Origin of the sequence: Domibacillus sp. PGB-M46, assembly GCF_022668875.1 — a bacterium.
GTDB lineage: Bacteria > Bacillota > Bacilli > Bacillales > Domibacillaceae > Domibacillus.
Genome location: NZ_JAKGCR010000013.1, coordinates 56,820 through 102,775 on the forward strand (window position 1 = coordinate 56,820; position 45,956 = coordinate 102,775).

41 protein-coding genes and 1 riboswitch (1 of these 42 only partly in view) are annotated in these 45,956 nt (G+C 45.6%); of the genes, 16 read left to right on the forward strand and 25 right to left on the reverse strand.

The genetic code is table 11. The annotated features are described in order from the left end of the window. The 6 genes from L2D08_RS15085 to L2D08_RS15110 form a co-directional block, all read right to left on the reverse strand. On the reverse strand, positions 1 to 389 hold the beginning of the coding sequence (locus L2D08_RS15085; protein WP_242234808.1) for a class I SAM-dependent rRNA methyltransferase. The gene continues 811 nt to the left of window position 1, outside the view; only the first 389 of its 1,200 coding nucleotides appear in the window; it begins with the start codon at positions 387 to 389; its stop codon lies off the left edge, out of view. Positions 390 to 485: 96 nt separating this feature from the next. After that, positions 486 to 2,630 (reverse strand): type IA DNA topoisomerase, encoded by a 2,145-nt coding sequence (locus L2D08_RS15090; protein WP_242234810.1) that lies wholly within the window; start codon positions 2,628 to 2,630, stop codon positions 486 to 488. Between the two features lie 111 nt (positions 2,631 to 2,741). Then, positions 2,742 to 3,452 (reverse strand): MBL fold metallo-hydrolase, encoded by a 711-nt coding sequence (locus L2D08_RS15095; protein WP_242234813.1) that lies wholly within the window; start codon positions 3,450 to 3,452, stop codon positions 2,742 to 2,744. Positions 3,453 to 3,503: 51 nt separating this feature from the next. Continuing rightward, positions 3,504 to 4,901 (reverse strand): N-acetylmuramoyl-L-alanine amidase, encoded by a 1,398-nt coding sequence (locus tag L2D08_RS15100; protein WP_242234815.1) that lies wholly within the window; start codon positions 4,899 to 4,901, stop codon positions 3,504 to 3,506. Positions 4,902 to 5,001: 100 nt separating this feature from the next. Beyond that, positions 5,002 to 5,904 carry a catalase family peroxidase gene (locus tag L2D08_RS15105; RefSeq protein WP_242234817.1) on the reverse strand — a complete coding sequence of 301 codons (903 nt, stop codon included), beginning with the start codon at positions 5,902 to 5,904 and terminating at the stop codon, positions 5,002 to 5,004. 50 nt (positions 5,905 to 5,954) lie between these two features. Then, positions 5,955 to 7,304 (reverse strand): MATE family efflux transporter, encoded by a 1,350-nt coding sequence (locus L2D08_RS15110; RefSeq protein WP_242234878.1) that lies wholly within the window; start codon positions 7,302 to 7,304, stop codon positions 5,955 to 5,957. A gap of 342 nt (positions 7,305 to 7,646) precedes the next feature. Between L2D08_RS15110 and corA the strand changes: the two genes are divergently transcribed. Further along, positions 7,647 to 8,597: a magnesium/cobalt transporter CorA gene (gene corA / locus L2D08_RS15115; protein WP_242234819.1), complete on the forward strand. Its 951-nt coding sequence runs from the start codon at positions 7,647 to 7,649 to the stop codon at positions 8,595 to 8,597. Between the two features lie 439 nt (positions 8,598 to 9,036). Then, complete coding sequence (alaP, locus tag L2D08_RS15120) at positions 9,037 to 10,434, forward strand: alanine permease AlaP (protein ID WP_242234821.1); 1,398 nt, start codon at positions 9,037 to 9,039, stop codon at positions 10,432 to 10,434. A 53-nt stretch (positions 10,435 to 10,487) separates the two neighbouring features. On the opposite strand, the gene L2D08_RS15125 is transcribed toward alaP, so the two are convergent. Next, positions 10,488 to 10,934: a DUF4385 domain-containing protein gene (locus L2D08_RS15125; RefSeq protein ID WP_242234823.1), complete on the reverse strand. Its 447-nt coding sequence runs from the start codon at positions 10,932 to 10,934 to the stop codon at positions 10,488 to 10,490. A 119-nt stretch (positions 10,935 to 11,053) separates the two neighbouring features. Here L2D08_RS15125 and L2D08_RS15130 point away from each other — a divergent pair, with 119 nt between their 5' ends. Together L2D08_RS15130 and L2D08_RS15135 are read left to right on the forward strand one after the other, a co-directional pair. Then, on the forward strand, positions 11,054 to 11,518 hold the full coding sequence (locus L2D08_RS15130) for a hypothetical protein (RefSeq protein WP_242234824.1): 465 nt from the start codon (positions 11,054 to 11,056) through the stop codon (positions 11,516 to 11,518). 16 nt (positions 11,519 to 11,534) lie between these two features. Further along, positions 11,535 to 12,260, forward strand: coding sequence for a YqjF family protein (locus L2D08_RS15135; RefSeq protein WP_242234826.1), 726 nt, complete (start codon positions 11,535 to 11,537; stop codon positions 12,258 to 12,260). A gap of 11 nt (positions 12,261 to 12,271) precedes the next feature. Here the strand turns inward: L2D08_RS15135 and L2D08_RS15140 are convergent, their stop codons facing one another. Then, a complete protein-coding gene (locus tag L2D08_RS15140) occupies positions 12,272 to 13,237 on the reverse strand; it encodes a Gfo/Idh/MocA family protein (protein ID WP_242234827.1) in 966 nt (321 codons plus the stop codon). Between the two features lie 146 nt (positions 13,238 to 13,383). Here L2D08_RS15140 and L2D08_RS15145 point away from each other — a divergent pair, with 146 nt between their 5' ends. The 3 genes from L2D08_RS15145 (at position 13,384) to hxlB (ending at position 15,084) form a co-directional block, all read left to right on the forward strand. Then, positions 13,384 to 13,758 (forward strand): winged helix-turn-helix transcriptional regulator, encoded by a 375-nt coding sequence (locus L2D08_RS15145; RefSeq protein ID WP_242234829.1) that lies wholly within the window; start codon positions 13,384 to 13,386, stop codon positions 13,756 to 13,758. Between the two features lie 139 nt (positions 13,759 to 13,897). After that, entirely contained in the window at positions 13,898 to 14,542 is a 645-nt protein-coding gene (gene hxlA / locus L2D08_RS15150; protein ID WP_242234830.1) for a 3-hexulose-6-phosphate synthase, read from the forward strand. Next, positions 14,539 to 15,084 (forward strand): 6-phospho-3-hexuloisomerase, encoded by a 546-nt coding sequence (gene hxlB / locus L2D08_RS15155; RefSeq protein ID WP_242234831.1) that lies wholly within the window; start codon positions 14,539 to 14,541, stop codon positions 15,082 to 15,084. The genes hxlA and hxlB overlap by 4 nt, the downstream gene beginning before the upstream one ends. Positions 15,085 to 15,125: 41 nt before the next feature. Here the strand turns inward: hxlB and L2D08_RS15160 are convergent, their stop codons facing one another. Next, entirely contained in the window at positions 15,126 to 15,599 is a 474-nt protein-coding gene (locus L2D08_RS15160) for a DinB family protein (protein ID WP_242234832.1), read from the reverse strand. 154 nt (positions 15,600 to 15,753) lie between these two features. Between L2D08_RS15160 and L2D08_RS15165 the strand changes: the two genes are divergently transcribed. Further along, positions 15,754 to 16,896 carry a zinc-dependent alcohol dehydrogenase gene (locus L2D08_RS15165; RefSeq protein ID WP_242234833.1) on the forward strand — a complete coding sequence of 381 codons (1,143 nt, stop codon included), beginning with the start codon at positions 15,754 to 15,756 and terminating at the stop codon, positions 16,894 to 16,896. A gap of 118 nt (positions 16,897 to 17,014) precedes the next feature. On the opposite strand, the gene L2D08_RS15170 is transcribed toward L2D08_RS15165, so the two are convergent. Genes L2D08_RS15170 through L2D08_RS15180 form a run of 3 tightly spaced genes read right to left on the reverse strand, consistent with a single transcriptional unit; the run spans position 17,015 to position 19,272 of the window. Next, positions 17,015 to 17,266: an HPr family phosphocarrier protein gene (locus L2D08_RS15170; RefSeq protein ID WP_242234835.1), complete on the reverse strand. Its 252-nt coding sequence runs from the start codon at positions 17,264 to 17,266 to the stop codon at positions 17,015 to 17,017. A gap of 12 nt (positions 17,267 to 17,278) precedes the next feature. Then, positions 17,279 to 18,805 (reverse strand): tripartite tricarboxylate transporter permease, encoded by a 1,527-nt coding sequence (locus tag L2D08_RS15175; RefSeq protein ID WP_242234837.1) that lies wholly within the window; start codon positions 18,803 to 18,805, stop codon positions 17,279 to 17,281. Between the two features lie 20 nt (positions 18,806 to 18,825). Further along, entirely contained in the window at positions 18,826 to 19,272 is a 447-nt protein-coding gene (locus tag L2D08_RS15180; protein ID WP_242234839.1) for a tripartite tricarboxylate transporter TctB family protein, read from the reverse strand. A 259-nt stretch (positions 19,273 to 19,531) separates the two neighbouring features. Here L2D08_RS15180 and L2D08_RS15185 point away from each other — a divergent pair, with 259 nt between their 5' ends. After that, on the forward strand, positions 19,532 to 20,572 hold the full coding sequence (locus L2D08_RS15185; RefSeq protein ID WP_242234841.1) for a tripartite tricarboxylate transporter substrate binding protein: 1,041 nt from the start codon (positions 19,532 to 19,534) through the stop codon (positions 20,570 to 20,572). 30 nt (positions 20,573 to 20,602) lie between these two features. Further along, positions 20,603 to 21,385 (forward strand): class I SAM-dependent methyltransferase, encoded by a 783-nt coding sequence (locus L2D08_RS15190; protein ID WP_242234843.1) that lies wholly within the window; start codon positions 20,603 to 20,605, stop codon positions 21,383 to 21,385. Positions 21,386 to 21,417: 32 nt separating this feature from the next. Here L2D08_RS15190 and L2D08_RS15195 read toward each other — a convergent pair whose 3' ends face one another. Next, positions 21,418 to 22,113: a response regulator gene (locus L2D08_RS15195; protein ID WP_242234844.1), complete on the reverse strand. Its 696-nt coding sequence runs from the start codon at positions 22,111 to 22,113 to the stop codon at positions 21,418 to 21,420. Between the two features lie 20 nt (positions 22,114 to 22,133). After that, positions 22,134 to 23,720, reverse strand: coding sequence for an ATP-binding protein (locus tag L2D08_RS15200; protein WP_242234846.1), 1,587 nt, complete (start codon positions 23,718 to 23,720; stop codon positions 22,134 to 22,136). A gap of 173 nt (positions 23,721 to 23,893) precedes the next feature. Here L2D08_RS15200 and L2D08_RS15205 point away from each other — a divergent pair, with 173 nt between their 5' ends. Beyond that, positions 23,894 to 24,745, forward strand: a complete 852-nt coding sequence (locus L2D08_RS15205; RefSeq protein WP_242234849.1) for an STAS domain-containing protein — start codon at positions 23,894 to 23,896, stop codon at positions 24,743 to 24,745. A gap of 636 nt (positions 24,746 to 25,381) precedes the next feature. On the opposite strand, the gene L2D08_RS15210 is transcribed toward L2D08_RS15205, so the two are convergent. From L2D08_RS15210 to uraD, 6 genes are all read right to left on the reverse strand, one after another. Continuing rightward, entirely contained in the window at positions 25,382 to 25,873 is a 492-nt protein-coding gene (locus tag L2D08_RS15210; RefSeq protein ID WP_242234850.1) for a (2Fe-2S)-binding protein, read from the reverse strand. After that, positions 25,857 to 28,091 carry a xanthine dehydrogenase subunit D gene (gene pucD / locus L2D08_RS15215; protein ID WP_242234851.1) on the reverse strand — a complete coding sequence of 745 codons (2,235 nt, stop codon included), beginning with the start codon at positions 28,089 to 28,091 and terminating at the stop codon, positions 25,857 to 25,859. Before pucD ends, L2D08_RS15210 begins: the two co-directional genes overlap by 17 nt. A gap of 21 nt (positions 28,092 to 28,112) precedes the next feature. Beyond that, a complete protein-coding gene (locus tag L2D08_RS15220; RefSeq protein WP_242234852.1) occupies positions 28,113 to 28,967 on the reverse strand; it encodes an FAD binding domain-containing protein in 855 nt (284 codons plus the stop codon). Then, positions 28,885 to 29,580: an NTP transferase domain-containing protein gene (locus tag L2D08_RS15225; RefSeq protein ID WP_242234853.1), complete on the reverse strand. Its 696-nt coding sequence runs from the start codon at positions 29,578 to 29,580 to the stop codon at positions 28,885 to 28,887. Before L2D08_RS15225 ends, L2D08_RS15220 begins: the two co-directional genes overlap by 83 nt. Further along, positions 29,577 to 30,581, reverse strand: coding sequence for an XdhC family protein (locus tag L2D08_RS15230; protein ID WP_242234854.1), 1,005 nt, complete (start codon positions 30,579 to 30,581; stop codon positions 29,577 to 29,579). Before L2D08_RS15230 ends, L2D08_RS15225 begins: the two co-directional genes overlap by 4 nt. Positions 30,582 to 30,660: 79 nt before the next feature. Further along, positions 30,661 to 31,248, reverse strand: coding sequence for a 2-oxo-4-hydroxy-4-carboxy-5-ureidoimidazoline decarboxylase (uraD, locus tag L2D08_RS15235; RefSeq protein WP_242234879.1), 588 nt, complete (start codon positions 31,246 to 31,248; stop codon positions 30,661 to 30,663). Positions 31,249 to 31,446: 198 nt separating this feature from the next. On the opposite strand from uraD, the gene L2D08_RS15240 reads away from it, so the two are divergent. The 3 genes from L2D08_RS15240 (at position 31,447) to L2D08_RS15250 (ending at position 35,036) form a co-directional block, all read left to right on the forward strand. Beyond that, positions 31,447 to 33,063, forward strand: a complete 1,617-nt coding sequence (locus L2D08_RS15240) for a PucR family transcriptional regulator (RefSeq protein WP_242234855.1) — start codon at positions 31,447 to 31,449, stop codon at positions 33,061 to 33,063. Between the two features lie 275 nt (positions 33,064 to 33,338). Beyond that, positions 33,339 to 33,438: riboswitch (purine riboswitch) on the forward strand. Between the two features lie 43 nt (positions 33,439 to 33,481). After that, positions 33,482 to 34,819 carry a 5'-deoxyadenosine deaminase gene (locus L2D08_RS15245; RefSeq protein ID WP_242234856.1) on the forward strand — a complete coding sequence of 446 codons (1,338 nt, stop codon included), beginning with the start codon at positions 33,482 to 33,484 and terminating at the stop codon, positions 34,817 to 34,819. 34 nt (positions 34,820 to 34,853) lie between these two features. Beyond that, positions 34,854 to 35,036, forward strand: coding sequence for an AraC family transcriptional regulator (locus L2D08_RS15250; RefSeq protein ID WP_242234857.1), 183 nt, complete (start codon positions 34,854 to 34,856; stop codon positions 35,034 to 35,036). A 119-nt stretch (positions 35,037 to 35,155) separates the two neighbouring features. Here the strand turns inward: L2D08_RS15250 and L2D08_RS15255 are convergent, their stop codons facing one another. Next, on the reverse strand, positions 35,156 to 36,820 hold the full coding sequence (locus tag L2D08_RS15255) for a glycoside hydrolase family 13 protein (RefSeq protein WP_242234858.1): 1,665 nt from the start codon (positions 36,818 to 36,820) through the stop codon (positions 35,156 to 35,158). A gap of 348 nt (positions 36,821 to 37,168) precedes the next feature. Here L2D08_RS15255 and L2D08_RS15260 point away from each other — a divergent pair, with 348 nt between their 5' ends. Then, a complete protein-coding gene (locus tag L2D08_RS15260) occupies positions 37,169 to 38,815 on the forward strand; it encodes a PTS transporter subunit IIBC (RefSeq protein ID WP_242234859.1) in 1,647 nt (548 codons plus the stop codon). A gap of 3 nt (positions 38,816 to 38,818) precedes the next feature. Next, positions 38,819 to 39,586: an endonuclease/exonuclease/phosphatase family protein gene (locus L2D08_RS15265; protein ID WP_242234860.1), complete on the forward strand. Its 768-nt coding sequence runs from the start codon at positions 38,819 to 38,821 to the stop codon at positions 39,584 to 39,586. Positions 39,587 to 39,624: 38 nt separating this feature from the next. Here the strand turns inward: L2D08_RS15265 and L2D08_RS15270 are convergent, their stop codons facing one another. The 4 genes from L2D08_RS15270 to L2D08_RS15285 form a co-directional block, all read right to left on the reverse strand. Continuing rightward, positions 39,625 to 40,248: an SGNH/GDSL hydrolase family protein gene (locus tag L2D08_RS15270; RefSeq protein ID WP_242234862.1), complete on the reverse strand. Its 624-nt coding sequence runs from the start codon at positions 40,246 to 40,248 to the stop codon at positions 39,625 to 39,627. A gap of 321 nt (positions 40,249 to 40,569) precedes the next feature. After that, positions 40,570 to 42,351: an ABC transporter ATP-binding protein gene (locus L2D08_RS15275; protein ID WP_242234864.1), complete on the reverse strand. Its 1,782-nt coding sequence runs from the start codon at positions 42,349 to 42,351 to the stop codon at positions 40,570 to 40,572. Then, a complete protein-coding gene (locus L2D08_RS15280) occupies positions 42,352 to 44,103 on the reverse strand; it encodes an ABC transporter ATP-binding protein (protein WP_242234866.1) in 1,752 nt (583 codons plus the stop codon). It abuts the gene before it with no gap. A gap of 1,044 nt (positions 44,104 to 45,147) precedes the next feature. Then, a partial coding sequence (locus tag L2D08_RS15285; protein WP_242234868.1) for a hypothetical protein occupies positions 45,148 to 45,956 on the reverse strand: 809 nt, incomplete at its 5' end.

The window sequence follows — 45,956 nt, forward strand, 5'->3', positions numbered from 1 at the left end:
CAGTGAATAACATAAAAGCCGTCATAATAATCGATAATTAACCCGCCAATTCCGTCTCCTTCACCATTAAACAAGCGAAAAGCCGTCGTATCAGGGTCTTTCATCAGCTCCTTACGGTGCTGAAAAGCCGCCTCTATTTTGCGGCCGAAAAAAGCAGCATCGATATATTCTTCCGGCTCCCGGGTGATGACCCAGCCGATGCCTTTATTTTGTACGCCGTAATAGCCGGTACCAATATAGTTTTTTTTATCATCTAAAATACGGAGAATATCTCCTTCTTTTTTGAGTGCTTTCGGGTTTTCAACCGCCTCTTTTTCAAGAAGAGGGTATCCCGCGCGGAGCTTTGCTGCCGCTTTTTTGTTTACCTTTATATTGATCAGTGTTTTCATTCCAGCCCCCTGAACGCTTTTTTCTTTATCTTATCAGAACCTGTGTACAAACAGCATGTTTTAATGATTAGGATGCCAGTAAGCAGGTATATATGACTACTGTTTTTTTGAGGCTTTAAATTCAAATTGAACAGTGCCTTCATTTTTATCTTTCCAAACGAGATAAGCATCAAATGGCTGCTTTCCTTTAAAGCCTTTGATTAAGTTCGTTTTTCCTTTATCAAGAAGCTTTTTTACATTCGCTGCACTGATTGACTTGCCGAGCATTTTTTTGCCGAGTATAAACCCGCATTTCGACGATTGGTAAGCGGAACAGCCATAAAATTTCCCTTTATCAATAACAGCGCTTCCGCATCTCGGGCATGCACCGAGCGGCTGATGATCACGTGCGGCCGGCTTAGACGGCGCATCAAATGACCAGCCGGCAGAGTGCTCGATAGCATCCTGCACAATTTTTTGGGCGAGCCGCTTTGACTGTTCAATAAACACATTGGCCGGCGCTTGTCCTTTGCCAATTTCTTTTAAGCGCTGCTCCCATCTGCCTGTTAATTCTGGTGAAGCGAGCAGCGTATTTTCCACAGCATCAATCAAGACGAATGCCTTGGCCATCGGTACCACGCGGTGCTCTTCTATCTTCATATAGTCAAGCTGCTTCAGACGCTCGATAATATTAGAGCGTGTACTTTCCTCTCCAAGGCCGGAAACCGATTTTAATACATTGCCAAGCTCTTTATCCTCCACTGTGTAACCGACATTTTTCATGGCGGTAATAAGTTCCCCTTCTGTGTACCGTTTCGGCGGGACGGTTTTTCCTTCCACGACTTTTACATCCTCTGCTATGCCTTTTTGTCCTTCTTTCACATTCGGCAGCAACACATCCTCTTTTTCCTTTTCAAACAAAACCGGACGCCACCCGGGCTCAATCAGCCGCTTCCCGTTCGTCACAAAGATGTGCGGCCCGACCGCTGTTCGGATCGTCGAATGTGCAAACAGGGCCGGGTTATAATGGGCAGCAATCAATGAACGAGCAATGAGATCATAAATCTTTCGCTCATCACCGCTTAATGAGTGAAGAGCCGGAACTTTTTCTGTTGGAATGATGGCATAATGATCGCTTACTTTTTTCGAGTCTACGTATCGTTTATCCGATAGGATGGAACGTGTTGTCCCGGCGGCCCATTGCTCGTACGGCTCGAGCTGGGATAACTTCCTTAAGATAGCTGGAAAAGCCGCAGCTTCTTCTGGATTTACATGATTGCTGTCGGTCCGGGGATAGGTCACGTAAGACCGCTCATAAAGAGCCTGCGTCACCTCCAATGTTTTCTTTGGCGAAAAATTAAACCGCTTGTTCGCAAGTGCCTGCAGAGTGGATAAACTGTGAAAAGCAGGCGGCGGCACCGGTTTGTTTTCCGTTTTCACTTCTACTGCTTCCGCTTCTTTTCCCATGCACTCGTCCCGGATTGCTTCTGCATTCTCTCGTTCATAAAAGCGCGTTTCTTTTTCTTTTATCCATTTTCCTTCATATAAAGCTCCATCCATGTTAAAAGACGCGACTACTTCATAAAATGGCTTGGATACAAAGGCAAGAATCTCTTTTTCCCGCTTGACGACAAGGGCAAGCGTAGGAGTCTGCACGCGCCCGACGGCATATACATCCCGCCCCGCTCCTTTTGTTTTAGACTGAATTAAGAGCGTATAAGCACGGCTCGCATTCATGCCAATGAGCCAGTCTGCGTAGCTGCGGGCCATCGCTTCGTGGTAAAGCGGCATTGTCTCTTCGATAGGCCGCAGATTGGCAAAAGCCTGCTCCACGGCTCTCGGTGTTAAGCTGCTTACCCAAAGACGCCGCATCGGTTTATTAACACCGGACATGCGGACAACGAGCTGCACAATGAGCTCTCCCTCACGTGCCGGGTCGCCCGCGGAAATAATTTCGGTTACGGCCGGATTTCGAATAATCTCTTTGACTGCTTTGAACCGGCTTGTTTTAGCTGGGATGATTTTATATTTAAATGTTTCTGGAATCATTGGCAGTGTTTCAAGATGCCACCTTTTTAATTTAGGGTCCATTTCATGCGGCGGTACAATTTCAAACAAGTGGCCGCTGCACCAGGCGAGCAGTGCCCCATCTGGAAATGTTTCACATGGGGCAATCTCAATGTGTGTTCCTTTTTTCGCATGGCGGAATGGAGCGGCAAGCGCCTCGGCCTGTGATGCTTTTTCAGCAATGATCGCCTGCATGGCTTTTCCTCCTATCTACAAAAACAAACGTTCGATACCCTCATTATAAAGGGGTCATTTCATTTTCGCAAACGCAAAAGAGCGAAGCCGGCTTTGGGCTTCGCTCTTTTTTCAGCTCAGTTTTCTCTCTGCCTCGCCAATTGCCTGGCGTATGGCGCTCTCTGGATTCGTCACCATCTTGCCGTGACCCACCGCAAGAAGCGCTGGCTGAAGCGCCTGAATCCGTTTGGCACTTTCGATCGCGGTCTGTTTATCCCATGTTCCGAATGCTGGAAAAGGGAACAGCGGTTTAAATGTACCGGCAACCGCCATTCCTCCATGTGTTTGAAAAGCATCTCCAACAATCAGGTGCTTGTTCCGGGTCTCCCAAAACGACATGGAGCCCGGCGTATGGCCTGGCGTAAACACGGCTTCAAGCGAGCCGATTCGATCCCCTTCATTCAGTTCTACATCCGGTTTTGTACTCATTCTTTTTGGAACACCGCCTTTAATAGGCTTTTGCGCTTCGCCCGCATCAACCGTCAAATCTCCTTCCAAAATCCGTGCGTCGCGTGCAGATATATAAACAGGCACATCAGGCATAAACGCTTTTAATCGATCGACTGAGCCAATATGGTCTTCATGAGCATGCGTAAGTACAATGTGTTCAATCGGCTTGCCCAATCGTTTTACCATATTCATAATGGCAGCTGCACTAAACGGAAGGGCTGCATCAATCAACGTAAGAAATCTTTCTTCCTCAACCATATAGCAATTAACCGGAAACAGGGAGGGCATAAAAGAAATTTGATATAAACTTCCCGTTTTTTGAATGCGGACCATGACAATCTCCTCCGATGAAAAATGGCTTCCGTTCAAAACGGAAGCCATTTTTTATTTGTAATACACATCTACGCTAAATCCTTTTTCTTTGTAATAATCAAGGATCCCATTGTAAATCGCAATAGACATTTTATTCATTTGAGCATCAGACGCCATCTTGGCAGCGTCTCCTGCATTTGTGATAAAACCAAGCTCAAGCAATGTGGCTGGCATGCTGTTTTCCCGAAGAACCGAGTAATTGCCCGGTTTCGTACCGCGGTCGCGAAGGCCCCATGCGGCAAGCATACGTGCCTGAATCTTTTCGCCAAGAAGCTTGCTGTCAGCTGCATGCTGGTTGCCGGCTGAATAATAATACGCTTCTGTACCTGTTGCGGCAGGTGTTGCGGCATTTGCATGGATACTGACAAAAATATCTCCGTCTTCATTTTTTGCAAACGCAGAACGGTCAAGCAGTTCAATAAAGACATCCGAAGACCGGGTCATTTTTACCGTAAACGGTGTTCCTTTTAAAAGGCTGCTTACTTGCAGGCCGGCTTTGAGCACAACATCTTTTTCCTTTAAGCCATTGCCGACCGCGCCGGAATCTTTGCCCCCATGACCCGGATCTAAAATAATCGTTTGCCCGGCCAAAGCAGAATCCGTATTTGGTAACGGAGCTGGAGCCGGTGCATCAGGCGCCGTACTTCCTAACGACGAGCGCAAATAGGAAGAACTGATAAATCCGGTCAGAGACCCTGCTTTTACATAAGTCCAGCCGCCGACAGAATGGGCACCCGATACTTTTGTGTTGGCTGAAATTTTGCCGATAGACGTGTAATCCGTTGATGGGCCAGTCCGAATATTTAAGTTGTTTGTGGTTGACACAAATGCTGACTTAAAAGAAGCTGACTGTTTCAAGCGAAAAGATGGATTCACAGCACGTGCAAGAAACACCGCAAAATCTGCGCGGGTAATCGTTTTTTTAGTACCAAATGTGCCGTCTTCCATTCCGCTGGCAATCCCAAGCTTTAAAAGAGCCTGTTCAGCATTTCCAGAATAACCGAATGCTCTTTGTAAAATAATGGCCATGTCACCGCGTGTAACGGCTTTAGAAGGGAAAAATTGATTGTCTGGTGTACCGGGCATAATGCCTTTATCGGCCATGGCTTCAATATAGCCGGACGCCGTGTTTCCTTTTCCCACGTCGGAAAAACGAGTAGCCCGCTGCTGTCCATTAAGCTGCAGGGTCCGGCCGACAAAAATGGCTACTTGCGCCCGCGTCAATGTTGCCCCTGGAGCGAATGATGACGGAGTAACACCATAAATAATTTTTCCTTGCGTTAAGTAGTTTACTTCCTTAACTGCACGCGATGGAACATCGTTAAATCCTGCTGCCTGAACAGGTGCTTGGATGCCCAGCAGAGAAAGAACCAGGCACAATGCCGTGATAAATATCGTCCATTTTTTCACTTTGTTGCCTCCATTCAAAAATATGCCGCTTTTAACCTATACATCGGTTGTATTTATTTCATTTTAACGTTTTTTTTGGGTCAATTGTATTTCATTTCTATTACAGACCGTTAAAACGACGTAAAGAAGAAGCAGCATAAATAGCATGGCGGGCATGTAAAACTGGGTCATTTGAACACTCTATCCCATCCGGAAGCACAGTTGGATCGAAAATGACCCGGTCATTTGGCTGGAGAATTTTTTCTCTTATTTCCAGACGACCAACAGAAATACGCGGCCGGTCTTCAGGCCAAAGTACGGTTGAATCGTCCGTGGCATCTTCCGATTTTCCTAGAACAATAGAAAGTGTAAAGCTGACAGGCAGCTCATCTTCCAATTCTTTTTCTAAGTAATCCGCGGGATGGGTAACAGCTTCTTTTTTTGCTTCTGCGCTAAACGATTTATCTGGTATCCATTCATATTTTACAGGCTGCCTGTCGCCTGCTTCGTTAACAAAGTAAAATGTATGAATAGGAAAATAGCGGCTCGTTGAATAGCTGACGAACGGCTTCATTTTTTTTAAAATCTGAAAAGCCGCTTTGCTTTCCGGATAGTCGATAAACAATTTCATTAAATCTCTTGGTCCCGGCCCTTCTGCGGCAAGCCTCATCATTTCCACAAACGCTTCCGGTGTTTTCGTTAAAAAAACCGGCACATTTACACTAACTAAATAGGTTTTTTCTCCATTGGGCAGGTGAAACTGAACAGACATGCCTTTTACTGGTGATAGACTGTCGATCATATTTGGATTTGGTGAGCTGTCTGAAAAACGGACGACTGCCGGCACCGGTCTTTGCTGCAAATGCGCGGCTTTTGTATACGGTGCAGCCTCCCCATTTGGAACAAAAACAGCTTGATAAAAGCAGCCTTTTGCATGCGCTCTTCGAAAGCCTGGGTGAGTGCCTGCAATTTTTTCAATGGACTGGATCGCCGTTTCGGCTAAGCCCGTGTACTTTTCGTTCATATCGCTGCCTCCTTTTTTATTCATCCATACCCAAAAAAGCCTTTGCTGATTCAAGTTTGATCAGCAAAGGCTTTCTTATCCATGTCCCTGTCCCTCTCAAGCGGAAATAGTCGGCGTCCAAGCGCCGGCATATAAAAAACAAGAAAAACAGAACGGGCCAGTGTAAAGCTTATAAAAGCGAGCCAAAGACCGTGATTTTCAAAAGCCGGGACACCTGCCCATTGAATTAGAAGGTATATTCCCAGTGCTGCTGCAATAGAGTTGCGGACAGGAGCCGCTTGTGAAGCACCGGTAAAGACACCGTACAGCACAAGGCCTAATGCGCCGCTTGCCGGAAACAGGAGCAGCCAGGCACTGTAAGAATCGGCCAGCTCCAATACTTGAGGCAGATTTGTAAACAGTCCAATAACCGGCTCCCGTAAAAAGAAGTACGCCGCCGTCAGCAGCACTGCTGCTGCAGCAGACCATTGAATCGACAAAGAAACCGTTTTTTTGTACATGTCTTTATCGTCTGCGCCAACCGCCCGGCCGGTTAAAATGCTCGAGGCATTGGCAAAGCCATCAAAAAAATACGCCATAATGTAATGAACTTGAATTAAGATGGCATTTGCCGCCAGAACATCAGTCCCAAATGAAGCACCCCGGGCGGTAAACGCATTAAACACAGCTAAAAGGCAGACCGTTCGAATCATTAAATCGCGGTTTACAGCCATCATTTTTAAAAAAGGAGCTGCTTCAAACAAGCGGGGCTCTTTTATATCTCTCAGCCGGATTCCTGCCGACTTCCGGATTATAAACAGCCCGATCAAAAACGCCGATATTTCAGAAATAAGCGTTGCAGCTGCTACGCCTGCAATCCCGAACGAAAATCCTTTAACAAACACAATATCAAGGATGATATTTGAAACGTTCATCCACACCTGAAGCCAGAAAGATGCTTTAATGAGTGATCTGCCCATCATCCATCCCAGTATCACATAATTCATCAGCACAAAAGGTGCTCCCCAAATCCGAACCATAAAATAGTCTGACGCCGCCGCAAGAACGGCCTGGTCCGGATTCATGATAGAGAAGAAAATCGTTTTAATAGGCCATTGAAGCAGTATAAACAAACAGCCGATCAACAGCGCCACCAAAAAAGGCCTCATCAGCGCTAGTTTCATAGCTTGAGAATCCCGGGCGCCATCAGCTTGAGCCGTAAAACCGGATGTACTGACACGAAGAAAACCAAACAGCCAGTACATTGTATTAAAAATCATGCTGGCGATCGCTACACCGCCAATGTAAGCCGGATCAGGAAGCCAGCCGACAACTGCTGTGTCAACTGCGCCAAGCAGCGGCGTTGTAACGGTTGAAAAAATGAGCGGGATGGCAAGCGCCAGGTAAATCCGATGAGTCAGCATTGTTTCCTCCTTACAATTCAAAACATTCATTCATGCATTTCTCCATAAATAAAGAACACCTGCAGCCACTTGTACATCAGTATGTATTTCGGCTGATTACGCTGACATCATGGTAGCATATTGCTCCTACGGTGTAAATCGTCATTATTACGATTTAAAACGAAAGAAAAGCGCCTGAATCATACAAGAGCGTGTAGTTACTGCTTTAAAAATAGAATATTCCTTTTCGTGAACCAGAAATCTGTTTCGTCTGCTCCCTGTTCCCTCCCTTCTCTCCTTACAAACATGCGGATATACTGTATACTGTTAAGGGCTTACTACAAGAAGAAGGTGATGCGCATGATCCGAACGGCTGCAATTACGGCTGATCAAGCTGTGTTGCATAACATCCCGCTTGAAGACCTTCGCGGGGGCAATATCCTTTGGTACTGGGTGGACCTTGACCAGCCGACAAACGAAGAAACGACGATTTTACAAGATTTTTTCGCGTTTCACCCGCTGGCGATTGAAGACTGCCTGCATTTTATTCAACGGCCAAAGCTGGATTACTATGAAGATCACAACTTTATGATTATTCAATCCATCAATCAAAAAACGCTTGATCCGGAAGAGATTGATATTTTTTGGTGTGCAAACTATATTGTAACTTTTCATCGAAAAAAATCTGTTGAAATTGACACAGTATGGGAACGTCTGCTAGATGCTAAAAAAATAAAAAACTTAAACCCAGTTCAGGTTTTATACCATCTTGTTGACAAAGTAGTCGACCACTTTTTCCCGAGCGTCTATCAAATTGAGGACAGCTTAATTCAGCTCGAAGCAGAGGATACAGACCAGGCGAGCACAGATGATTTATTTGATATTCGAAAAGAGCTGCTGAAGCTGCGCCGGATTATTTTTCCGATGCGGGAATTGTTATACCGTGTACTAAATTCAGACCGGATTCAAATGGGTAAAAAAAGCAAACTTTATTTTAAAGATATTTATGATCATCTTTTAATGCTGACAGAAATCGTTGAATCAAACCGGGAACTCACAAAAGATATGCGTGACAGCTATCTTTCAGTGAACTCAAATCGTATGAACAGCATTATGATGACATTAACGGTCATCACAACGATTTTCATGCCGCTTACGTTTATTGCCGGCATTTACGGAATGAATTTTGATCATATGCCGGAATTACATTGGCACTACGGTTATTTTATCGTTCTTGGTGTCATGGCTGGTATTTCCCTGTCCATGTTTGTCTTTTTCTGGAGAAAAGGCTGGTTCCGGCAGGATCATTAATGAAAAAGCACCGGTGAAGAACACCGGTGCTTTTTCCATTTTTTCCAGCTGTTTCTTTTTTAAAAGCAGGGAAAAATGAAATGTATCTGGCTAAAAACGGACTCTTTTCTCACAAACTCTTCCTCTTCTTTTTGTTTATATTCCCAAACAAGCGAAAAAAATTTTTATTTCTCCACAAACAATTTTTCTATCAATCAATGTTAAAATGGGCATACGCTCCAAGTTGTAAGCGTTATCAAATCAGTAATATCAAGGGGTTTTTTGATTCATTCTTCATCAGCTTCCCTGTTTGGGCAAAAAAGGAGGTTATGTTTCTTTCTTATTTTTCTTGCCAACCGAAACAGCACAGGGCTACAATGAGAAAGTGCGTTAATTTCTTGAAGCATCTCAGATATTTTTTTCCATTTTGGAGCCTATTTTAAGGAAAGGAAGAACACAAATGGCACAACTAGAGTCAAAGAAAATAGCGCCTCAGCCAAACAACAGCAATGAACTGCACCGTGGATTAGAAGAAAGGCATATTACACTTATGTCACTCGGCGCAGCCATCGGCGTCGGGCTTTTTTTAGGTTCCGCTACCGCGATTAAAATGGCCGGTCCAGGAATCTTGCTTGCTTATGCTGTAAGTGGCATGGTGATGTTTTTTATTATGCGTGCGCTTGGTGAAATGGCGATTGAAAAGCCTGTTGCCGGTTCATTTAGTAAATACGCGCGTGATTATCTTGGCCCGCTGGCCGGATTTATAACTGGATGGAACTATTGGTTTTTATGGGTTGTAACCTGTATGGCGGAAATTACCGCAGTCGGCGTTTATATGGGCTTCTGGTATCCAGATGTTCCAGCCTGGATTTGGGCATTAGCCGCCTTGGTCATTATGACAACCGTTAACTTTTTAGCGGTAAAAGCATATGGGGAGCTGGAGTTTTGGTTTGCTCTCATCAAAATTGTTGCGATTCTTTCCATGATTGTAATCGGTGTGTTAATGATCGCTTTCGGAATTGGAAACGGTGGTATTGCAACCGGAATCAGCAATCTTTGGGAGAATGGCGGCTTTTTCCCGAATGGCGCAAAAGGACTTCTGTTATCCTTGCAGATGGTTATGTTCGCTTATTTAGGCATTGAATTAATCGGTGTTACGGCCGGGGAAGTAAAAAACCCGGAAAAGTCATTGTCAAGAGCGATTGACTCTGTGTTTTGGCGGATTTTAATTTTTTATGTGGGCGCTTTATTCGTCATTATGTCTATTTATCCGTGGACCGAAATTGGCACACAAGGAAGCCCGTTTGTCCTGACATTTGAAAAAGTAGGTATTCCAGCAGCAGCCGGCATTATCAACTTTGTTGTCCTAACGGCCGCTCTTTCATCTTGCAACAGCGGTATTTTCAGTACAGGACGCATGCTGTTTAATCTGGCAGAACACGGGGAAGCACCTGCTTCTTATCAAACGCTGACTCGAAACGGTGTTCCGGGCAAAGCGATTATTGCATCTGCCGGCGTGCTGCTCATTGGCGTTTTGTTGAATTATCTTGTACCTGCTAAAGTTTTTACATGGGTAACGAGCATTGCAACATTCGGAGCGATTTGGACATGGGCAGTTATTTTGCTTTCACAAATTCGCTATCGAAAAAGCTTGAGCCCGCAACAGCAGCAAGGACTTAAATACAAGGTTCCGCTATTTCCTTTTACTTCATATATCTCTCTTGCGTTTCTAGCAGGCGTCATTGTTGTAATGGGCTTTAGTACGGACACAAGAATTGCCCTGATTGTCGGTCCGCTTTGGCTGCTTTCATTAACGGTGGTATATTACGCCAAAGGCTTTCACCGCAAAAATGCATAAGAGCTCTTTTAACGTACCGGCCCTGCCCTGAGCAGGCCGGTTCTTTTTTACGATCAGCCATATTTTTTCTGATGTTCTTTTTTCAATTTTAAGTACTCCTGATCTTCGCGCACAGCTTTCCACTTCATCTGGAAAATCGCTGCTGACTGCGCTTTTTCTTCATCAATATTCCGCTCGTTTACCTTTCCTTCTTTATTATATTTGCGGCCGCCTTTGTAGTTTGTGTAACGGCGTGCCCGCGTATAGCCCATCTGCAAAAATTTGCGTGCCATATCCATGCCGACAAAATCATTTTTTTCTTTGTATTCCAAAAACATGCTGTAAATCTTTTCTGATGATTCCCGGGCAATATCGGGTGTTTTAAAACGCCAGTGCGGCAAAATTTCACTTTTGTAAGGCTCCACAAGCAGTACCCCCTGCTCGCCCCGGCCGACGCGGTATTTTTTGGGTTCTTTTCGAAAGTCAATTTGGTCAAAGTCAAGCGAATAATCAAATGCCATCATGCTTCTCTCCTTTTTCTTCTTTTTACCCGTCCTTTTAAGAGCCAAACGAAGCAAAAAAAGCGTTTAAAACGGTGTCATTTGTAAATAGTAGTAAAAAAGATGAAAAGGGGATCATCATGAAAAAAAACTGCTATGCTGCTTCTTTTTTTCTGGCAGGGATGCTGACAGCCGGATGTGGAACGGACGAAAGTGAACAGCCTGTCCTGGATACCGAAACCGATACCATTGAGGAACAGGCGCGTGATTTGCCAAGTAAAATTCAAAATGTACAAAGTATGCTTGACCGCGTAAACACCCATATTGAATCTTCCGAAAGCGGTGAGGAGCTTCAGAAAGCTGGAGAAAGCCTGGAAGAACATTGGGATTTAGCTGAGGCTGAAGTGGAAGAGCAATATCCAGAAGAATACACAGCTATTGAAAAAAGCCTTTACCCGCTTATAGCCGAAGCACAAAAAGACAGCCCTGATCTTCAAAAAATGAAACCATGGGTAAAAGACGCCGATGATAAATTAACGGCCCTTTTAGAAAAAGCATCTGCTCCTAAAAAAGACGAAGACGGGTTAGACGCAGAACAGAAATAGAGAGGAGTCCCGTGAAATGGCCAACACTTTCAGTGAAACGAGCCAGCGTCCTTTTGCTCTCCCTTCCTCTCCCTGGATCGCAGCACAGCAATGGGATTTTATGCTTTTTCTTCACTGGCCTGTTTCAGCCAAGAAACTCGCACCGCATATTCCAGCCGCTCTTTCTCTTGATTTGTTCGGCGGCAGCGCCTGGGTCAGCATTGTACCTTTTTTAGCCCGCGGCACCCACCTGCGCGGCCTGCCGCCTTTTCCTTTTTATCATTCCTATTTAGAAATCAATATACGAACTTATGTCACGCATAAAGGCGTTCCCGGTGTTTACTTTTTCAGCCTTGGTGTCGATAAATGGCCGGTCGTTTTGGGTGCACGGGCTGTTTCTCTTCTTCCGTATTACCATGCTCAAATGAAGCTGCTTGTGCGCAATCAAACAGTGGACTTTCAATCAGGAAGCAAACACCCTTTTCGTGCCGTTTATTTCCCTTCTTCCTCTGTTTTTATTCCACAGGAAGGCAGTATAGACTTTTGGCTGCTTGAACGCTATTGCCTGTTTGATCAAAAAGGCGGCTTTGTTTTCCGCGGAGATATTCACCATGACCGGTGGCGTGTGGCGGAAGCATGCTGTACGGTTTTGGATCCGCCGTCCCTTTCTTTTTTGCCGGATGCCGTTTTTGAGCAAAAGCCGCTCGCTCATTTTGCCCATAAAAAAAACGTGTTTGCCTGGCCGTTACAAATCGCCAGGTAAACACATTTTTCTTATGAAGTAAAGACGACGCCAGCCTGTCTGCGCGCTTCTTCCGTGATCTCGATCACAATTTCGCTTATGTTCCGGTAGTGCTCATACAGGTTGCGGTCATTTGACTGAATCGCTTTTGCAATCGCTTCTGCTTCATACATCATATCATTTTCTTCTTCTGCAACGGCAAGCTGTTCTTGCTCCCCTGAAAGACGATCCGTAAACTGGATGCTTGCAATTGGTGCCACATGATCAATGCTGATCGTGCCGTTTTCGCCGCTTATTTCACCCGGCAGGAACGAATCCGTTATTTTCGAGAACATTGTGGTACACACATGTGTACCATAATCCAGAACAACCGAACCACTTCCATCCACACCTGTCGGCAGCATCGTTACATGGGCGCTAATACGCTCTGGCCTGCCAAACAAAGAAACAGCCAGGCTGATTGGATATACGCCCAAGTCAACAAGCGCACCGCCGGAAAACTTCGGTGAGAAAATATTTGGTTCTTCCCCAGCCAGTACATTGTCGTAGCGGGACGAGTATTTCATATACTGCAAAAAGGAATGACGGATCGGACCGACTTTTTCAACTACCTCTTTTAAGCGTGCATGGTTTGGCGTATACAAATTGCGGAACGCTTCAAATAAAAATACGCCGTTTTCTTCCGCTGTTTGAAAGGCCTCCCTGCACTGGCCAGCCGTTGAAAACATTGGTTTTTCGCAAATAATATGCTTTTTATGCTTCATTAAAAAAAGCGCCTGCTCAAAGTGAAGGGAATTAGGCGAAGCGATGTATACAACATCAACGGTTTCATCAGACGCCAGCTCCGCAAGGTCTGTGAAAACGCGCGGTGCTCCCAGCCCCTTTGCTTTTTCGACCGAACGGGAGAAAGCGCCGGCAAACGTCAATGCATCTGTTTTGCCCACAGCATCAATAAACCGCTCGGTAATCATGCTTGTACCAATTGTTGCAATATTCATATGTAATCCCTCTCTTATCCAGAATACTAGCCGCTGTTCTTTGTTATTTTCTCAGCAAAACGCTCCAAGATCAACTGCCGGCCAAACAGGTTCCTTTTTGAAATGTACATACATATTGTATACTGTTTAAAAAGGGGGTCTTACAAGTGGGACACGTATGCGCAAGAGAGTTCAACTGTGAAAAAGAACTGACACTGGCGGTGATCGGCGGGAAATGGAAAATGCTGATTCTTTGGCATTTAGGGAAAGAAGGAACAAAACGGTTTAACGAATTAAAATCGTTAATGCCCGGCATAACGCAGCGTATGCTTGTAAATCAGCTGCGTGAGCTCGAATCGGATTTTATCGTTCACCGGGAAGTGTATCCGGTTGTGCCTCCAAAAGTAGAATATTCCTTGACGGACCAAGGCCGGACTTTAATGCCAATTCTTGAATCGATGTACGATTGGGGCAAGAAATATAAGGAATTTATTGAAGAACAAGTAGATGAACCCGCTGTAGAAATTGGACATAATAAATAACCAAGAGAGTGTGCAGAGCACGCTCTTTTTTATTGCACAGTATACTTTTCAGCACTATATGAGTTTAAAGTGCGTACTTCTTTTTTGCTCAGCTTCACTTTACAATGAACAACATCAAACAAAAAAGGAGCATGTTATTATGAAATTACAATTAGCGTTAGACCTTGTAAACATTCCGGAAGGTATCGAGCTTGTGAAGGAAGTACAGGATCACATTGACATCGTTGAAATTGGCACGCCTGTTATCATTAACGAAGGGCTTCACGCGGTTAAAGCTATGAAAGAAGCGTTCCCGAACCTGGACGTGCTGGCGGATCTTAAAATTATGGATGCAGCCGGCTACGAAGTGTCACAAGCTTCAGCAGCAGGTGCGGACATTGTGACTATCCTTGGCCAGGCGGAAGATGCATCCATTAAAGGCGCTGTAGAAGAAGCGAAAAAACAAGGCAAACAAATTCTTGTAGATATGATCGCGGTCAAAGATATTAAAACGCGCGCGCAGGAACTTGATGCTCTTGGTGTGGATTATATCTGCGTCCATACGGGCTATGATTTGCAGGCAGTCGGTAAAAACTCCTTTGAAGACCTGCATACAATTAAAGGTGTCGTCAAAAATGCGAAAACAGCGATTGCCGGCGGGATTAAGCTTGAAACACTTCCAGAAGTAATTCAAGAACAGCCGGATCTTGTTATCGTAGGAGGCGGGATCACTGGCCAAGACGATAAAAAAGCAGCAGCTGCCAAAATGCAGAAGCTTGTCAAAGAAGCGGTTACGGTTGAATGACCAAGCAGCTTGAACGCATTCTGCAGGAGGTTCACACAACAGCTCAGCTTATCCGTGATGAAGACGCAACGCAGCTGGTGAACCACATCCTTGAAGCGAAAAAAATCTTTGTAGCGGGCGCAGGACGCTCCGGGTTTATGGCAAAATCCTTCGCGATGCGCATGATGCATGTCGGCCTAGATCCGTATGTTGTAGGCGAAACGATCACGCCAAATGTAGAAGAAGGCGATTTGTTTATCGTCGGTTCCGGTTCGGGTGAAACAAAAAGCCTTGTGGCGATGGCGGAAAAAGCCAAGTCGATCGGTGCGGATGTAGCGGCTGTTACAATCGTTCCGGATTCATCGATCGGCCGGATTGCAGACATCGTCATTGAGATTCCTGCTCAGACAAAAGCCGATACAAACAATAAATCGATTCAGCCGATGGGTTCTTTGTTTGAACAAAGCTTATTGCTGTTTTATGATTCGCTCATTTTAATGATCATGGAAAAACGCGGGATGGATTCCGGCCGTATGTACGGGCGCCATGCCAATTTAGAATAGCTGTGAAAAAGGGCCGCTTTAAACAAGCGGCCTTTTTTACTTTATGTAGCTGGATTGTCCCGCAAAAAATAAATAAAATCAGTCGGGCAGCTCCCGTATCCTGCTGTTCTCATCATCACCACCACATTTCCACGGTGGGAAGTGCCGTGATTGACTACATGGGTCACAAGCTCAGATAACGTATTTTGAAAGGGCACCCCTTCTTTCGTTCGATAGTGAATCATTGTATCACCGCTTCGTGCCTCCCGTAAAAAAACACTCATTTCTTTTCCGAGATCCTCAAAAGCTTTTTTCGCTTCTGCCGCAGTCGAAAAGGCTGTTTCGCCGCCTGCCGGTTCTCTGGATTGTTTCATTCGTGAAAACCATAGCCGGTCCACGTCATAAATATGCTCAAATGTCCGGGCGATAGAGGAAAACGGCCCTGCCATCGGTTTGGTAAAAACGGAAGGGTACGAAGCCAGATGATCCAGCATTCGTTGATTCGCCCATACATGATAATCATATAACTGATTCATTTGTGATCCGCCTTTCTTTGTTTTAAAGATTCCTTGTTTCCACTATAACAGGAAAAAAAACCTGTACCATTTAAAAAGGAATACACGTTTTTTCAGCATAATATTCCGTCATGCGGGTAAAAGAAAACTATTCTCAAAATCAGGAGGTTTTTTCATGCGCGCAGTTACGTATCAAGGCATTAAGAACATGCAGGTGAAGAATGTAGCGGATCCAACGATTCAAAAGCGGGAAGACATTATTGTCCGTGTTACCTCAACAGCCATTTGCGGCTCTGATTTGCATATTTACCAGGGTGCCCTGCCGCCGGCAGAAGACGACTATGTCATCGGTCATGAACCGATGGGAATTGTAGAGGAAGTCGGGCCAGACGTCACGAAAGTTAAAAAAGGCGACCGCGTGGTGCTGCCGTTTAATGTTTCCTGCGGCCAGTGCTTCTATTGTAATCATGATATGGAGAGCCAGTGCGACAACTCTAACGCCAACCCTCATGTCGATTCGGGCGGTTATTTCGGCTTTACACAGCGCTATGGAAACTTCCCTGGCGGCCAGGCCGAATATCTGCGCGTGCCATACGGAAACTTTATGCCTTTTGTGATTCCGGAATCATGCGAGCTTGAGGATGAATCGGTTTTATTTCTATCCGATATTTTACCCACTGCTTATTGGAGTGTTGAAAATTCCGGGGTGAAAGCAGGAGACACGGTCGTTGTGCTTGGCTGCGGGCCGGTTGGCTTATTAACACAGAAGTTTGCCTGGATGAAAGGCGCCAAGCGGGTCATTGCTGTGGACCACGTTCCGTACCGCCTGGCTCATGCCAAGAAGATGAATAACGTTGAGGTATTTAATTTCTCGGAATATAAAAACATGGGCGATCATTTAAGGGAGATTACCAATGGCGGCGCGGATATTGTCATTGACTGTGTCGGCATGGACGGAAAAAAATCGCCAGTTGAAGCGATCGAACAAAAACTCAAGCTGCAGGGCGGCACATTAAGCGCGATCCAAATCGCCTTGAGAGCGGTTCGCAAGTTCGGAACAATCCAGCTCACTGGCGTTTACGGTTCTTTGTATAACATGTTCCCGCTCGGCTACTTGTTTGAGCGGAATATTACCGTAAAAATGGGCCAGGCACCTGTCATTCATTACATGCCGGAGCTGTTTGAGAAAATTACAGCCGGCGAGATTGACCCGACAGAAATTATTACCCACAAAGTGCCGCTCGAGCAGGCAGGCGAGGCTTATCAAATGTTTAATGATCACGCAGATGAATGTATTAAAGTGATCCTTAAACCATAAAATGAAAAATCCGCTCTTTGCAGGGCGGATTTTATTTTTTATATAGAAACAGCTATTGCTCAAAAGTATACGATTCAAAAAACAAAAGAAAAAGAGCGGTCCTGTACGGACCGCTTCTTTATTCATTCACTTCTACCGGCATATGAAACTGGTGAAATACTTTTACCATTTCCTGCTTCGCCTCTTCTTCATCCGGCCCATGAATCTCAAGCTGAAATGTTTTGGAGGTTAAAACGGAATGCGTCAGTCCTAAAATACTTTTTACATCAATGCTGCGATGATCTGTTTTTAACACGATGCTCGATTGAAACGGCTGAGCCGCTTTGTTTAATTCCACCACGAAACGGGCAAATGTCCCTCCGAGTTCCATATCGGCTCCCCCTTAATCTTCTTCGTTAATAATGACGGAACGTCCGCGCATTTTCATAATAAGCGGAATACTGATCCATAAAGCACCAATCAGCAGGAACAAGAGTGACACCGGGCTTGTGACAAAAATAGAAAAATCACCATTGGAAGAAGTAAGGGCGCGGCGCATATTATTTTCAATCATCGGACCAAGCACCAGCGCTAAAACGAGCGGCGCGACCGGATAGTCATTTTTCGTTAAAAAGTAACCGAGCAGTCCGCAGGCAAGCAGTAAAGCCAAATCAAAAATGTTAAATTGTACGGCATACACACCAAAAATGGAAATTGCCACAATAATCGGCAGCAAGTATTTGGCAGGCGTATCAATCACCTTGGCAAACACTTTTACAAGCGGCATGTTTAAAATAAGCAGCATCACATTACCGATAAACATACTGGCAATCAAGCCCCATGCTACCTGCGGGTTGTCTTCAAACAACAGCGGACCTGGCTGTACGTTATACATAATAAGAGCTCCCATCAAAATAGCGGTTGTGCCGGAGCCCGGAATACCCATTGTCAGGAGCGGGATCATGGCGCCGCCGGATGCTCCATTGTTGGCAGACTCGGGTGCAGCTACTCCCGCAATTGCTCCGTGGCCGAATGTTTCCGGACGTTTACTTATTTTCTTTTCAGTAATATAAGAAAAGAAAGAGGCAAGCGTCGCGCCCGCACCCGGCAGCACACCAATAAAAAAGCCGAGCAGTGAGCCGCGGACGATCGGTCCGGTGCTTTCTTTCATATCCTGTTTTGTCGGCAAAATCCGCCCTACTTTGGCGACCTTTCCGTCATCATTGTCTTTGTCCAGAATCGTCCGGAATACTTCACCAAGTGCGAATAACCCCACCGCCACTGTTAAAAACTCAAGTCCTGAATATAAATAAGGGTTATTGTACGTAAAACGGGAAACGCCGGATACATTGTCCATTCCGATAGTCGCTAAAAGCAGGCCGGCCACTGTCATGATCAGTGCTTTTGTAATCGAGCTTCCTGCCAGTCCGCTGACCGCGCACAAGCCGAGAAGCATCAGCGAAAAATACTCAGCCGGCCCGAATGAAAGAGCTAATTGGGACAGCGGCTTTGCCAGCAGGGTTAAACCCAGAAGCGCAACAATCCCTGCCACAAATGAGCCGATAGCAGAAATAGAAAGTGCTGCGCCAGCCCGTCCCTGCCTTGCCATTTGGTAACCATCCAGCGCCGTTACAACTGAAGAAGATTCTCCCGGCGTATTTAATAAAATCGAGGTAGTCGATCCTCCATACATGGCTCCATAATATACACCTGCAAGCAAAATAATCGAACTGGCAGCAGCGCTTTGCGGGTCAAGGCCTGATGTAAGCGTTGCGGTAATCGGAATTAAAAGAGCCACGCCGCTCATAGGCCCAATTCCCGGCAGCACGCCCACCGCCGTCCCAATCAGGACACCGCAAAAAGCAAACAATAAGTTTTGCCACTGCATGGCAACCCCGAACCCATTCATTAAAAATTGTACTGTATCCATGTGTAAGCACCTCCTTTAATTTAAACCGGAAATCCTGGCAGCGAGCCTTGTAAAAGACCGACAAAAATATAGTAAACCCCAAAAGAAAACGCCGCGGCGATCACAATGCTTTTCAGCCAGCCGCCTCTTTCCAGCACTTGAAATCCGATCAGTAAAAATAAAAAGGTTGTAATCACATAACCAAGCGGCTCCAGCAGCACAATGTAAAGAATAGCGGCTGCAAAGATAATGAAAAATCTTTTGTAATCCGGCTTTTCTCCTCCTCTTGCTTCCTGTTTACTTTTTACGGCTTCGATAAAAAGTTTGATACTTAATAAGATCAGTAAAATGCCGAGTCCGATTGGAAAAATATCCGGTCCCACGTTGCTTCCGTAAGAAGTGGCAGCAATTTTGCGGCTTTCTGTAATAAAAAAGACGCCTATTAGAAGAAAGATAATGCTGGCATAACGATCGAATGTCCTGCTCATTTCATACACCCCCGCATTTATTTCGTTTAAATGTAAACGCTTTCCTAAAAAGTATCAGCTTCTGCCCGCCGATAGAAGTTTTTCTCCATAACTTGAATAACGATCATATTTTCAACGCAGCATTTATTTTCCGTGAAAAATATGACGTTAATACCGTTTAATGATCTTTATGAGATGAATGAACAGAAACTATTCCTGTTCATTCGTTGGTGGTACCATTCGTAAATGAAAGCGTTACCAAAATAAAGGGGGCATTTCAATGAGTGTGACGTTCAAGGTAAAAAAGTGGGGCAGTCTGATTACGGCCGGTGCGCTTGCACTTAGCTTAGCAGCATGCAGCAATTCTACTTCTTCTTCCTCTGGAGGAAGCAAAGAAGAAAGCGCTGCTTATCCGGAAAAGCCGATTGTCATTAATGCGCCGTCCGGAGCAGGCGGCGGGCTTGATACAACTGCACGCGCTTTAACGAAAGTATTAAATGAAACGGGATTAACAGAGCAGTCCATGACCGTTGAAAACAAGCCAGGCGGCGGACAGGCAGTCGGACTAGCGGATTTTATCAGCCAGGATTCTAAAGACCCTTACCGGCTGTTTCTTCCTTCTGTTCCACTGCTTATTAACAATTTGAAAAAAGAAGGAAACAGCCCGCATTCCTATAGGGATTTAACGCCAATTGCCCAGCTTACGAAAGATTACGGAGCGATTGTCGTTCCGGCAGATTCAAAGTATAAAGATTTAGAATCACTATTCAAGGACTTAAAAGCGAAGCCGGACAGTTTAACACTGGCAGGCGGCTCGTCTCCGGGTTCTCAGGATCATTTAGTCGCCATGCTCCCTGCTGTAAAAGCGGGTGTTGACGCTGCGAAAATCAAATATGTTTCTTATGATGGCGGAGGGGAAGCGATGACTGCTCTGATCGGTGGCAATGCCGATGTGCTTGCTACAGATATTTCCGGCACAGGGGAATATTTAAAAGCAGGAAAAGTTCGTGTTCTTGGCGTATCTTCTCCAGAGAGGTTAAAAGGCACATATGCGGATATTCCAACATACAAGGAAGCCGGAATTGATGCGGAATTTACGATTTGGCGCGGTTTGTTCGGACCGAAAGAAATGCCGGACTACGCGGTTGATTACTGGAACAAAACACTTTCAGAAATGGTGAAAACACCAGAATGGCAAAAAGTTCTTGAAACAAACGGATGGGAAGACGGCTATAAAAATTCTGAGGAATTCACGGCTTTCCTAGAAGAACAAGAAAAATTGGTACAGGAGATTTTAGAATCGCTTAATATGCAAAAATAAGCTTATTCTGCTCGAGGAGGAGGAATCTTTTTGCAAGACTCAACAGAAACAGCCAAGCAGCGGGTGAAAAGCCAGTTTGGAAAATCAGCCGAGCACTATGTTACAAGCAGTACCCATTCAACAGGAACGGACCTTGCCCTTCTCCCCGAATGGCTGAAGATTGGTCCCGATTCTCTTGTCCTTGATATTGCAACAGGAGGCGGCCATGCAGCGAAAGCGCTGGCCCCTCATGCTGCTCATGTGTTTGCCACTGATTTAACTGTGCCGATGCTTGAAGCTGCCCAAAAACATTTGGCGTCATCCGCCAATAATATCTTTTACGTCGCAGCAGATGCAGAAGCACTTCCGTTTTTGCCGCATACGTTTGATGCAGTCACCTGCCGGATTGCTGCTCATCACTTTCCAAATCCACGTCTGTTTGTACAGGAAGCGGCCCGCGTGCTAAAGCCGGGCGGACGCTTCGTTTTAATTGATAATATTGCACCTGAAGACCCGGCTCTGGATGCTTTTGTGAATCGGCTCGAATCTCTGCGTGACCACAGCCATGTACGCAGTTATACCATTTCTGAGTGGAAGGGCTGGTTTCAAGAAGCCGGATTCAGCCTGGTAAAGGAGCAGTTGCGCAAAAAAGAACTCGGCTATCCGGAATGGGTCCACCGCACGACCGATTCTCCTGGACAGGTTCAGGAAGTGGATGCTCACCTTCTCTCTGCAGACACGTCTGTCGCCACGTATTTTTCAGTAAAAATGCAAGGTGAAAGCATTGCATCCTTTCAAATTGATGAATGGATGGCTATGGTTCAACGAAATTAAGCGCTGGTGTTCCACATATGTGGGGCACCTTTTTACTTTTTTCGATATCTTCGTTCCGGACGGCCAATCGTTCCATACATAATTTCCACCTCTGCTTCTTCAGCTGCCACGAGATATTCTAAGTATCTTCGCACAGTGGAATTGCTGGCACCAGTCGCGCGTGCTGTCTCTTCCGCATTAATGCTTGAAGAAGCTTCATGTAAGTGCGTACGTACTTTTTTCAACGTATGTTTATCAATTCCTTTTGGCAGCTGGTCCGTTTGCTCTACATATTCGGCTCCGGCCGCCTGGCCCATGATGCCAAAAAAACGATTGACTTCTCCCTGCTCAATAAGAGCAGACTGAGATAGTTTCTTTTTTGTTTCTTTGTACTGCTCGAGCGTAGATAAAAACTGGTTGATCATAATGGGCTTCAGCATATAACTGTACGCACCGCCCCGAATGGCTTCACTAACGGTTCGAACATCATTGGCAGCCGTAATCATAATGACATCCACACTCCGCACTTCTTTACGGATTTCCCACAACAAATCAGTCCCGTTCATATCAGGCAGGTAAACATCAAGCAAAATAAGATCCGGTGTAAATACGTTTAATAATTCCAACGCCTGCTTTCCCAGGCTTGCAGATGCTACAATTTCGAATCCATCTACCTTTTGCACAAACTTTTTATAAATATTGATTGTGGTCTCATCGTCTTCGATAATCATTACTTTAATCGGTGCCATAAAAGTGGTTCCCCCTTTGTTTACTTCTTTGGAATGGTAATGGTAAATTGCGCACCGCCAAAGGAGCTTTTCGAAAGATAAAGATCTCCTTTTAGCTTCTGCAGTGTATTTTTCACAATCGCCAGTCCAATTCCGTGATTGTCCCCATCCTTTGTCGTAAATCCTTCTTCAAAAATCCGGTCCTGATCTTCAAGCGGAATACCCGGACCATTGTCTTCAATATCAAAAACGAGTTCATGGCCAATATCAGTAAACGAAACACGGACTACCGCTTCTTCTCCTCTTAGCCGTACGGCCGCCTCCATTGCATTATCAATCATATTTCCTAACACCGTTACAAACAGCTTGGTGTCAAAAGAAGACGGCACAACGGATAAGTTGCTGTCTTCGTCTATCTGAAAATGGACTTTCATTTCTTTGGAGCGGTGGATTTTGCCAAGAAGACAAGCCGCAATATACGGATCTTTTACAGAGGAAGTTAAAAACACAACGACATCCTGCCGCTCTTTTACTTCGTCCGCTATAAATGACCTTGCCTCCTCATATTGCTCTAACACTATCAACCCATAGATGGTGTTTAATTTATTTAAATACTCATGATTTTGTGCCCGGATGTTGTCGGTAATGCTTTTGACCGCTGACATTTCCTCCTCTATTTTCTCGATTTCCGATACAGGGCGGATCGTTAAAACCGCTCCCTTTGTTTGATTGTTCTGCCAAATCGGCGCGCCATCCGCTACATAAAGCTGATGCCCAAACAAAAACCGCTGCCGCACAATGCTTTTTTTCTGGATGATGATCGATTCAGCCATCCCAACGAGGCGGCTGTTTGTTATTTTTCCTTTCTCGCTAATTTGCCCCTCCAGCAGATTTCTCGCTCTTTTGTTGATAGACGTTATGTGATGATCATTATTTACTGCAATGGTTGCATCCCGAATAGATTCAAGGGTCGCTTCCTTTTCTTTAAATAAAAAAGAAATCTCTTCCGGTTCTAAATTAAAAATCAATTTTTTCACCCGTTTCGCTATCGTAACAGCTCCTGTTATGCCAAATAAACTAATAAACAGGGCGAAACATAGCAGCTTTAACCAATAGGCATTTCTCGCTTTATCTACTTCTGTTGTTAAAAAACCGACGGAAGCCACTCCAATGATTTCTCCATTTTTGTTGTAAATAGGGGCTTTCGCTTTAATGGCTGAACCCGAGATACCTGTCCCTTTGTACACAACAGATTTTCCTGCTGAGAGACTTTCCTTGCTGCTCGTCCCCATTTTCTTACCGATATGCTTTGTTATGTGATGGGAATAACGGACGTTATATTTATTGCCGATCACAACATATCCTGCGCCAGTTGATTGTCTGATATTTTCAGCAATAGGCTGAATGCGCAGAGGAGGATTTGGATCATTAAACGCCTGGATAATCGTTTCATTTTGAGCAGCCATTTTAGCCACTGTCATCGCCTGGCTGCCCAGTGACTTTTCAGCCAAATCTCCCATAAGAGTAAAGAAGATAGCGCTTACAAAAAGAATCGTCAAAAACACGACCATAGAAATAAGACCAACCATCTGCCCGAGCAGCTTAGGCCGCCTCCAAAAAATCGACATGTAACCTCCCACTTTCTAATGGAAAAACTCTTTCTCTTATTTATCTCAATCCATAGAACATTGTCAATATTTTGTTCATTTTGTTCACGATTTTTTATGATTTTCGCATTTCAAATTAGGGAAAAACGGTGTATCTTTGTACGTATAGCATCTATTTTCTGGGGGCCGTTAAAATGAATAACGAAATTCGAATTCTTGGAAAGAAACTGTCTGAGGTAAAATATGAAATTGCCCAGGAAATTCATCAAAGCCTTTCGCATATAACAAGTATTCAAGAAAAAGCCGGCTGGGAGAAGGAACGGGCAATCGAACACCGTGCCCAATTTATTCAAATGTTCGCAGACACTTTAATCGAACAGCCTGACCACGACCTTTCTTTAAAACGCTTTAGCAAATGGGGAGCGAAAACTGGAGAGATCGCCTGCAGCCTGAATGCGCCAATGGATGATGTACTGCAGACGACAACCATATACCGGACGGCTATTTGGGATGTATTAAAGCAGGAAATGAAGCAGAAGCAAATGTCTGTTGAGACTGTTTTTGACAGCATCGCCCTTATCGATCCGCTGCTTGATCAAGCCGTTTATGCGTTAAGCATCACTTATGTGAAGTTTCATCGAGAAGCACTTGAGCAATCTGCTCAGGCACTTTTGGAACTTTCTGTACCGGTTGTGCCGATCACAAAAGGAGTAGCTGTACTTCCGCTGATTGGCAGCATGAACACAGAACGGGCAGCTCTTTTGATGGAGGAAGTGCTGCAAAAAGCAGCCGAGCTTAAGCTTTCCCACCTTCTTCTTGACCTGTCCGGTGTTGTAACGGTTGATACGATGGTTGCCGATCAAATTTTCAAGGTGATCGATGCCTTGTCCCTGCTTGGCGTAAAAGCATCTCTTATCGGTATTCGTCCTGAAGTGGCCCAAACTATGGTAACAATTGGTATTCACGTGAGCGAATTGGATGTAAAAGCAAGTTTAGAGACAGCACTAAAAGACTTACAGCAGTCCGCCCATTTATTTTCCTCTTAACAAGCAATGAGCCAAAGAAGCTTCTTTGGCTCATTGCTTGTTTTTGTATCCATAGGCCCGGCTGCTTTCTCCTTTGAGTGGGTGCCGCTTCCCCGTACTCAAATAAAAGAAACAGCTTATGTTATTTAGAAATCAAACAGAGTGTAACCATATGTTACGTTCCCAATATGCAGGTAAAGTCTTTCGCTTTTAAAAAAGAGCCGATCAGTGAAGCCTGCCGGACTTTGCGTGCGGGAGCCTAACCGGCTGCGCCTGCGGGATCTCCTGACTCACTGTATTTCCCGCAGGAGTCTTCTTCATCCGGCAGTCGGTGTGGAAGATCGATAAGCAGGGGCCAAATAGAAATTTTCTCTTTTTTAAACCGAAAGATACAGCCCTATTAACTCTATACAATCCTGGCGCAAGCCACTTGGCTGCGGCGGGAGGGCAGCGCAGACTCCTATGGGACTAGCGGGCAGCTGAGACCGGTGGAGCCGCCAGGCGAAGTCGGGTTCAGCACCTGCCCAAGGGAAAGCGGAGCTGCCCGGACGCTGCCGACCCATCCTGTTCATGTGCACGGTCATCCATATCTTTTGTCTGCAGTCTGAGAGCGTAACGGTATATTACGCTCTTTTTAATGAACTAATTTAACAGCATTTAAGAAGAACAAGCCCGCTGAACAGACCGGATGATGCCGCCGTACCCTGTGCATCGGCAAAGATTGCCCGAAAAAGCTTCCTGAATTGCCGCCTCACTCGGCTTTGGATTTGATTCAAGCAGGCATTTTGCCGCCATGACCATGCCCGGTGTGCAGTAACCGCATTGAAAGCCGCCTTCTTCGAGAAATGCTTCTTGGATAGGATGCACTCCGTTTTGATCAGAAAGCCCTTCAACCGTTTCTACCGAAGCCCCTTCAAGCTGGTAAGCGAGTGTCAGGCACGAAACAGACAGTTTACCATTGATCAAAACCGAACAGGCTCCACAGCGTCCGATGCCGCATGAAATTTTTGTGCCGGTTTGACCAAGCTCATTTCGGATTAAATCAACAGCTCTTATAACAGGCGGAACGGTTAATTGAACAGGCTTACCATTTAACCGAAAGGACAGCCCTATCACTCCAGCGCCTGCTTTTTCAGGATTGGTTTTCATACAGGACACCCCTTTCCATCGACTGCAGCACAGCCTCCGGCTTTACCGGCAGACGGCTGACCCGAAAGCCGATTGCATCGTAGATCGCATTGGCAATTGCTGGCGCCACGGCTACCGTTCCAATTTCGCCAACACCCCGCGGTCCGTAATGATCTCCAGGAGGAAGCGTCTCAATCGCTTCAAGCTCCAGGTCAAACGGTACATCTTGAATGCCTGGAACTAAATAAGAATCGAAGTTTTCTGTCGCATACTGCCCTTCTGTCATCACCACATCTTCCATTAAAGTGTAGCCAAGCGCCATCACGCCGCCGCCCTCAATTTGTCCCCTATAGCCCATTTCGTTTACAACAGGGCCGGCTGCTGTAGACTGATGCAGCCCGGTTACTTTTATTCTTCCGGTTAAAAGATCAACCTCTGTCTGGGCCACTACACCGCTGTACGTGTATAAGTAGTGAGCCGAGTCAATTGCGTCCGGCGAAACCGGAAAATCAAACTGGGTGGAAACCACAATCGGCTCTTCGCCGGCTGCAAGAGATTCAAAGGAAAGCGCGCATTTTCCATTCTTCCAAACACCGCCCGGTCCAATCGACAGCACACTCTCTTCTGCACCCGTTTTTTGGACGGCCCGGGCAAGCACCTGCTTTATAAAAGACCCTTTTAACCGCTGAAGTGAATGCCAGACCATACTTGTTCCGCGTGAAGCGGTAGTGGAACCGGATGAAGGAACAAGGGCCGTATCTCCAATAACAATGGAAAGGTCTTCTTTTCGGCATCCCAGTTCTTCTGTTGCCACTGCTTCAATCACAGCCAGAATCCCCTGTCCCGCTTCTTCAAATCCAAAGGCAATTTCAACCTTTCCGTTTTCTTTTAAAGAAAGCCGCCCCCCGGCAGGGTCCATTCTCCCAAAGCCAAGCCCGCCGCCATGCATCGTCACAGCCATGCCGATGCCGGTCCGCTTCCACTCGCTCGCTTTCGGCATCTGCTGCTTTTTATCCCGGTATACTTGGGCAGCCGACTCTAATACCTCTAAAGCACCATTTGTCTGGACAATCCGCTGCCCGAGCGGTCCAGGATCCTGTTCACGGCGGATATTAAGCCGCCGCAGCTCCAGGGCGTCTATCCCAATTGCAGCAGCCAGCCGGTCCATCTGCCCTTCCAATGCAAAGGTAATCTGATTGCCTCCAAATCCACGGAACTCTCCGGAAACGCCATTGTTTGTAAAAACAGAGACACCCTTTGTGTCTACTGCCTCAATCATGTACGGGCCACATGCATGCTCAACAGCGAAGTCTAAAATCGCCGGCCCTAATGTAGCATAGGCGCCTGTATCGGCTGTAATCGTTGTTTGATGGGCAAGCAGCCGCCCATTTTGATCGACGCCGGTTTTCATCGTAATGCTCATCGGGTGCCGTTTAATGCTTGAACGCATGGATTCCTGCCTTGTTTGGTGGATTTTCACTGGCCTGCCTGTTGCAAGCGCAAGCAGCGCCCCATACGGCTGAATATTCAATTCATCTTTTCCACCGAATGAGCCGCCCATCGGACTGGAAATAATCCGGATTTCTTCTTCCGGCATGCCTAAAATACGAGACAATTGAAACCGGTCTTTAAAACCGTGCTGCGTACCGACATATACTGTCAGCGTCCCGTCTTTTTCAGGAACAATGACGCCGCCTTCTGTTTCCATATAAGCATGAAGCTGCCGGGGAACTTCATATGTTTCCTCCACAACGTTTACGCATCGCGAAAACGCTGTTTGGATATCGCCTCTTTGAAAGCCGGCACGGTGAAGGATATTGCCGCCTGGGTGAAGAAGAGGAGCCGACTTGGCCAATGCTTTTTCTGGACTGTCCACTACAGGAAGCGGTTCATAGTGCACCTCGATCAGTTCAAGCGCTCGTGCAGCAATTTCTACCGACTCTGCAGCAACAGCTGCAACCGCATCTCCCACATATCGAACTGTATCTTTACATAAAACCGGCTGATCCGGGGTAACGATGCCAAATCCGTTTAAGGCAGGCACGTCTTCGTGGGTAATAACCGCCTGTACACCCGGCAGCTGACGGGCTTTCTCCGTGGAGAGGGAGAGGATACGGGCATGGGGGTAAGCGCTTCTTAACACTTTTGCCCAGAGCATCTCTGGAAATGTAAGATCCGTTAAATATTTTAAGCGGCCTGTTACTTTCTCTTTGCCGTCCGGCCGGATTTTTTTCTTCATAGCTAATCTCCTTTCCCGTTTTTATCGGTCAGATTGCAAAGCTGCTAACAGCAGATTGGCTGCGACGGTGCGACGGTAATCCACTGAGGCGAACACATCACCGATCAAAGCCGATTCTTCTTTGATGCTGTCTGACAGTGACGCCAGCACATCATCCGTCAGTTCCTTTCCAATAAGCTCTCTCTCACACATCTTCAAACGACGCGGTGTACTTACTCCGCCGCCCGCCACCATCCGAATTTCTTTAATGGTCTGCTCATCTGTCATTTCTCTGTACATGGCAACCGTCACAACAGATGGAATAAACGCTTCTCTCCGTCCGACTTTCCGAAAAAAACAGCGCCCTTTTATAGGAGAAGAAACCGTAATATCCGTTAAAATGGCGGATTCTGCCGGGGATTCCTGCTCACTTACATAATCATACATCCATTCAGACCGAATGCCGTTTTCACAAAACCACGAAAGGCGCGCATCAAGTGCCAGTAAGACCGGGATGGCATCACCGACGCCATAAAGGATATTGCCGCCGATCGTACCCCGGTTACGCACAGCTGGCGAGGCAATGGTGCTGATCGCTTCTGATAAAACCGGGCACTTTTCTTTTACAAGCGGATGGTTCCGGCACGTTTCCAGGTCGGTCAGCGCCCCTATTCTGATCGAACCGTCGACTGTTTCCTCAATGTCTGCGAGTTCCCGAATCCCTTCCAGGCTGATTAAATGAGGAGGAAAGGATAAACCCTGCTCCCGCTGCATTTGCATAAGTGTTCCACCCGCAATAAACCGCGATATTCCGTCAAGCTCTTTCTTTAAAGACCTCGCTTCCTCCAGACTCTGTGGCTGCCAGACAGATGTTGGCACCGGCATTTGCATTGTCATTCCATCCCCTCCCGGCCACTTGTTTATAATCCTGCATCGTATCAATATCAAAAAAAGAACCGGATTCCTGGCAATCAATCATTCGTCCGTGCTGCGCAAAAGAAGGCTGCTTCAGCAAACTGCCCGCTCCCCGGTCTCCCTTTAGCTCCTGCAGCACGGGGAAACAGCCGTTGGAGAAAAGAACAGGCGGGCGCGGGATACCATCCAGACGAGCCGCCACAAAAGGAGCCTTTGTTTTTTTGTATGTGCGGACGATTTGATTGATTAATTCCACCCTGGTAAACGGCTGGTCTGCCAAAAGAATCACCGCTGCCTGCGCATTCATTTGTTCTGCGGCCCTCAAGCCAAATGAAAGTGTATGCGCCTGCCCGCGGCTGGCTTCATCACAGACGGCATACGACCAGTTCGCTTTTTTAAAAAAAGCGGGCCCAATCCAGCCGGCCTGGCTCTCTCTTTTCCCCGCCACAATAACATGATCCAGCACAGAGGAAAGAGCCGCGTTCAGTGAAACACTGCCAACCGTGGTACTGCCAAGCGGCAGCGCCAGCTTATCGCACCCCATCCGGGCACTGTTTCCGGCAGCAAGCAAAATACCAACAACCGGCCTGCTCATAAACAAGCTGCTTCCCGCAGCCCAATGGAATGGCTCACTTGGATCAGCTGAGCGACAATACTAATCGCAATTTCTTCGGCTCCCTGCGCTCCAATTGACAAGCCGGCCGGAGAAGCAATCCGTGAAGGAATGGCATCAGCCCCAAGCAATCGGGCCGTTCTTTTTCGGGAACCGAGAATACCAAAATACCGAAGCCCTTGCCCCTTTAACGCCTCGATCAGCTCCCGGTCCCGTTTAAAGTTATGCGTCATCACGACCACACAGTCTTCTGGTTTTAAAGCGATAGAAGAAAGTACCTCGTCCGGAAAACCGACCATGCGTTTTTCAGCATCAGGAAAATGAAAAGCGGAACAAAACGCCGGGCGCCAGTCAGAAACGGTAACTGAAAATCCAGCGGCCGCTGCGAACGAAACGAGCGGCCGCGCGTCTGGCCCTGCCCCAAATACAACAAGCCTTCGCTTTGGACGAATTTTGTGTACATACACTTCACTGTCAAGCGCTTTACTAAAAAACATGCCGCGCTCAATAACCCGGCAGTCGTCTGGTACTTCTCCCTCCCACTGACCAAACGCACATCCCGAATCGGGAATAAAAAGGTAACCAGGGCGGACGCCGCGCTTTTTAATCATCAAAACGGTCTGTCCGGACCTTAGCACCTCTTTTAACTGCAATAGGTGGGCCGTATACTCTTCATCCAGCCGTTCTGTCCATACATGAATAACTCCGTTGCAGCCCGAGCCCTCTCCCCAGGAAAAATCATCCTCACCGCGCATATCGTATACAAATTCGCCATACGGCTGATCCACTTTTTTCAGCCGTTCATTCAAATCTTCTTCCAGGCAGCCCGCACTAAGCAGGCCGACCTGCGTGCCATCCGGTTTAAACAGCATCGCTGCTCCTTCTTTTTTATAAGCAGAGCCTGTGACTTTAACGACCGCTGCCATTACACCACCAACAGTGGAGGCATCCATGGCATCAAGCAATTCATGAATATCTTCCATATCGTTTCCCTCCAGTGTGTAGTCCAAAAAAGGGCACTGGTTCAAAAAAACCACAGCCCCCTTCTTACTTCTTCTATTTTTAAATTGGGCTAATGAAAGAAGCGGGTCCGCCCAGCCGTCCTTGCGTTTCATTTAAAACCCGGGTGGTCACGGCTGGCATGTGCTGGGTTCTTCCTGGTTCCTGGATGACAATGTCTTCAATTCGGAATCCCGCTATTTTAAACACTTCTGCTAATGCTGTTTCAAATTCCGTTTCCTGATCGTTTTGAAGACGCTGCTTCATCTGAACGCAGATTTCTTCTTTTGTTTTGCCTTGTATTGCCATAATAAAAGGAAAAGAGAACTTTTGGGTGTATGCCTCATTTAATAGAGAAAACTGATCAAATTCCTCTTTGGACAAAGAAGTCAGCCCGGCAGCTTTCTGCTCTTTCACAGAAGCGTCGGTCATTTTCACGTTTGCCCCAAGATTCGGATGGTTTCGAAGCAGAGCCAGCTGATCGGAACGAGACGCTTCCTGGACAACAGTGGTCATCTTAGCACATAGAGCCTGCACAGACTCAAATGGACGATCCCGCACCGCCTGTTCCGCTACCCAGAGTGAATGTTCAAATACGCTGCCGAAGTGCTGGACGAACATCACTTTTTTCATTTCGTTTACTGCTTTCATAGTCAGCACTTCACTCACGCCCTTTCCTAACTTTAATTTGTAACAAATAATAACATATGATTAGTTTACAAGGAAAATTATGTATTGTCACTGGCCTAAATGACCAAAACATTAGATTTTTTTCTTATTTTTCACAATTTATTAATAATTTGTGTTATATAATATTACATAACATAAATATTTTAGGGAGTGTTTCAGTTGAAATTACAAACCTTGCTTGCCCACGCTCCTTTTCAAGATATTCCATTAATTGCGGGCGCCAGAGGGATGGCAAATGATATTACGAATGTGACGATGATGGATGCTCCGGATATTCTCCCTTATTTAAAGTCGAACGACCTGCTCGTGACAACCGGTTATCACGTTAAAGATAAGCCAGGCGAGCTGATCAGCTTGATTGAGCAAATGGCCCAGAAAAACTGCGCTGCCCTTTTTATCAAAACAAAGCGTTTTTTCGGCCACCTTCCAAAAGAAGCAATCCAGCTCGCAGATCAGCTTGGGTTTCCGATTGTTGAAATTCCTGAAAACTGGTCACTCGGCGAAACCGTCAATCAAATGCTTAATATTATTTTAGATAAGAGAACGAGCGAGCTTCGGGGTGCAATCGAAACGCACAAGCTGTTTTCAAGCCATATCATGAGCGGAAAAGGATTAAATGCGCTGCTTGCAAACTTAACAGAGCTTACCGGCCACCAGGCTTTTTTATCGACAGTTTACTTTTCTGCCATTGCCGGCGATCATTCGCTGGCTGAAGCTTTTTTGCCGTTTAAGAAATGGGCGTCTAAGCATGGCTCTTTTCTGCCGGCCGGCTCTGCTTTTACCATGTTCAGCACACTGGACCAGAAAGAGAGCTACACACTGTTTCCCGTTTACACACACGAGAAAAAAGCGGCCCTGCTTTTGCTCAAAGGCTTTGTTTATCCAACAGAGCAGGTGAAACTTCTTACGATCGAACAGGCACTCAATGTGATCTCATTTGAACTATTGAAAGAAGAAGCCGTAAAACAGTCTACCCGCCGTATTCGCAATGAATTTTTTTCCAATTTTTTAGATGACGCTTTTTCAAGCGAAGAGGAAACGATCAGCCGTGCAAAAGAATTCGACCTGCCTTTAAAACAAAAATACGTGTGCGCGGTTGGCCGAATCGATGCACCGGAAGAAGAATGGTCTTATTACACGAACCAGAAGGAACTAGATGAAGTCTATTACTTTTTTGAAAAAGAACTGCACACAATGGATATTCCCTGCGACTTATTTACAAAAGGAGACACCGTAATCATTCTGTCAAAAGTACCCGATCATATGAAAGACACCCATTTATTTACGGCTTCTTTTTTAGAAAAGCTGCAAAGCCGGCTCAGCCGGGAACATAACATGACCATTTCTTTCGGTGTCAGTCATTTATGCTCTTCTCTTCTATTTGTCCGGCAGGGGTATAAAGAAGCTCGCGATGCCTTAAAAACAAATCGGCTGTCCAGCGGCCCCTCCTCCATCCACTTCCACCGGACAAAGGATGTAAACGAGCTGCTGCGGATGCTTCCGTCAAAAGACTTAAGCCAGTTTTATAAACACACAGTCCAGCACTTAAAGCTGAATAATCTAGAAGAAGAAAGATCACTGCTGGAGACACTGTTTGTTTATATGGAAAGCCATTGCCATATTTCCGAAACGGCCAAGCGGCTGTTTGTCCACCGTAACACAGTTGTGTACCGGCTGGAGAAATGTGAAGAGCTGCTCGGTATTTCGTTGAAAGACCCCAATTTTTCCCTGCAGGTCCGCCTCGCCCTCCGTATCAAACACCTGCTGAATGCTTAAAAAAGCCCGGGAGCTGTGTCCCGGACTTTTTTATATGCGGAAATCCCAACTTCGTCCAGAGAAAGTGAAATACTCATCCGCCAGACAACGCATTGAGCGCGCTCTCTAAATGATTTTTTACATTCATAGAGGGACCGGCTTTTTTTAAAGCCGCTTACGAATGTACTTCCTCCCCCATCATTTACCTGAATGAATCACGTTTTCCGGGTAATAGAAAAAAAACAATGTAAGATTTTCTTCCACTTCAGTTGAAGCGTCTTCTGCTTCCTCTTATTCTAATGATAAGATACCTTTTTCGTATATCCCCAGCGATACGGGCTGGGGGTCTCTACTTGGGACCGTAAATTCCAGGCTACGAAAAATCAGCATGGGCGCTGGTTTTTTTCGTGGCTTTTTTTATTGACTGGGAGGGATGGAGATGGGAAGCTTATTTATTAAAAATGCTCAAATCGTAACGATGAATGCGCAGGAAGAGATGATAAACGGAGATATTCTCATTCGGGACAGCCGGATTGAAGCAGTCGGACCGGCTTTGGACGAAACGCCGGCTGACCGTGTAATTGATGCTTCAGGCCGAACCGTGATCCCCGGCTTTGTTCAAACCCATGTGCATCTATGCCAAACACTGTTTCGCGGCAAAGGTGATGACCTTGAATTGATGGATTGGCTGAAAAAGCGGATTTGGCCGCTTGAAGCGTCCCATGATGAAGAATCTGTTTATTATTCAGCGATGCTTGGGATCGGCGAGCTTCTGCAAAGCGGTACAACAACAATTGTCGATATGGAAACCGTTCATCATACCGATTCTGCATTTCGTGCGATTGCCCAAAGCGGTATTCGCGCGCTCTCCGGTAAAGTTATGATGGATAAAGGCAATGAAGTGCCGCTTGCCCTGCAGGAAAACACAGCAGCATCCATCCAGGAAAGCGTGGACCTGCTGGAGAAATGGCACATGTACGACAGCGGGCGCATCCAATATGCTTTTTCACCGCGCTTTGTCGTTTCCTGTACAGAGGAATTATTGAAAGAGGTACAAAAACTGTCCGTCCACTACAACGTCCATGTGCATACCCATGCTTCCGAAAACAGAGGAGAAATCGCTATTGTTGAGCAGGAAACCGGGATGCGCAATGTTATATACCTCGATCATCTCGGTCTTGCCAACGAACGGCTTATCCTGGCCCACTGTATCTGGCTGGACAAAGAAGAAAAGCGGATTATCCGGGAGAAAGGTGTGCATGTCAGCCATTGTCCGGGCTCGAACTTAAAGCTTGCATCCGGTATTGCCGATGTTCCTGAGCTGCTTGAAGCCGGCTCCTCCGTAAGCCTTGGAGCAGACGGTGCTCCGTGCAACAACAACCTCGATATGTTCAATGAAATGCGTCTTGCCGCCTTGATTCAAAAACCGATCCACGGCCCGGCCAGCATGAACGCCCGCACCGTTTTCCGCATGGCTACAATCGGCGGCGCCCGGGCTGTTGGAATGGGGCATGAAATCGGCAGTATTGAAGCTGGAAAAAAGGCAGACCTGGTGATGCTAAACTTAAATCATTTCCATACCTTCCCTTCTTACGATGTAGATCCCATCTCACGCATCGTTTATTCAGCTACCCGTGCGGATGTGGAAATGACCATTGTCGACGGGCGAATTGTCATGGAAAACAGCATGATGAAAACGATCGACAAAACGACTGTGCTAAGAGAAGCAGATGCATCGATTAAGCGGCTGCTCAAAAAAACAACAATCATGCATTAAACTCATCCAAAAAGCGGTTTAATCGTACATTCATATGCTGAAGCTTTCCAAAGCGAAGGATTTACTTACTCTTTCGGATGAAAGCATTGGAAGCATCGCCCGGACAGTTGGCATTTCAGATGAACGGTATTTTATGAGGCTGTTTAAACAATATGAAAAGCTGACGCCTTCCGAATACCGCAAAGCTTACCATCGTATTCAGCTCAATAAAGAATAAAAGGTGGGCAGAACCAGCTTGAGCAGAATCTAAACCTTTTAGACCATGATTTTTCTTTGCCGCGCCACCAAAAACAAAACCGGCTTAAACGGTAAGGTTTAAGCCGGTTTTCATTACTATTAGAGGTGGTACACACGTGTTTCATATGGGTGCAGCACTAATTCACGAGCCGGACTGTCTTCCTGCACTCTATAATTGTGCAGCAGCAGCTGAGCGGCATCATAAGAGACACCTTCCTGCTTCGGAACCGGCACTGGCTGATCTGACAAGTTAGCCAGCACGATTACCCGGTCGCTTCCGAGAGTACGTGTGTATGCAAACAAGCGTTCGCTCTCCTCAATCACTTCTTTATAAGCGCCATACGTAAACACATCATACGCTTTTTTCATTCGAATCATTCGTTTGTAAAAATTCAAAATAGAGCGTTCATCCTGCTGCTGCGCTTCTACGTTAATGCGAGTATAGTTGTCATTCAGTTTGATCCACGGCGTTCCCGTCGTAAAGCCGGCATTGCTCTCGGCCGACCACTGCATCGGCGTGCGAGAGTTGTCGCGGCTTGAATTCCAAATAATTTGCATCATTTCATCATGGTGAATGCCGGCTGCAGTGCCAAGCCGGTACATGTTTTTCGTACGAACGTCGTTATAATCTTCAATGCTTTCGTATTTTACATTGGTCATGCCAATTTCCTGCCCCTGATAAATAAAAGGTGTTCCCTGCATTAAAAAGTACACCGCCGCAAAGGCCGTGGCGCTTTCATACCAGTATTCCCGGTCGTTGCCCCATGTGGAAACCACGCGCGCTTTATCATGGTTTTCAATGAACAGCGCATTCCAGCCTTTGTTTTCAAGCGCTTTTTGCCACTTTGTCATCACTTTCTTGTACCCCGGAATATCCAGGCCCGTTTCTTTTTCAGCATTCCAAAGCTCAAGATGTTCAAATTGAAAAATCATATTAAATTTCCCTTTTTCTTCACCGACCCATTCATTAACATCTTCCGCTGTTACACCGTTCGCTTCACCGACTGTCATAATGTCGTACTTAGCGAACGTTTCAGCTTTTAATTCTTCAAGAAACGGCTGAATGCCTTCTACATTCATATGATAATCGTAAGAAGGCACGTACTTCATTTCTTTCGGATTCGGCAAATCAGGCAGTCCCGCTTTTTTCTTAATATGGCTGATCGCGTCAACACGGAAGCCATCGATCCCTTTGTCGAGCCACCAGTTAACAGTTTCGTAAAGAGCCTGGCGCACTTCGGGATTTTCCCAGTTTAAGTCCGGCTGCTTTTTTGAAAACAGGTGCAGGAAAAACTGGTCTGTGAGCTGATCATATTCCCACGCCGAGTCGCCAAAAATACTTTCCCAGTTATTCGGCTCCCCTCCACTTTTGCCATCGCGCCAAATGTACCAGTCGCGTTTTGGATTGTCCTTAGAGGAACGAGATTCAATAAACCATGGATGTTCATCACTCGTATGGTTGATCACGAGGTCAAGAATCAGCTTCATTCCCCGTTCATGTACAGCTTCCAGAAGCTCGTCAAAATCATCCATCGTCCCAAACTCATTCATAATTTCTTTGTAATCGCTAATATCATATCCATTATCATCATTCGGCGATTCAAACATCGGACAGATCCAGATTACATCAATGCCAAGATCTTTTAAGTAGTCCAGTTTGGAGATCACCCCTTTAATATCTCCAACTCCGTCTCCGTTCGAATCCATGAAGCTGCGCGGATAAATTTGATATGCGACTGCTTCTTTCCACCACACTTTGTTCATATGACGACCCCCGTATCCTCTCTTATGCTTCTTACGTGTATTTTAGCATGGAAGGCGGAAAACATGTGTGAATATCCCGCTTTCCTCTGACCCTTCTTTTTTTGTTTTTACTGTTTGATACGCCCTAGTATAAACTAGACTGAAAACCAGTGCAATCGTTTTCACAAAAAATAAATCCAATATTCTTTGGTGAACACTTATCTTTCTGTTAAAACAAGCGAAACGATAAAAGAAATCTGTTCTTTAAAAATTATTCTTGCTAAATGAAAGCGCATTTATTAGAATAAGGTTCATGCAAACGTTTTCGTTACATTTCACTATTACATCTAATCAAGGGGAGAATAGGGTATGAAGAAATTAACGTCTTTTGATTTTTGGCAAAAACTTGGAAAAGCGCTGCTCGTCGTCGTTGCCGTGATGCCCGCAGCCGGGATTATGATATCCGTCGGCAAACTGATTGCCATGATGAGCGGTGATATCATCTTTGTGCAAACAGCAGCACACGTGATGGAAGACATCGGCTGGGCCATTATTGGCAACTTACATATTTTATTTGCGGTTGCCATCGGAGGCTCCTGGGCAAAGGAACGGGCAGGCGGCGCGTTTGCAGCCCTTTTAGCTTTTGTTCTGATTAACCGGGTGACCGGCGCTTTATTTGGTTTAAACAATGAAATGATAAGTGATCCAAAAGCATCTGTCTCATCTTTTTTTGGAAGCGAGTTAATTGTAAGCGATTATTTTACTTCTGTGCTCGGTGCCCCGGCACTTAATATGGGTGTGTTTATTGGTATCATTTCCGGTTTTGCCGGAGCCGTGATTTTTAATAAATATTATAACTTCAGCAAACTGCCGGCTTCTCTTGCTTTTTTCAACGGAAAACGGTTTGTGCCTTTTGTGGTCATTGCCTGGTCCGTTGTGATAGCCGTTTTGCTGGCGGCCGTCTGGCCGTTTATTCAAGGCGCCTTGAACGAGTTTGGAAAATGGATTGCCACTTCAAAAGATACGGCACCAATTATTGCCCCTTTTGTATTCGGTACACTTGAACGTCTGCTTCTGCCTTTTGGTCTCCATCATATGCTGACGGTTCCGATTAACTACACGTCACTTGGCGGCACGTATACGATGCTGACCGGCTCTTCGGCCGGGCAGGTTGTAGCCGGGCAGGACCCGCTTTGGCTTGCCTGGGCGGCAGATTTAAACAATTTAAAAGCAGCTGGCGATATGACGGCGTATCAAGCACTGCTGAACGAGGTAACGCCTGCCCGCTTTAAAGTGGGCCAAATGATTATTTCTACTGCCTCACTTATTGGAATTGCGCTGGCCATGTATAAAAATGTGGACAAAGACAAACGTGCTAAATACAAGCCGATGTTTTTATCTGCCGGACTTGCTGTTTTTTTAACAGGTGTAACAGAACCGATTGAATTTATGTTTATGTTTGCTGCCCCTCTTTTATATGTGGTATACGCGATTTTAACCGGCTTGAGCTTTGCTGCGGCTGATCTGATCAACCTTCGTCTTCATTCATTCGGGCTGATAGAGTTTTTAACACGCATGCCTATGGCGGCAAAAGCAGGACTGACACGTGATATTTTTAACTTTGTTATTACATGCTCTGTGTTTTTCGCTTTAAACTTTACGATCGCGAACTTCCTGATCAAAAAGTTTAACTTTCCGACGCCAGGCCGGGCTGGCAATTACACAGATGATGAAGAAACAAACGCCAAAGCCAAAAGCGCTGCGCCGACGGCAGAAGGAACAGCGGCCGCTGCCATCATCCGGCTGCTGGGCGGTACTGACAACATTGAAGATGTGGATGCTTGTATGACACGACTTCGCGTGACCGTTAAAGATGTGGACAAAGTATCGGGAGAAGCAGAGTGGAAAAAAACCGGGGCGCTCGGTTTAATTTTAAAAGATAAAGGCGTGCAGGCCATTTACGGCCCTAAAGCTGATGTAATTAAGTCCGACGTACAGGATTATTTAGGGGTGTAAAATATGAAATTACTTACATTAAACTGTCATTCCTGGCAGGAAGAGGATACCCTCCAAAAGCTAACGGAACTCGCCCAAACAATTGCCGAAAAATCATACGATGTTGTAGCGCTTCAGGAGGTAAGCAAGTCGAATGAAGCCGGGCACGCGAATTACGCAGAGCTGCTTGTGCAAAAGCTGCATGACCTTGGTGAAAAGGATTATACATTCATTTGGGATATGTCGCACTTCGGCTATGAGATATATGAGGAAGGCGTGGCCATCATTACGAAGCATCCTGTAAAAAGCCATGATTCTTTTTTTATTACAGACCAGCACGACATGGATAACTGGAAAACACGTAAAATTGTTCAGGCTGTGATCGATATCAACGGTGAGCCTGCCTCTTTTTTCTCCTGTCACCTCGGCTGGTGGCAGGACGAGGAGGAGCCCGCAAAAAAACAGCTTGACCGCCTCCTATCCAGGGCTGCATCCAAAGAGCTTACCTTTTTGATGGGTGACTTTAACGGAGATGCTGCTGTGCGAAATGAAAATTACGATTATCTGTTAGCAGCCGGGTTTTGGGATACGTACATCCTTGCTTCCGAGAAAGATGAAGGATACACCGTTAAAGGAAAGATTGACGGCTGGGATGGAAACAAAAAAGATCTGCGAATTGATTATATCTTTGTGAATAAGCCCATCGAGGTTATATCATCCAAAGTGATTTTTAACGGTATCCATAAACCGGTTGTATCCGATCACTTCGGCGTTGAAGTGGTCATCTGCTAAAAATTAAGGCGTTCTCCTGCGGGGAGAACGCCTTTTTCTTATGATAGTCCTTTTTCGCGTATGGCATGCAGCCAGGTCCGCGCCATCAGTGTATTTCCTGTCGAGTTCATGTGAACCCCGTCTGTCGTCAGCTTATGCTCACCTTCCGCACTTACATACTCGATGAAAGCCTGGTGCATCGGCACAAGCACAGCGCCATATTCGCCGGCCAGCTTCTGAACAATCTCAACATACGGCTTTAGAAGCTCGTTGCCTTCGGAGCGCGGATCTTCTTCAATAATCGTCGGTTCCATTAACACAAGCCGAATGCCCTCAGATTGATCAAGTAAACGGCGGTATACCTGTTCAAATTTCCCGGGTAATATTTGATTCATCTCTTTTGAATCAAGCTGCCGCCATACATCGTTGATTCCGATTGATATGGACAGGACTGTTGGCCGTTCGTTTAACACATCCTGCTCCCACCGCTCTGCCAGATCGGTTACCCGATTGCCGCCAACCCCTTTATTAATAATGACAGGTGCGTTCACAGGCGACTCGCAAATAAGCTGATCACGAATCATCCTTACATATCCATCCCCCAGCTCTTCCGGCTCTGCCCGGCGTCCAGAATCGGTGATGCTATCTCCAATAAATACAATCCGGTCTTCCTTCGTTAACATTTCTATTCCTCCTTTAACGAAACTGTTTTTTCCAGCTCACTTTTATTAAGATGCCCGCACGCTTTGGGCTGAATTCGTCCATTTCACTTATACCGGCCTTTCCCCTATCAGCTCTTCCATATTCAGAAAAACAGCTCGTTCATGGGGTAAATGGTTCGGCTCCGGCTTGTGCAAACGATCTGCCATTCCCTTTCTTCCCGGTTCCAAATAAGAACCCGATCTGCGGCGCCATTATAAATAGGATCACGAAAAAGCGACGCTTTCGGCGTAGTCTTCCTCCTTTCAAAAGCCCGGCATCGCCGGGCCTGCGTTTTGATTGTATTATCCAGCTTCTAAAGCACGGCGCTGTGATAAATAAAGCTTTGAGTACGCGCCGCCTTTTTTCATTAGTTCATTATGCGTTCCCTCCTCCACAATTCGACCACCGTCAATAAAGAAAATACGATCAGCGTTTTGAATCGTGGACAGACGGTGCGCAATAATAAAAGAAGTTCGCCCTTCAAGCAGCTGCTCCAATCCTTTTTGAAGAGCCATTTCCGTTTCGGTATCAATGCTTGATGTTGCTTCGTCCAAAATTAAAATTTTCGGGTCCGCCAGAAGAGCCCGTGCAAACGAAATAAGCTGGCGCTGGCCGGATGAAAGACGTGTGCCGCGCTCATTCACCTCTGTTTCGTACCCTTCTTCCATTTCGCTAATAAAACGGTGTGCCTGAACCGCTTTTGATGCTTCAATCACTTCTTCATCCGTCGCATCAAGGCGGCCATACCGGATATTGTCCATAATCGTGCCGGAAAAAATAAACGGATCCTGCAGCATGACACCCATCTGGCTGCGCAGCGACGAAAGCGTGACCGTTTTAATATTTATTCCGTCCACTCGTACACTGCCGCTCTTCGTATCATAAAACCGGCTGATTAAATTGATGATCGTCGTTTTTCCAGACCCGGTCGCCCCAACAAGCGCGATCGTGTCTCCCGGATTTACCGTAAAGTTCACGTCCTCAAGAATGTTTTTCTCTCCTTCGTAGCCGAACACGACATGATCGAACGTTACCTCACCGCGTATAGGCGGCAGTATACCAGCATTTGGCGCATTTTGAATGGCCGGTTCCTCATCGATCGTCTCAAAAATGCGCTCTAAATACGCCATCGCATTAATAATGGCATTATAGAAATTGCCGATATTCGCAAGCGGCTGCCAGAACATCCAAATGTAACCGACAAACGCGACCAATTCCCCCGCTGTGACACTTCCGTTCAGCCAAAAAATACCGGTAACATAAACGAACGAAACGGTAATCACCGAAATATTTTCAATGACAGGCCATAAAAGAAATTGAATTTTTACTCCCTTCATCCAAGCGGAACGGTAACTGTTGGATACTTCACGAAAGATTTGCTCGTTTTCTTCCTCACGCGCAAAGGCCTGTGTCACTTTAATTCCATTTAAGCTTTCATGAATATACGCATTCATATTAGATTGCTTGTTGCTGAGCTGCTGCCACGCTTTACGCTGAGCTGTTTTAATAAAAAAGATAAACCCGATCAAAAATGGGAAACCTGCCATGGCAGCCAGTGTCATTTTCACGTCAATCGCCAGCATAAAGCCAACAATGACCAAAACGCTGAACAAATCTGTAATAACGTTAATAATACCGTTGGATAAAAGGTCGCTGAGTGAGTTCACATAGTTTACGACACGCACTAAAATTTTGCCGTGAGGCCGGCTGTCGTAGTACGAAAACGACAGCGTCTGCAAATGAGCAAACAAGTCTTTCCGCAATTGTAAGATGACACTCTGCCCGATTTGAGACATCATTCGGATTCGATATTTTAAGCAAAAGCCTGTGACCGTGATAGCCGCTAAATAAAATCCGGCAAGCAGTGCAAGTCCGCCCACGTCTCCGTTTGGGATTTTGTCGTCGATCGCCGTTTTAATTAAATATGGACCGGTCAACGTTGCCCCGCTCGCCAAAAGCATCAGGAGAACAGTAAGTATGATTTTTCCTTTAAACGGCTTTAAATATTGAACCATCCGTTTTAACTGGTTTATATCAAAGGCAGACTCCAACTCTTCATCTACATCAAATTTATTACGTGCCACTTACATCACTTCCTCGCCAAATTGGCGGCTGTCAAAGTCACCAAATTGATTTTTGAATACATTAAAGTAACGGCCTTTACGCTTCAACAAGTCTTCATGCCGGCCGCGCTCTACAATCCGCCCGTCCTCCAACACCAAAATCAGATCTGCTTCTTTAACGGAGGAAATGCGGTGAGCGATAATAAAGCACGTTTTTTTCTGTAAAACGGACCGGAGCGTTTTTTGAATGCGCATCTCGGTTTCTAAATCAACCGCGGACGTCGTATCGTCTAAAATTAAAATGGGCGCATCCAAAAGCAGTGCTCTCGCCAGAGAAATCCGCTGCCGCTGTCCGCCTGACAAACCGACGCCGCGCTCACCGATAATCGTGTCGTACCCTTCCGGAAGCTTGGATATAAACGCATGGGCTTCCGCTTTTTCTGCTGCCATCTTTACTTGCTCCATCGTCGCGTCCGGCATTCCATACGCAATGTTTCCTTCAATCGTGTCGGAGAACAAAAAGATATCCTGCATAACCATAGCGGTATGCCGGCGCAGAGACCGGATATCCCATTCCTTCACATTCATTCCTTCCACTTTCACTTCACCGCTGTCTGCATCATAAAAGCGGCAAAGCAGATTGACGATCGTTGATTTCCCAGCACCTGTCGGACCGACAATCGCGACAGTCTGGCCTGGCTTCACCCCAAATGTAATATTGGATAAAACCGGTTCATCTTCATAGCGGAACGTTACATCCTGAAACTGAACAGACAGTTCGCTGACAGCCGGCGCCTTTTTCGATAATGTATTGGCAATGCCCGGCTGCTCATTGAGCAAATCTTCAATCTTTTCAGCGGATGCGATAAACCGCTGAACGTCATTAATCAGCCAGCCCGCCATTCGCATCGGGTTGTTCAACGCCCAAATAAGAGAATTGAACACGACAAGCTCCCCAATAGTCAGTGACCCTTGAATAACCATAAACCCGCCGGCTAAGATCATGACAACAAGCAGCACCCCCGCCAGTGAATCAAGCACCGGAAGATACTTTTCCCATACACGTGCCGATTGAATATTCTTTTCTTTAAAAGCTTTGTTTTCAGCTGAAAACTTACCAATCTCATGGTCTTCCTTGGCGAAGGCTTTGACAACCCGGTTTCCGCTGATATTTTCCTGTACAACAGAGTTTAAACGCGCGAACTGTGCCCGAATTTCCGAGAATGTCGGCCGGACCTCACTGCTCATTCGATAAGCAAAAAAGGCGATCACCGGTGTTACAGCGATCATCGCCAGTGTCAGCGGCGCGTGAATGGTAAACATAAAAACAATGGCAAACAACAGGACACATATGTTTTCCACAATCATATACGTTGTCCAGGCAGTAAAATGGCGCACTGCTTCCATATCACCTGTCATCCGCGCCATAATGTCGCCTGTTTTTGTCCGGTCATAAAAACGAAAATCCAGCTCATTCAGTCTGGCGTACAGCTGCTCGCGAAGCGTAAAAATCACCCGCTGGGAAGTACGCTCAAACAGAAGCTGAAAGCTGTAGCGGATAACGGTTTTCACCATCGTAACCGCTATCATAAAACCGAGCAGTACCCAAAGCAGCTCTATTTTCCCTCCGTACACTACGTCATCGACAATTCGTCCTGAAAAATACGGATTCAGCATGTTCAATCCTGCAACAAGTAATACAAGTGAAAACCCCAAAAAAAGGCCGGATTTGTAGTCCCTCATATACGTCCAAATCCATCTTAAACTATGCACGTTCCATTCCCTTCCTTCCGCGTATTTTCATCATGGCCTGTTATGGTGACAATCGATCTTTGATGAAAATAAGGACCCCTTCCATACAGTGGAATTGAAATACGTTCATTTTATTCCTTCGAGCCTCATGTATCCATTCTTTTTACTTAAAAAGAAAAAATTCTCTGTTTATTGAACAAATCTTCAAAAAATCAAGAAGAAACAGATGAATATCTGCCATTTTTCACACAAAAATCAAAGACAACGAACTCGTTTTCTTCATTCTTATCATTCACCTGATGAAATGAATACTCCTAGCTACTGTCCATTTATGAAAGAATAATAGACGTCCTTCCGCTAAAACAGGGCAGGGTTCATCCGGTCAGTCCTAATCATCTGCTTTTAGCGTCACACTGCTATTTTTTTAGTGATTTACTAACAGAAATGTGTGCTTTAGCATGGGTATACACGTGTTTCCCTCCAAATAAGACCGTATCAGCAGAACTGATCTGGGCTTTTTTAAATCTTGTAATATGCAGATGGTATCATATCTATCTCGGAAAGTAGAAAAGCATGTTTACGAATACATTCGCAAAAATCTTTATTTTTCTTTTTTAATTCATTACGCAATAAACGTGCTAGAAGCACTGCAAAAAAAAAAACAGCTCTTTCAAAAGAGCCATCTACTGATCGTTATTTTGATAAAAATTATTAACTTTGATTAATTCTTTGCATAAAGGGCTGTCTGCATCTGAGAACGACATACTGCGATCCGGGTTTTTAGAAAGCAAGTTTTGTACTTTAGGCGTTTTCTTAAAGCGGTTCATTAAATGATATGGAGTAAGAGAATCTTTTTATTTTGCAAGATGATTTTTAAAAGTAGACGGGGCTAACAGCTGAAGCAGGCTCTTGTAGAAGTTTGAATTCGTGTGGACAAGCATCCTTAGAGTAAGGAACAGGAAACTTGATTTGATGCCAGTTTATATATAGAAAAACAAAATAGCCTCAAGCGGCTATATAAAAACGTCTTCGCCATGGCTGCTCTTTCTGCAAAAGAGCAGCAGATTACTTTTTCATCGTTTCCCGTTTCATCCTTTTTTCCCGCAATGCCTTATACTTTTTTTCCGCCTGCTTCATGAGAGAATAATATTGGGATTCAAGATATTTTTCTGTTTCTTCAGTTGTAATAACAGGCACCCAGGCTTCTTCTTTTTCTTCTATTGGAGTGTTCAGAGGAAGACAATTACTTGACTGACCTAGTGTGGAATCGATACATTTTTCCTTTTTTGTATTGAACCTCTTTCCCTCTCGATTTCTTTGAATATGCGTCTGACTAAACGAGGAATCCTTTGAAGAACTATTGATAATGTTTTCTCTTTCTTTATCAGCAGACATATCTTTGGTCGTCTTTCCTGCGTTCCGTATTTCCTCTTCTTTCTGATTGGCAGCAATTTGTTGTCTTGCAGGGTCTCTTGCTTCTTTTATTTGTTTTAAGTGTCTCTTTCTCTGTACTTCAACTTCTTTTCCTTTGAAAGATACTTCGTTTTCATTTATTTCATTTTGTCTTTTCATCTGAGTGACAGGCTCTTCTTTCTGCTCATTCGGTTCTTCCCGGCTGTTTAAGGAAACTTCCTCTTCATTTTCTTCATTCTGTTTTTCTATCTGAGTGACAGGCTCTTCTTTCTGCTTTTTCAGTTCTTCCCAGCTGTTTAAGGAAACTTCCTCTTCATTTTTTTTATTTTGTTCTTCCGTCCGAGCGAAAGGTTCTTCTTTCTGCTCTTTCGGTTCTTCCCAGCCGTTGGAGAAAGCTTCCTCTTCATTTTTTTCATTCTGTTTTTCCGTCTGAGCGAAAGGTTCTTCTTCCTGCTCATTCG

Bases quoted from the DNA above. Each gene is read 5' to 3' on its own strand.
- L2D08_RS15090 (WP_242234810.1), bottom strand. From the start codon at position 2,630: ATGCAGGCGATCATTGCTGAAAAAGCATCACAGGCCGAGGCGCTTGCC.
- L2D08_RS15095 (WP_242234813.1), bottom strand. From the start codon at position 3,452: ATGGTCCGCATTCAAAAAACGGGAAGTTTATATCAAATTTCTTTTATG.
- L2D08_RS15105 (WP_242234817.1), bottom strand. From the start codon at position 5,904: ATGAACGAAAAGTACACGGGCTTAGCCGAAACGGCGATCCAGTCCATT.
- corA (WP_242234819.1), top strand. From the start codon at position 7,647: ATGATCCGAACGGCTGCAATTACGGCTGATCAAGCTGTGTTGCATAAC.
- alaP (WP_242234821.1), top strand. From the start codon at position 9,037: ATGGCACAACTAGAGTCAAAGAAAATAGCGCCTCAGCCAAACAACAGC.
- L2D08_RS15125 (WP_242234823.1), bottom strand. From the start codon at position 10,934: ATGGCATTTGATTATTCGCTTGACTTTGACCAAATTGACTTTCGAAAA.
- L2D08_RS15130 (WP_242234824.1), top strand. From the start codon at position 11,054: ATGAAAAAAAACTGCTATGCTGCTTCTTTTTTTCTGGCAGGGATGCTG.
- L2D08_RS15135 (WP_242234826.1), top strand. From the start codon at position 11,535: ATGGCCAACACTTTCAGTGAAACGAGCCAGCGTCCTTTTGCTCTCCCT.
- L2D08_RS15140 (WP_242234827.1), bottom strand. From the start codon at position 13,237: ATGAATATTGCAACAATTGGTACAAGCATGATTACCGAGCGGTTTATT.
- hxlA (WP_242234830.1), top strand. From the start codon at position 13,898: ATGAAATTACAATTAGCGTTAGACCTTGTAAACATTCCGGAAGGTATC.
- hxlB (WP_242234831.1), top strand. From the start codon at position 14,539: ATGACCAAGCAGCTTGAACGCATTCTGCAGGAGGTTCACACAACAGCT.
- L2D08_RS15160 (WP_242234832.1), bottom strand. From the start codon at position 15,599: ATGAATCAGTTATATGATTATCATGTATGGGCGAATCAACGAATGCTG.
- L2D08_RS15165 (WP_242234833.1), top strand. From the start codon at position 15,754: ATGCGCGCAGTTACGTATCAAGGCATTAAGAACATGCAGGTGAAGAAT.
- L2D08_RS15170 (WP_242234835.1), bottom strand. From the start codon at position 17,266: ATGGAACTCGGAGGGACATTTGCCCGTTTCGTGGTGGAATTAAACAAA.
- L2D08_RS15175 (WP_242234837.1), bottom strand. From the start codon at position 18,805: ATGGATACAGTACAATTTTTAATGAATGGGTTCGGGGTTGCCATGCAG.
- L2D08_RS15180 (WP_242234839.1), bottom strand. From the start codon at position 19,272: ATGAGCAGGACATTCGATCGTTATGCCAGCATTATCTTTCTTCTAATA.
- L2D08_RS15185 (WP_242234841.1), top strand. From the start codon at position 19,532: ATGAGTGTGACGTTCAAGGTAAAAAAGTGGGGCAGTCTGATTACGGCC.
- L2D08_RS15195 (WP_242234844.1), bottom strand. From the start codon at position 22,113: ATGGCACCGATTAAAGTAATGATTATCGAAGACGATGAGACCACAATC.
- L2D08_RS15200 (WP_242234846.1), bottom strand. From the start codon at position 23,720: ATGTCGATTTTTTGGAGGCGGCCTAAGCTGCTCGGGCAGATGGTTGGT.
- L2D08_RS15205 (WP_242234849.1), top strand. From the start codon at position 23,894: ATGAATAACGAAATTCGAATTCTTGGAAAGAAACTGTCTGAGGTAAAA.
- L2D08_RS15210 (WP_242234850.1), bottom strand. From the start codon at position 25,873: ATGAAAACCAATCCTGAAAAAGCAGGCGCTGGAGTGATAGGGCTGTCC.
- pucD (WP_242234851.1), bottom strand. From the start codon at position 28,091: ATGAAGAAAAAAATCCGGCCGGACGGCAAAGAGAAAGTAACAGGCCGC.
- L2D08_RS15220 (WP_242234852.1), bottom strand. From the start codon at position 28,967: ATGACAATGCAAATGCCGGTGCCAACATCTGTCTGGCAGCCACAGAGT.
- L2D08_RS15225 (WP_242234853.1), bottom strand. From the start codon at position 29,580: ATGAGCAGGCCGGTTGTTGGTATTTTGCTTGCTGCCGGAAACAGTGCC.
- L2D08_RS15230 (WP_242234854.1), bottom strand. From the start codon at position 30,581: ATGGAAGATATTCATGAATTGCTTGATGCCATGGATGCCTCCACTGTT.
- uraD (WP_242234879.1), bottom strand. From the start codon at position 31,248: ATGAAAGCAGTAAACGAAATGAAAAAAGTGATGTTCGTCCAGCACTTC.
- L2D08_RS15245 (WP_242234856.1), top strand. From the start codon at position 33,482: ATGGGAAGCTTATTTATTAAAAATGCTCAAATCGTAACGATGAATGCG.
- L2D08_RS15250 (WP_242234857.1), top strand. From the start codon at position 34,854: ATGCTGAAGCTTTCCAAAGCGAAGGATTTACTTACTCTTTCGGATGAA.
- L2D08_RS15255 (WP_242234858.1), bottom strand. From the start codon at position 36,820: ATGAACAAAGTGTGGTGGAAAGAAGCAGTCGCATATCAAATTTATCCG.
- L2D08_RS15260 (WP_242234859.1), top strand. From the start codon at position 37,169: ATGAAGAAATTAACGTCTTTTGATTTTTGGCAAAAACTTGGAAAAGCG.
- L2D08_RS15265 (WP_242234860.1), top strand. From the start codon at position 38,819: ATGAAATTACTTACATTAAACTGTCATTCCTGGCAGGAAGAGGATACC.
- L2D08_RS15270 (WP_242234862.1), bottom strand. From the start codon at position 40,248: ATGTTAACGAAGGAAGACCGGATTGTATTTATTGGAGATAGCATCACC.